We start from the raw sequence: 42,487 nt of genomic DNA, 5'->3' as shown, positions 1-42,487 counted from the left end.
CTCGGCCGTTCGGCCGAGCAGGCGCGTCAAGCGCCCCATCCGAGGCCCGCTGCCGCGGCCTCGGGGCTGCCAACGGAGATCGAAGAGCCGTAGCGCCGAGGCTGCGCCTCAGGCGAAGGACGCCGCCTCGCGGCGCATCAACGGACCTCGTCCAGCCAGTTTTCGATGCTAAGCGCACGAACGCGAGAGAATTCGCCGACATTGGCGGTTACCAGCACCGCTTCGAGGGCATAGGCATGGGCGGCGATGAAAAGATCGTTGGGGCCGATCGGCTGGCCCGCAGCTTCGAGTTCGGCGCGAATACCGCCATATTCGGTATCGGCGGGAATATCGAGCGCGAGTATCTGCACGCTGTCCAGAATGGCTTCAATCTGCGCAAGCAGCCGAGGTGACCCCTTCTTCGCGCAGCCATAGCGCAGCTCGGCTGCGGTGATGATGCTGACGCAGATCGCATCGGGTCCGACCTCGGCGATCCGCTTTGCGACGCCGCCCTGCGGATTGCGGGCAAGTTCGGACACGATGTTGGTGTCCAGCATATAGAGGCGGCTCACAGATTTATCGCCTTCGCCGGCAGCAGCGTGTCGTCGATGTCGGGGAACTGGTCTTCGGGCCCGAGCGGTTCGAGGCCCGCGAGGACTTCGAGCAGGCTCTTGCGGCGGATAGGCTCGATGACCAGTCGGTCGCCCTCGCGGTGGATCAGGACGCTTGTCCCGGGCAGCTCGAAATCGGCGGGAATACGCACAGCCTGGCTCTTGTTATTACGAAAAAGCTTGGCTTCCCGGGCAGGTGTGGATTCGGATCGTGCCACCATAGCCTCCTTGCATATACATGAACATATACATGCGGCGCAGGAAATTCAACCGGCCGGACCAGGAGACGTGGCGCCGGCTTGGGCGCGCTAGACCTCGAGATAGCAGTCGTGCGCCAGCAGGAAGGCGTTCGCGACGGATTCTCCAGGGCAGAGGACGCGCGGCTCGCCCGAGCCCGCCCAGATCGGCCTCGGCAGGTCGTCGCCCATGGCAAAGCGCCAGCAGGTGAGGCCGCTTGCGGCTTCCAACACAAATCCGGATTCGGTTGCTTCGAAGCGCGCTATGGTCGGCTCGCCGAAGTCGGGCATGTCGAGGATCTGGTGATGCCCGGCATAGCGATGTTCCCAAGGCGGAAAATCCGAAAGCTGGTCGGGATGGACGCCGAGAATGCGCTGGTCGACGACGACCTTGAGCGACCGGAAATCGTCTGCGGGCGCGATGTCCTCGCGGGTCAGCCAGATCCATCCGTCCGAGCCGGTCAGTGGAAGGACGATCCAGGATCCGCGATTGCATTGCCATCCGGAAAGGCCGACGCCGCCCTGCCCGTAGCTGCCCAGGTGGCTCGAATAGCCGGTCAGCATCCGGTCGACGGGCCATTGGGGCGGCATTGTCCCGATCACGGACTTGCCGCGAACGGTGCTGAACGATCCGCGGTCCATCATGCCGTTGGCCTTGCGGATCCGGCGGCCGGGCCGGCCGCTGCGCGGCAGGTCGAGCACACGGCGCGCCTTCTCGATCGGGTCCTCGCCGCGGCGAACGCTGACATGGACGGTGAGGGCAAGCGAGCCGGATGCTGGCTTCGCACTGGCCGGACAATCGAGGTCGAGAACGATGTTGTGGCGGACCTGGGAGTGGGTTCTGTCCGGCGAAACGGTGCGGGACGATTTCCAGGCGATGCGGCGGCGCTCGTACCAGCTCTGCGATAACAGCCAGCTGCGGGCGCGCCGCGCGTCTTCGGCCTCGGCGCGCTTCAGGATCCAGTCGGGCACAGCCGCAGTAAAGACGAGGTGATGGGTCGACATGGAAGGGGTCTCCTTCGAAATCGGCCTCGGGCCGGTGATGGTGGGAGTTTCAGGCGCGGCTGAAACCGGCCTCGGCCTCAGGCATAGTGTGGGCGCTGCTCGGGAAAGCTTGGCGGAGCGGTCCACTCGTAGACGATCGCCGTATGGCGGCCGCCGTCGTAGAGAATGGAATCGACAGGGCGGCGATGCCGCTGCAGCCGACTGAGCAGCCGGTTCGCACGGGCTGCGAGCGAGACGGCGCGGCCCTCGGTGGGAGCCAGGGCAAGAAGGCGCACCAGCTCGCCGGTGTCGAAGAACCAGCCTCCCTCCTCGTCGCCTCCGTAGGCGCGGTCGATCTCATAGAGCGCGACGATGTAGCGCATGGTCGGTCTCCTTCAGGCGAGAGGTGCCGGCAGGGCGAGCCATTCCGGCTGGTCGTCGGCGATGGGAAGGTCGAGGTTCGAGGCCTCGGTCTCGGAATAGACCGTTGCGGTTTCCAGCGCGCCGAAGCCGTCGGCGCTGTTCCAGAACAGCAGTCCCTCCTCGGGATCCCGCATGGCGATCACCAAGCCGTTCTCGGCCTCGTCGGGGCGCCGTGCGAGCGCCGCTTCGAGGCCTCGGGCCGAGCCGCCATATTCGATGTCGTCCTCGCGTATCACGACGAAGCCGCCGCCGAATTCGCCCGGGCGCATGCGATCGCAATCGAGCGCATATTCGAAGCCGAACGGCAGGGCCGATTTCGCCGTCGCCTGGATGAGCGCGGCAGCCGTTTCAATGTCGACCTGGTCGCCGTGAATCCAGACGCGGATTGTATCGCCCGCGCCGGGAGCATCGACCTGCAAGGTGAAACCGAGACGCGGATAGTCCGGATCGGGAAAGAGCCCGAGGAAGCCATCGAACGGGTTGTCCGCGGACGGCGGAAAGGTGGCGGCGAAGGCTGGACCCAGTGCCGCGAAGCGGGCAGCACGCCCTGCCGGTTCAATGCCCGCCTCGCCGAGGATGTCTACGGCCTCGGCGATCAGGCGAAGCACCTCTGCTTCGGCGGGAGTGACGGCGAGCATGAAGCTCGCCTTGGTGAAATGATTGGCCATGTAGGGAACCTCGTGGGTGCTGGGCGCACAGGGCGCGGGCGGCAAGCGGCCTCGGGATTTGCCCGAGACACCCACCGTCTCCCCCTTCCCTTTCATGGCATCGGGCGCAGTGCTTGCGCCGGAGCCTGGCCTGGCCGCCGCTAATCGCTGTCGAAGTTGCGCCAACGGCCGACCAGCTCGGCCATTTCGGGCCCGCGGCCGAAGCCATCGGGATAGATGGCACCTTCGTGCTGGCCAAGAAATCCAATGATCGTGGTGATGTGTGTCGCAATCGTCGGATCGACGCCGAACAGATCGGCGATCGGAAAGTGACCGCAGTCCTCTCCGTTCCACCAGGCAAGCAGGAAGTTGGCGGCTCGGCGCGCCTGGCCCGTGTCGGAGCGGGCGAGGTCGATCAGCCGGTCAAGGGCCCTTTGCGCGGCATCCCGGCTGAAAGGCGCGGGCGTCATCGTCAGACGTGCCGGCAGTGCGAGGTGCAGACCGCCGCGCGATGCTTGGCTAGCCCGCCACCGGATCGCCGTTGCTTGTCGTGATCTTCAGTCATGCGGGCTATTCCGTTCGGATGGTCTGGCTGATCTGACGCTGATCATATGCCTGGAGCCATTTCTCGCGGACGAGATCATAGAGGACGGACGGCAAGTGGCCGTAATCGACGCGGCGTTGTGCGTCGCCCGGCACGGGTCTCAGGTCCGGACCGGGCCAGACGAAACGGTTTGCCTCACCGAGGATGATCCAGGAGCGCTCGCCATCAAGGCCCAGACGGGCCTTGGTCTTTACCGGAATCTCGACTGCGAGGTCGGGATTCTCGGGCATTATGTGGGTGATCGGAAGAACGGTAACGACATCCTGGCCGTCTCGGTTCGCGATGGTGAGCAGGACCGCACAGGGCCTGTCCTTGCTGCCTTCCTCGGCACCGCGCGCGGCTTCATGGCTCCAAAGGAAGGAGTATCGCAAGACCAGGCCGGGGACCGGCGATGGCAGGCTGCTCAAGATTCGCGCAGTTCATCGTTGAAGGCGTCCGCCTCCTTTGGAGAACGCGACGCAGCAACAGCGGCTCGATCTTCCGCGGTAAAATCGGCGAGTGTAAGCACCTGTCGATCACGCCGCTTCAGCCGTTGAAACTCTTCGTGGGAGAGCAGCACGAGACTTGGCTCACCATGGTTGGTGATCGTCAGAGGCTCCCGCAGCGCTTGTCGGCCAAAGCGGCCGAAAGCCTTCGATACCTCTACTGATGTAGCAGTCTGACTCATAAAATCTCCTGCCCGTAAAGTACGGAGTTTACGGACTTTCGTCAAGGCTGATTCACAGCTGACGAGGTATGTCGCGATAGCTCGAGTCCGGGCGATCCGGCCGGGTTGCCGCGCAGGATCCACGGCATCGGTTGGATGAGACGCGCCCAGTCGGCGAAGGACGGAATACGGCCAAGATCCTCCTGGACGTGCTGTTCGCCAATCAGCCGGACAGGGATATCGCACCCGTCGGCGTTTCGGATCGTTACGCCGAAGACCGTCTCGAGCATGAATATGCCCTCGGCATGATGGCGCAAAGCGCGGTGACGCGGGTCCGCCACGATTTTCTTGGACTCGTCGAACCACTGGTGGAGGGGCAGATAATCGTCCGTGTGGCCGCCCCAGCGCTTCACCGAGCTCAGCGCGTGATAATAGCAGTGCGACATCGCCTAGAGCTCCGCTTCGCTGGTCTCATAGTCGATGAACCGGCTGTTGTGGGTCAGCGTCACCGCGCCGCTGCCGACGTCGATCGCGATTGTTCCGCAAGCGCCCTCGCCGTCTTCCCAGCCCGCGTGACGGGCACAGACAGCGTTTTCCGCGAAGGCGCTGAGCGCGTCTTCCAGGTCGATCGTGCGGATCTTGACCTCGCCGCTATATTCGAGGCTGTGATGATCGCAGAGGATGTGCGGGAGCTCGGCATCGCCATCCTGGGTGTAGGCGCTGACCTCGCCGACGGTCCCTTCGTCACCGCCGCCATCATAATGGATTTCGACGCGGGTGATGCCGTGGGCGCGCAAATGCGGAAGGAAGGCGTCCTTGCAACGGGCCTCGACACTTTGGACGGCGGTCAGGGCATCGTGCAGATCGGCCTCGACCAGGCTGATGGTGGCGGGATCGGTTGGCAGATCGTGTGAGGTCATGGTCAGATCTCCTTAAGGAGGCGCTGGGCGGCCTCGGCGCTGCGGGGATAGGCGGCGGCCAGATTGCGGTGGAGGATCTCGAAATCGGCGAGCGCGAACCGTCCGTCGGGGTCCGGCCGGATGGCTATGAGCGCGCCCATGACGATATCGTCGATGGAGCTGCGCTCGGCCTTGGGCGCCTCGCCGTCGTCATAGCGCACGGGCGCAGCGAAGCCGGCCTCGATCCAGCTGCCAAGCCCGCTCTCGACCGCCTCGGCGTAGGTGGCGACGGCGGGATCGCGGCGCGCGGCGCCCGCATCGACCTTGAGACCGAGCGTGTAATAAACGCCGAAGTCGTGTCGGTTGGTCAGCGTGGCAAGCGCGCAGCCTTCGGGCGGCGGGCCGAAGCGGGCGATGATCGCGGCGCGGTAGGTGGCGACCTCGAGGCGATTGAGCCGCTCGAAGTCGGGAGTGTGCCCGAGCTGCGCGCAGTCCTCGTCAGCCGGCGCGCCGCCCAGATCGATGATGTCGGTCATGGCCTTCTCCCATTCGGTGAGCAACCAGCCCATGCCCCCTTCCCTCTCCGACCGTCTGGCCGGGGAAAACGCGAAAAGCCCCCGCTCCGCGAAGAGCGAGGGCCTCTCAAGGCTTGGGCGGCGATAGTTCAGCCAGCGAAAGCGTGGTCGGCCGAGGACTGACCGAGACCGGCCTCGGCGCCCTGGCCGGACGGCGCGGGCTCGTCGGCGCCGGGCAGCGGCGGCAGGCCCTCGTCGGCCTTGGGCGCCATTTCCGAGGCGAGATCGCGGCGCCGCGTCGGACGCGACCAGACGACATTGTAGCTGCCGTCCTCCTGGCGGAACGCCGACACATAGAGCGGCGCGGCCAGGCTCGGATCTTCGATCTTGCCGTTGAGGAACGCCTCGCCGGTGCTGTTCGAAGCCAGCTCGAAGAGCGCGCCGACCTGCACCCACGCCCGCGATGCCGACAATGCCAGCACCTCGTACTTCGGCGCCTTCGGATTGGCCGAGTGCACCTCGCGCAGCGCGATCGTCATGGCAATCGTCAGCGTCGCAAGCCTGCCGACGAAAATGCCGGCGTCATTCTGCTTGATCGAACCGATATTCATGGGACTTCTCCTGGATGACGGTCTCGAACCCTTCGTCCGAACCATCTTCCTCTCTCCCACTCCCCTCCTCGGCCGTTCGGCCGAGCAGGCGCGTCAAGCGCCCCATCCGAGGCCCGCTGCCGCGGCCTCGGGACGGTCTAGGACCGCGGGGCGAAGAGACCCAGTTTGGCCCGCACCTGATGGGCACCGTCCTGCACGCCGATTGTCACAAGCCGGTCGGCAGCGAGTGTTGCCGCGAGCGTCTCGGGCACCTCTGCATAGGCTTCGACGACCCGGATCGCGGCCTCGGGGTTCGGCAGCTCGCCCGGCTCGGTGCCCAGCCAGATGGTTGCCTCGCCTTCCTCGGGATCCTCGTCGGTGGGGGTGAACACCTGCGCGAAGAAGGTCTGAAGCGGGCGATCCCAGCCGATCACCGCCTTGATGACGCCGTTCCCCGGTTTGGTCTTCAGTTCGTAGCGGCTCATGCCTGGCTCCTGCGGATACGATGGTCGACATGGCGGGCCGCGCCTTCGGCGCTACGCAGCGCCTGGCGAACGGCCCTGGCGGCGCGCGGGGCGCCGCTCTGGGCAAGAAGGTTACGCGCGGCACGCAGATGGTCAATCGCCGCCGCCACGGCGGCGCGGTCAGCCGGCGCCGCTGATTTGATGGATCGCATCGATTGGTCCTCCGACAATGCGGTCAGGATGCCGTTTCCGGCTTGGCGGGTTCGAGCTGGATAGCGATCGCGTCACGTCCGATCACGGCCGAGAACTGGCGGCCTTCGGGTACGAACCACTGGGCGCGATAAGCGATGATCGCGCGCAGACGTTCGACGAGCGCGGCATCGTCGCCGAGCAGCAGGCGCGTGGCCATTTCCCTCGCATCGAGAAGGAAGCGGTCATTCTGGGTTTCCCAGCTGTCGGCGTCGTGATCGTCGCTCGCGCAGAAGCAGGCGGCCTCGAGCAGATAGACCAGTTCTTCCGGCGAGACGGCATCGCGAGAAGCGAGCAGGATGTTTGCTTCCTCGAAGCTCCAGAAATGGCCTTCGTCATATTCGATGACGACGGGTGCTGCGACGATGAGGGTTTGGGGCTGCGGTCCACTGATCTCGACCACGAGATCGAGCCGGTCGACCAGCCCGCTTTCCAGACCCGGCAGTTCGCTGCCGTCGAAGAGGGAAGTGACGCCGTCGCGCTCGATCTCGAACCCGAGCGCGGTGATCCGCGCAAGAGCGTCATACCAGCCATATCCCGCCATCGCATCGTCGGGGTCGGCCAGGCGTCCCTCCAGGCGGCCGTCGCGGGCGAGAGCAAACGCGGCGCATTGTTCGAGCGGCGGACCAAAGTCTCCGACCAGCACCAGCTGTCCGGCGGGCACAAGGCCGTGCCCCTCGCGCCCGCTGTTGCGGTCAGCCGCAGCCGGTGTCCATCCTCGCAGGACCGGCGCCGCTTCGGGCAGGTCGATACCAAGCTCGCGGGCCTCGGCCCATTGCTCGAAGGGCAGGCGATGACTGCCGAGCGAGGCGATGTGCCGGTAGATGGCTTTGCGCACAGTGCCGCGGAGCGCCTCGAGTGCGGCATTCTCGACCATCTCCTTTCGCGCGGGGAGCACGAGCTGCAGCGTCGGCGCGTCAACGATATCGACACGGGCCCACCAATGGCGATCCTTCTCGTCGATCGAGGGCAAGACACAGGGAACAGTGAGGCCGTGGAAATTGATGCGCGGCTGATAGCGGGTGGACCGGGTGTCGTTGAACAGGCCGATCCGGACGCCCTCGGTCTCGACGATGACCTCGGCGCCGGCGAGCCAGTCCGCTCTGGGAAGCGCAGCCCCATTGAAGCGGATTGGTGTCGGGCAATAACGCGCGGCACCGTTCGCGATTGCTTCGAGGGTCTTCGCCCATTCGTCCTCGAGGAGCAGGCGGATTTCGGTGCCGAAGGGATGAGCGCATGGGACGACCGCAATCGGTGCGCGCGATTCCCAATCGTCCGGTCCGATGGCGATAGCCCACCCCTCGCCCTGGCCGCGCGCGCAGGAGCGGATCTCGACATGGCGGCCGGCAAGGCTGAACACCCCCATGCCGGCAGGATCCTCGCGACGCGCCACCTCGTCGTCCCAGCCCGAGCGCCCAAGCGCCAGGATGACAGCGGGATCGGCGATCCCGGCGCCGTCGTCCGCGATGGCAAGCCAGCGTCGCCCCTCGGCCTCGGCGACATCGAGATCGATGACCGTCGCGCCGGCCCGTCGGGCATTCTGGATCAGTTCGGTGAGGATGTCGCCGAGCGTGTTGTTGAAGAGGCGCGTGACCTTGGTGATCGCGGCGGGATCGACCCTGCTGCGGATGACGGTGGGAAGGGACATCGGGGTCTCCTGGACAAGAGCGGACCTGCTCGCTCAATCCCCGTCCTCCTCTCCTTTCGCAGCCGATCGCCGACCGCGGATCAGGCGCAGCGAGGCTGCTTCACGGCCTCGGGCAGCTGGAGCGCCCTTCTCGGAACGACTGGGGGTGTTCAGCGTTCTCGGACCATCAAGGCGCTCCGCGCGCCACCGCCTGCGCCCGAGCCGAAATGATGCGGTCTCACGGCAAATGCGTGGCGTAAGACTGTGCCTTTCTCCAGCCGTGACGGGCGATTTCCCTTCAGTCGGTCTGGGCTTTGGCGCATAGTTGTCGCCGAAAAACTCAGCCGGTCGCACTCCGCGTCTTGAGTTCTTTCATTGGAGACTGACCATGAAAGTTGCTCTTATAGGTGCCACCGGACGTGTCGGATCGCGTTTGACGACCGAGCTTGTGTCTCGTGGTCACGTTGTGACCGGCATTGTCATGCATCCCCCGGTCAACGCCCCTGACACGATAACGATTGTCCAAGCCAACGCGGCAGACGCGAACGCGCTCGCTCCGCTTCTCGTCGGGCATGACGCAGTCATCAGCGCCGCCCGCTTCGTGACCTCTGACGCTGACGCTCTGATAGCCGCGGTGACAATGGCGCAGGTCAAAAGACTTCTTGTCGTGGGCGGCGCCGGGAGTCTCGAGGTTGCGCCGGGAACAGCGTTGCTCGATAGCGATGGATTTCCCGAGGCCTTCAGAACCGAGGCTCAAGCGGGCGCTCGTTTCCTGCAAAGATTGCGATCCGAACGCGATGTCGACTGGACGTTCCTGTCGCCGTCCGCGGAATTTGCGTCCGGCGCGCGCACTGGTCACTTTCGGCTCGGGAGGAACGATCTGTTGATCGATGCCAACGGCAAGAGTCATATTTCGATGGAAGACTTCGCGATCGCGATGGTCGATGAGCTCGAGAAGCCTTCCCACAGCAGGCAGCGTTTCACCGTCGGCTATTAAACGTCCAGCCGGGCTCAGGGCGACGAACCCGCCGCAATCGATTCGCGCGTTGCAAGCCCGGATTTGTTCACCACAGGCCGTCTGCCAGGCCCGCGCGGACAAATTTAACTCCAGCTACCGCACATCAGCGCTGAGAGGCACCTCAAGGGCGAGCTTTACCCGCTGCATTGGGATATCCGTTTTAATGCTACGCCCACCGGGAATGCGTGCAAGGTGTTCCGCCTGAAATCGACGTACGCCCTGCAGATCAGGTGCTACGATCCGGAGTAGAAAATCACGATCACCTGCTATCAGATGGCATTCGACAATCTGCGAGAGTTGACCGACCGCAGCGACGAACCGCTCAACCTGATCCTCGTCTTGCCCGGTCAGCCAGACCCGAGCAAATACCGTAGTGAAGGCGCTATAGATGCCCTGACCGTCGCCGATTTCGCTGGCGGGTGGAGGAACCATGTCCAAGCAAATCGTCTCGAAGCGTATCCCTGCGCCATCCCTGCGAGCGCGTAAGGGCGCCGAGAAGATCGTCGCGCTTACTGCGTACACCGCGCCAATGGCGCAGGTTCTCGATCCGCACTGCGACCTGTTGCTGGTCGGCGACAGCCTCGGCATGGTCGTTCGACGATGGTGCATCGTCAATATCATGACGCGAAGCTGCGCGGCGTTGTCCTTGCCTTGCCTGCCTCTTCGCTCCTGGGTCCTCTCTTTGCCGAACGATATAGGCTTGGTGACGGCGCCGCCACGAGCCTGAAAGGATCAGATATTGGCCTGGTCGGGCGGGACGTCGGATGGCAAAGAAGCTGCGTCACTTCCTTCGCTGCAATCGATCGCATCCATGCCGACGCCATAGCAGGTCATGGATAGGGACCCCATCGCATAGCCGCGCACGAGTGCTTTCGCGCCGTCGCCTGCCGCCGCAATGCCGGCGGTGTAAAGCAAAGGTAGGAAATGGTCGGGAGTCGGAACGGCCAGGGCGAAATCGGGGTGCCCGGCCAGTGAAGCAACGTCTCCCGGCCTGCCGGTCATCAGTTCGGCGGCTGCGTCGTCGAACCTGTGCGCCCAGGGCTCGCCGCCATCCTGGTTCTGCCAGTCGATGCGTCGCAGATTGTGCACGACGTTACCGCTCGAGAGGATCAGGATGCCGCGCCGGCGTAGAACATCGAGCTTGGCGCCGAGCTCGATGTGATATTCCATCGGCTTGAGCGCGTTGATCGACAGTTGCACGACCGGAATGTCCGCGTCGGGGAAGAGGTGTGCGAGTACGCTCCACGTGCCATGGTCGAGCCCCCATTGATCCCGATCCAGTCCGGCCCAGTGCGGTTTCACGACGTCCACCACCTCTTCAGCCAGTTCCGGCAGCCCAGGGGCCGGGTATTCGAAATCGAATAGCTGCTGCGGAAAGCCGTAGAAGTCATGGATGGTACGAGGCTTCGCCATCGCCGTCACAGCGGTGGAACCGATGAACCAATGTGCGGATATCGCCAGAATAGCGCGGGGCCGCGGCATTGCCGCGCCGAGCCGGCGCCAGGCCAGCGTATAGCCGTTATCTTCGAGCGTGTTCATCGGGCTTCCGTGACCGATGAAGAGAGCCGGCATCGTGGGCATGGGGGTCCTCCAGAAGTTTTTCGCTACGTTCCCATCAGGCTCCAGCGACCGGCCCCGGCACGCGTGAAATCGGCGAATAGCGCCTCGTCACCCAGGCGTACGTTGCCGCAAGGCATCGAGGCTCCAGGTCCCGGGACCGGCAAAGACGAGATAGAGGAAGAAGAAGCTGTAGAGGATCGCTTCACCACCGCCGTTGATTCCAGGCCAAAAGCTCGTCGGAAGATGAGCCGTAAAATAGGCCACAGCCATCTGACCGGAGCAGATGAAGGCCGCTACCCGCGTGAAGAGGCCGAGGGTCAACAGGATGCCGCCGCCAATCTCGATCACTGCCGCGGCGATCAACAAGGCCGGTAGCGGATCGGGCACGCCCGGCTGCGGAACCGGAAAATGGATGAGCTTCATGAGGCCGTGCTCCATAAACAGGAGGGCCGTGACAATCCGAACGACGCTCAGAACGCGTGGGGTCCAGCTTTCCATCAAATCTCCTCTCATCGTGCGCGATTGGGCAATATTCTTGAAGTCAGAGACGCATCCTGGTCGACACGGGATCGTGCCCACCGGTGGTTGGGTTGCGCCCGCGGGACGCAAAACCCGCGCATATCATCGTCGCGCGAGATCTTATTTACCAGACGCGTTGTTAGCCTCGGGAGCAAAATCGGCACGCGGCGACGGTGCGCTAGTCGTGAAATTTGATCTGGGCATGAGAACCATCGCAGAACGGCTTGTTGCGCGACGCACCGCAGCGGCACAATGTTACGCGATTGCGGACCTCGTATTCGAAGCCGTCGGCAGCGGTGATCGCGATACCGCCCCGAACCCAGAGCGGTCCGCTGCATTGCTCTACCGGATCCTCGATGAGGCCAATCGACTTCGGCAGATCGGGTTCCAATGCCATTCCCGTCGTTTTGTCCCAGGCGACAAGCCGCCCGGCGGGACAATTCCCGACCTGCCGTGTGAACGTCGCCCGGACATCGGGGTCGTCCGTCTGCGCGACCTGGCTCCAAACCTGGCCGTTTGGATCGCAGAATCGTCCGAAGGCGCAAAGATGCTCGGCATCGGTCAGCCCCAGTTCCGGACCATCGAACAGCGCGGCCATCTGCGAATAAGACTCGCGGCTAGCGGTTTCCGTCCCATCGAAGTCGATCCTGGCATGCGTGCCGTCACAATAGGGCTTGCTCGATGATTCTCCACAGCGGCAAAGCGCGTACTTCTCCTGGTGCGGCAGAGGAGCACCTGCGATCCAGGTCTCGGACCCGCCGTCGGCATCCGCTCCGATCGTCTGCCGCGAGAGCGGAATGCCGCCCGAGACAAGATAGGGCCCGCCCTTTGTCACCTGGATACGCATGTCTCTGTCCCGATCCGCCATCGTCAACCTCTCATCGAGCGGAACCGCCACTCATCATTTGCCTGGGCCGCGCCTGGCATGTTCACCGCGACGGTATACCTGAGGCTCTTGCCGGCAACCGTTCGCGCAGCGCCCGCAATCGTGCACGTTGCGCTTCGGGGAATGCCTCATCCAAACGGGCAACATGGTCGGGCAAGTTTACCTCTCCCGGGGACGACAGGCGAACGGGGGGTCGAGATCGACTCCGAAGGTGATCCTAGACTGCTCTGCGATCGAAGTCGACGAGGGCCGGCGAGACCGCCCGCCTGGAAAACGCGGGGGACAGCCGATGCGGTTGTGGCCGACCGGGCATTGGTGACGGCTCAATAATCCTCAGCGAGCATGACGGTGAGCACGCGCCGCGTTATCGAGGCGTCCGCCGGATCGTCGGAGCCGAACTCGAGCGCCATGTCGTAATAATCGATCTTGAACAGGACCCGTTCGCCCTTGAGGTCGAAGGCGCCGAAATCGCGCTCGGGCCCGTCGCCCGGCTTGAACGCATAGCGACGCACGGCGGCGAGCAGCTCGGCCTGGGCGAGGACTTCCGCGATACCCTCGTTGTCGCCGGTAATCCGCGCGAGACAGGTCCGCGTGACCATGATGCGGGCGTTGGCATCGAGACCCTGGCGGCAGCGATCGTTGAGCCGGGCGATGCGTTCGGTGGTTGGGATTGTCATGCTGCCTCCAGCAATCCGGCGTTGAAGGTCTCGAGCCACTCCGCCATCGCCGGCCGATCGGGGAGTGGGACATGGGCGGCGACATCCTGGAAGCGGATCAGATCGACGGGCGCATCGCGGATGATGGCCTCGATGTCGGCGGCGGGGAGCAATTCCTCCGCGCGGATGAAGTCGGTCATCCGGCCGGGACGCTTCGAGGTCGACCGGCGCCAGAGCCCCTCGACGGTGCGCAGGCGCGGCGCCGCGCGGGCTTCGACCAGGACGATCAGCCGCAGGCACCAGACGGGAAGCGCGCGGACCTCGTCGGGTTTCATGGCGCCGCAGATGAAGCAACTCGACTTGGGCGGGACCGGTAGGCCGGCGGCCTCGATGCGCGCGATGCAGGCGTCGCGGTTCCAGCCCCAATCGCGCAGGGGATAGCGGCACTCGAAGAGATCGCTGGCGATCGTCGATGCATGGGCATAACGTCGCGTGTCCGCCGGCGAGGCGTCGTAGCCGATGAGGCGGATGACCTTCAGGCCGCGGGCCCAGGCGGCCTTGGCGGGGCCCCAGTCCTTGAGGAAGGCGTCCTGCGGCGCCACCTTCCATTTAAGCGAGCAGCTGTGGCGCCCCAGGCTGATGCTGGGCAGCGTCGCATTGGTCAGCACGTTGGCCAGCAGGTCGTAATAGGGCGGCCAATGCTTGAAACGCTTGGGCGTGTAGCGCACGGTCTCGTAGCGGATACCACGCGCGGCCATCCATGCCGCCATCATCTCCTGATAGGCGTAGGTTTCCGGCTTCTCGACGCCCGGATCGCCGGTGATCACGAGATCGGGCGGAGTGCCGCGGCTTTCCAGCTCTACGAGCAGCGCGGTGCTGTCGACGCCGATGCCGTAGGCGAGCACGGTGGGGGCCGGTTCGGCGACACGGATGTAGTCGATGTCGCGAGGGCGCGCGGCCGGGGCGGGGCAATCGATGGCCAGCATGGGGGGCTCTCCGTTCTCACGCAGTCAATCTGCGCGCCGAACGCCCCTCCCCCTCTTCTCTCTGCGGCGAACGGCAATCCCGCCTCCGAGCGTTCAGTCGCCGCCGCGCAGGCAGGCGTCCCGGTCATAAAGGTCGAGATGAATGCCGAGCCTGGCTGCCTCCGCCGTCGTCAGATCACGATGATCGTCGCTGTCGGGACTGCTGGCCATTTCCATGACCGGATGGACCGACACGATCTGGCCCGAGGGAAGGTGGAAGAGGTTCGGCGACCCGTCTACTGGCCCGGTTCCGGCCGGAACGTCGAAGCTTCCGCTGATCTCGAATTCGACATGCATGATGATGCTCCTTGCGATGGACAGGCCCTCAGCCGCCGATCGGCAACACCTTGGGATAGGGAAGCCGCGGCAGGTGGCGGCCCTGCCGACGCGCTTTGCGGGTGAGCTCGAAACAGTAGGTGAAGAGGCCTGGGTGGCGGTGGCGCGTCAGCAATTGGTCGGCCTGAAGGCGCCGGAGCCAGACGGCCGGGATTTCGCGTAGGCCGGGGCCGGGAAGACCAAGCCGCATGATCTGGTCGATGGCGCCATCCATGCCGCGCTCGCCGAGCCTGATTTTGGACAGAGTCCGATCGGAAATGGTGCGATCCCCTGCGCGCAGCACGATCCGTGGCCGCGTGATGCCGCGATGCGCGCCCGATAGTGCGGCGTAAACGCGGCCGATGTGTCCGGCCTCGGGGTCGCTGTAGGACACGATGGACTCGATCGCAGGCCGGGCTGCCCGAAGCAGCCGGAAGGCGCGGGCGCAGAAGAAACTCTCGCCATTCTGGGGAACGCTGTCGAGAAGGATCAGACGCGCGAGTACGCTGCCCTTGGCCGGGTCGGTGAAACCGGTATGCCGGGTGATGACGGCGTCGGTCGCGGGCACCGCGAAGACGGCAACGCCTTCCAGAGCCGCGCGCCGCCCGAAAAGGCCGACGGCGACCTGGGCGGCCGGATAAGTCGGCAGGTAGTGATGCTCGGCGATGAAGCTGCGGGCCATGCCGTGATCGATGACGTCGACCGAATAGGCCCTGGGATTGATGGTGCGCAGGTCGGTTGCCCAGAGCCCGCGGCGTTCCCGCCAGCGCTGACTGCGTGTGGTTTCCATGATCGGCCTCGGATTGAAAAGGGATCGAAAGCTCCCGGCCCTTCGACTGGTCCTCCGGTCGCGGCTCGCCCAAGGCGGACCCCGCGACATTGTGGCTGGCTGGAGGAGACAGGGGCGGCGGGGAGCAACGCCGCCCGCGAAAGGTTCATTCCGAGGCGAGCAGCGCCTCGAGCGTCACGGCGCGGCGCGGCCGCCGACCAAACCGATATCCGTGTTGGGTCGCATATTTGCTGAGCGACATCGCCTTGCGGTTGAGCGCGGCCGCGAGATCGGCGATCGAGACGCCGGTCCGGAAGGCGATGCCGAGCGCGCGCGTTTCATCGTCACTGAAGGGCCGGATATAGCCGTGGACGAGACCAAGGCTGTTCGCGCGCGACGTGAGCGCCGCCTTCGTCCGCCCCATGCTCGCGGCAAGACGCCTGGTCGGGATGCGACCATAGTCGGCGCGCAGCCGCGCCTCCTCGGCCTCGGTCCAGTCGGGACCGATCCGCCAGCCATTGCGGTTCGCATGAAGCCCGCGTAGCTGAAGATAGTCGGCACGATGGCGCAGCGATCCCGCGGTGCGGCCGAGTTGGCGGCGCAACGGGGTGAGACTAGCCCCCTCGGTATAAGCCTTGCGCAGCAGAGCGTCCTCTTCCGGCGTCCAGGATCGGCCCCAACCGCGGCCGTAACCGAGCTTGCGGATCGCAAGGCCAAAGCCCCTGACCGTGCGCGCCGGAAAGCCTTGCTGGGCGAGCATCGCGACGATCGCGGTGTAGCGGTGGCCGACTTCGGCAAGCGCGAGCGCCCGCGCCGTTTCCGCCTCAGACCAGTCGGGCGGATGGTTCGCGTGCACGATGCCAAGAGCGCCGGCCCGGCTGGACAGACCGCCGAAGGGGCGGCCGATCAGTGTCGCGATCTGCGCGAGGGGCACGCCGCGGCGATAGCCCTCGATGAGCTGGGCATCTTCCCAGGGCGTCCATTCCGCGGGATTGCCCTCGGTCAGATCGAGGAGCCGGGCCCGGGCATAGACCGCCGAACAGGAGCGGCCGAGGTCGGAGGCGATGCCAGCGGTCGGCTCGCCGCCATAGCGCTGGGTCAGCTCGGTATCGTCGAGTTCGGTCCAGGTCCGCGCGGAGTTGCGACGCAGGCCCAGCATCGCGATACGTTCCGCCACCGCCGCCCGGCCACGACCGATGGCGAGCGCGATTTCCCCGATGGCCATGTCATCGAGGAAGAGCACGCGCAGCCGCTCGCTCTCCTCTGGGGTCCATGCGTCGGCCCGATAGGCCATCTCGCGCAGCGGCGTGGCGGGCAGCGCCTGGCGCGGGGCCGGGACTAGCTCGACGATGTCGGCGTCCAGATCGAGGGGTTTCATGCCAGCGCCACCACGGGGACGTCGCTGATCTTTGCGCGGAGCCGGGCATGCAGCCGGGCGATGCGATTCTCGCCGCGCGGCATGGTGTCGACGGCGCAGATCGCGGCGAGCATGTCCAGGGCATCGTCGACGGCGTCGCGCGGGGCACCGATATGACCGGCGAGATCGTTGGCGGTCGTCGCGTTGGGGGCGATGCTCTTGAGTGCGCCGATGATCGAGGCCGCGTGCGGCGCGGAAGGATCGAGAAGGAAGGCATCGAGCGCCCGCGTTCCCTTGAGGGTCAAGGCCTTGTCGCGCGGGCCGTTCGGAACCTCGCGCAGAGCCGACAGGTTGAGGAGCTTTTCGGCCTCGTCGCTGTCGACCGCCGCGGCAGCCGTGAGCCTCGGAGTCGCGCCGAGATGCTCGGTGATGGTCTGTTCCATATGGGCGAGGACCGGAAGCGGCGACATGGCGGGCCCCATCGCGAAGAACTCGCCGGGCGCGAGCTTGCGCAAGGCATCCGCCTCCTTCGCCGAGAAACCGAGGAGGTCGGCCGCGCGCGCAATGTCGCGATCGAACACGTTGAGGCCGACGAGGAAGTTCTGCAGCTCCGAGACCACCGAGGATGAGAGCTTGGCAAGGCGCTGGGTCGCGATGACCGGCGCGATACCCCGCTTGCGTCCCCGGGCGCAAAGATCGGTGAGGGTCGCGACGCCGAGGCGGCGGGTTTCGGCGTCGCGCGCCGATCCGGCATGATGGGGCGCGAGCAGATGGCCCTCGTCGATGCAGACGAGGACGGTGTGGCTCCAATGCTCGCGGGGCGCGCCGATGAGGCCGGCGAACAGGGCCGCCGCCTTGATGATGCGCTGGTCGGGGTCGAGATCGGTCAGGTCGACATGGAGCGAGAGCCGGTGCTGGCGGGCGCGCGCGGCGGCGGCCGTCAGACCGTCGGAGGTGAGTTCACAGCCCTTGAGCGAGGTCGCGCCGATGTGGCCTGCGAGATTGCCGAACTCGCCTTCGGGATCGACGAGCACGACGGTCGTGAAATCGAAGGCCTCCTCGATGATCTTGCGCAGGGTCCGGCTCTTGCCCGCACCGCTGCTGCCCTGGATGAGCAGCCGGCCGGCGAGCAGCCGCTCGAGGTTGAGCATGAGCGCGCCGCGGCTGTGCCTGCCGATCGGCACGGACCATGGATCGGCGGAGGGGTCGATCGAGACGACTGTTGCCATGATGGAATCTCCTGGGCTCGGCCGGTCTGGCCATCACCCTCTCGATCCCCCTTCCCTTTTCCCCTTGCGGGCGCTGCTGTAACCACCTTCCGAGATGAAGATCATCCTCCGGGACGGTCCGCGCGATCCTTGTTGCGTTTGTCGGCGACGTAGCTCTGCCCGTTCTTGCCCTTGACGATCTCGAAGAGCCCGGTGGCGGTGAAGAGCGCGGTAAAGTTCTTCACGCCGTAATTTCGAGGATCGATGGGCGCCTGCCGTTTGGCCGCGCTCCCCGCTGCGGACATGAGTGCCCAACCGTCCTCGCGAGCAGACGCTTCGACCGCGCCGCGCAGGATCGTCACGAGCTTGGTATTTTGCGCGAGGGATTTGTCGGCAGGCTTGTCGGCGGCAGCCTTTGGCTTCGCTTTGGCCTTGGGCGCGGACGGCGGCGCTTCGGATGGTTCGACAGGTGCGCCTGTCTGGACGGGGTCATCGAGGCTGTCGAGATAGAGGAATGTGGTACAGGCGTTGACGAAAGGCGCCGGGGTCTTGCGCTCGCCAAAGCCGTAGACCTCGTGGCCGTTGGCCTTGAGCTGCATCACCAGAGGCGTGAAGTCGCCGTCGCTCGATGCGAGACAGAATGCATCCGGCTTTTGCGTGTAGAGCAGTTCCATCGCATCGATGACCAGCGCGATGTCGGTCGCATTCTTGCCCGCGGAATAGCTGAATTGCTGGATTGGCCTGATGGCGAAGTCGTGGAGCTTGTCGGTCCAGCCCTTGAGAGCAGGTTTTGCCCAGTCGCCATAGGCACGCCGGATGTTCGCCGTGCCATATTTGGAGAGTTCGGCCAGCATGACAGCGATCTTGGCATGCGATATGTTATCGGCGTCGATCAGAAGCGCGATCCGCCGATCCAGGGTGCCGCGAGGCTTCTCGTCATTGTCCAAAGTGAAGTTCCCTCCCTATTCGCTCGCTTTACGGACTGCTTTCGTCAACGCGGTTACCCTGAGCGTCGTCATGGCATCCCTCCATAACCGGCCATGTAATGCGCAATTGCCGTATTTTCACAATCGCCTGGTCGGCATTTAGGACAATGCGCCTCAGACAGTGCGGCGGCCCTATGACCCGGAACGAGAGTCCGGCGCGCCGCTGCGGCTCCGGAGCCCCCAGTCGGGCTCATAATCGGGACCGTAATTGGCGCTGCGCAGATAGTCGGGGTCTCCGGCCTCGTCGACGAGATAGCCTGTCACTTCCTCGGCATAGTCGGCATCGAGCGCGCCATCGGCGGTCGGGATCAGCCGCACGCCAAAACCCTTGGCGAACAGCGCCTCGTCGGCAGCCCGCATGGCGGCTGGATGGTCCGCCGCCTCGACGGCGAGCTTGACGCGGACCGTCGCATAGATGTGAACGAAGTGCGTTGGCTCGGACATCATCTGTCTCCGGGATTGAGGGTGGATGTGAGAGGCGCTCAGGCCAGCGGTGCGTCGTAACCGGGCTCGCAGCCCGGTTCGCCGGGGTAGCGGCCCATCGGGTCGCAGAGCAGCACTTGCAGGACGTCATATTCCTCGTGCCGAAGAAAGCGGCCGGCCTGGAGCGTGTAGCGTCCGCGGGCCTCGGCGGAGGCCTGCCGCAGGCGGACGGGGAATTGTCCGCCGACGTCGACTTCGCCTTCGAGCGGGCGGCGCACCTCGCGCATTCGATGGCCAAGATCATTGAGGATCGAGCCCACCACGCGGGGCGAGTAGTTGCCGATCAGCAGAAGTTCCGGCAAGCCGTGCAGCGCATTGCCGATGGTGTAAGCGAAGGCGGGCGTTTCGCCGTCGGCAAAGATCAGGAAGAGATGCTGGCCGCTTCGCGCGATATTGCGCTCGATCGCGGCGTAGATGTCGAGATCAGGTCCCATGAGAGCCTCGAATGGTTGGGTGAATCTCAGGCCGCCTCGGTCGGTGCCAGGACTTCGAGAAAAGCGGTCTCCACGAGCTCGGTCTTCTGGCTGCGTTCGCGCGGGCTGATGTCGAGCTTCACATAGAAGCCCGCGAAATGCGTCTTCACGATCACGCCTTCCCGGCCCGCAAAGCGATCGCCGCCGATGCGTTGGCGCGCCCGGATGCGCACACGCGCACCGATTTCGGGCTCAAGGACGACGTCGGCAGGCCTGGACCGCTCGGCGAGGAACATCGCCAGACAGACCATATCGTCGAGCCGGCCGACATCGGGGCTGCATGCGCGGGCGAGCAGCCGCCATTCGCGCAAACCCATGACGGCGCCGGCGAGTTGGCGATCACGCGCCTCGTCCTGGCCGGCGACCAGGTGTCCCGCCGGCATTTGCGCGTCCGGATCGAAGGCAAGGATCGCCGCGGCATGATATTCAGTTTCGGTGAGGGCCACCGCGAGGTGGTCGATCCGCCCGGCGAGGTCGCGATCGACGGAAGATGGGCGCAAAAGGGCAGGCGTTTCAGACATGGGCGGTGTTCCCCTGGATTGGAATGGTCGATCGCCGGCTGCTCAGCGCACCGGCTCATCTCCCCTGCCCCGCCTCCCCTCCCGCACGCGCCGGTTCAGGCCGCGGCCAGGTCCGGCCGATCGGCCGTCAGCCGCGTTGCGCCGCCAAAGGCGCGCAGACGCGCGGCCATGGCCTGGCGCAGATGGGAGCGATTGCCGATCACGGTCTCGGGCGACAGCGGCTCGCCCTGCACCGTCACATAGCCCTCGGCAGGTTGGCCGCCGGGCGTTTCGACGACGATCCGGTGCCCACCGGCGGGCAGCTTGCCGGCATAGCGCGCGGTGAACTCCCCGAGCTTGCCGGTCAGCCCCTTCACCGCCTTGCCCCAGCGGATGTGGCCGGCGCCGAGGCTTTCCCCGGCCGCAAGGCCGCGGCCGAGCCAGATGCGGAAATGAGCGCGCTGCTGCAGCACGGTGTTGCGGGTGCGCTCCATCGTGCGGCAGAGCGGCAAGGCTGCGGCGTGAGCATCGAGCAGCGCGAGACAGGGGCCTTGCGCGGCGACCAGCACATCGTCGAAATCGCGGTCGCCGATCAGCGCGCGAAGCTGGGCCTCGCACCGCGGATCGTCGGCTAAATCATTGCCATCCGGCGGCGCCAGCACAGCCGCTCCTGGCCGAACATCGCCGAGCTTTTGGAAGCCGGTCGCGGAGATCACGATGACGGCGAGGTCCTCATGGCCCGGGCAGGCGAGCAAGGTCGGGAGAAGTAATGCGGCCTCGGCGTGCGCGGCCGTGCTTTCCTGGAACAATCCTGCCTCGGGCGCGCCAAGGATAAGAAGGCGCCTACTCCAGCGCGCGGGAAGCGGTTCGTCGCTGGGCTTGGGCCACGCACTTGGAAGGGGCCGGCCGGTTGCGATCGCAGGCGGCTCCGCGGGGGGCGACGACGCTTCGAAAGCCCGGCGCGCGGTATCGAAAATGTCGTCGCGATTGCCGCCGCCATCGGCAAAGCCCTGGTCATAGGCCAGGGTCGCAGGCGTCGAGACGCCGGGCCGGCGCACGTCCGGCTCCCACCCGGCGGTAGCGGCGTACCAGCCGGAAGCATAGCGCACCGCCCGGTCCCAGTCGTAGCCGCGGAGCGTGCGTGCGCGCAGGATCGCGCGATCGCGATCGTCGCCGACACCGTTCGCGATCCGCCTTTGGGTGAAGGCGAAATTGCGGTCCTGCCGCTCTTCCTCGGCGATCCGTGACATCGCCTCCATCACCGGGCGCAGTGCGACTGCCCGCTCGCGCATCCGCGCGAGCCGCGCTTCGGCAGCCGCATCCGGCGCCAGGTCGGGAAGCCGGCACCACACATCGGCGAGGATCGCGGCCTGCTCCGGCGGGCGGCCGTGGTCGAGCCATGCCCGCGCGCTTGCCGGATCGAACGGCTCCGACATCATCGGTCTCCTTCGATGCGAAAGCCGAGCGCTTCGGCGGTGAGGGTTTCGATCTGGCCGGAGAGCCAGTCATGGCGCCCCGTCAGATCGACGGCCTCGCCGAGATGGGCGGCATTGGGCGGGGCGATCGGCACCAGCTGCCGGAACGGAACCGTGCGTTCAGCCATCTCCGGGAAAGCCGCGTGCAGGAGGATCGCCCCCACCCGGCTGGCGACGAGGTCGAGTTCGATTCCGAAACGGTGCTTTTCGAGGCCGGGCGGCGCCTCGAGGTGAGCCATCGGCGCGATGACATCGAAGAGGCGGGCAAGCAGACCGAACCCGTAGCCAAAGTCCGAATGCATCGCGATGAGCGCCTGGCGTTCGAGGGAGATTTCGGTGAACGGGACGAAGGCCCGGTAGGCGTAGCTGGGCAGGACCTGGCCGATCCTGACCCGCGTGAGCAATATCCGCATGATCGTGCTCCCCTCAGGCGACGAGACGCGGTTCGGCGGGCGCTCGCTCGGGAAGGCCAAGCTCGCGCTGGATTCGCGCGGCGAAGCGGTCCGGCTCGAGCAGCTCGCGGACCGAAGCCCAGCAATTGCGTTCGCCGATATGATCGCGGCGATCTCGAACCTTGCGAAAGCAGACTTCGCGGCCGGGCCCGAACGGTCCGATCGAGAGCTGGACCCAGACGTTGTCGGCATGCAGCGTGATTTCGCCCGACACGGCAGGTCCTGCCTTGTTCGAGCGGATATCGAAGCTGCCCTCGTCCAGGCCCAGCGACCCCGCGAGGCGGCGCAGCGCGATGCGCCCCTCCGAGTGGAACAGGCGTTTGGCGGGCTGGTCATGGGCGACGCCGCGCAGGACGAGGGTCTTGAGCACGGGGCGATTACGCATCTCGGCGATGCGCTCCATGCAGTCACGGCGCAGATCGGCATCGGCCGGGCGCGCCGTGCACAGGCTTGCAAGATGGCGGATGAGGAGGATCACCGCCGGATCGGTCTCGAAATCGATGCCGGCGTTGCGGCAATCGGTAATCGCGGCCGCGATCGCGTGCAGCGCGGTGCCGACCATGATGAGGGCGCTCGGATCCAGCGCCTGCTGGTGGCGGAAGGCGACGTCGTAGTTCATGGGGTCCTCCGGGTCTCGAGCGGTCGGCCCGCTCGCAACCCTCAGTCCCTCTTCCCTTTCATCGACCGGCCCTGTCGGAAACTGGCACCGCGGATCCGGGCTTCTGGCATTGCAGGGAAGCGCGAAGATCGCGGGCAGAGCGCGCAAGACGTCATGCGACCCGTACCTCGGTTGCCAGCATGTAGCCGACGCCCCGGACCGTGCGGATGAGCGGGGGAGCGTGCTCCCCATCGGCCAGCTTGCGCCGCAGGCGGCTGATCAGAACGTCGACGCTGCGATCGGATCTTCCGCCGATACGCGAGCGGGTGAGTTCGAGCAGACGGTCGCGTCCGATCATGCGTCCGGGGTGCCGCAGCAGCGTGACCAGCAGCTGATGCTCGGCCGAGGTCAGTTCGATGTCTGCGCCCGATGGCGCCGTCAGGCGATGACGGCTCGGGCGATAGCGCCAGCCCGCGAAGAGAAACTCTTCGGCGATCGGCGAAGCCGGCTGTGCATGCGGACAGGTCGCCCGGCGCAGCAGCGCGCGCACCCGGGCCAGGAGTTCCAGATGACTGAAGGGTTTGACGATATAATCGTCCGCGCCCAGATCGAGGCCGGCGACGCGGTCGCTTTCCGCCCCGCTTGCGCTGACGATGATGATCGGGACACGCGATCCGCGCCGGAGCTTGGCACACATCGCGAAGTCGCTCTGCTCGGGAAGATCGATATCGAGCAGAACCAGATCGATCGGCCGGTGCTGCATGAGTTCGGCGAGCTCTTCGCCGCTGGACGCGCCGGTGACGTCATAGCCGCCCGCCCTGAGCAGGCGTGACAGGACGGTGCGGGCGCCAAGGTCGTCCTCGACGATGGCGACATGAGCCGGCTGGACGAGTTTTCCGACTTCGTCTGGCGGAGCACCGCGCGGCCGAAGGGTATTCCGCAAAATCAATCGCTCCCAGGTTGCGGTTCCGCGAACGCCCTGAACGACGTCTCCTTCAATCACATGCGCGGCCGCGGAACCGCACAGGTGCTGGCTGCGCCGGTGTTCGGCAATGCGTAGAATACCTATGCCCGTCCGGGCTCCCGTGCAGGATCGCCGCCGAAAGAACCGTCAGCTCCTTCCTCGAAAATGTCGGCAGCCCATTGCTCGACCCAGCGCCCGATGATCTCGTCATGGTCAAGATCTTAGGTCTGGTTCGGCCTGTCCGATTAGGTCCAGTTGGCTGACCTTGAAGGGTTTTCGGGCGCGCTCGCTAACCGGACGTCTGGTTAGCCCCGCGCGCGGCTATTCTTCGGACGCATTCGGCGGGGCGATCGGCAGCATAGCAACATTGCGTCGGTCCCGAAGCTCGCGGACAAGGTCGGCATTGCGCTCCTCCAACCGCTTCGCGCGGCTCTCCGCGATCAACGCGCGCCGCAAGAGAGAGGCATTCTCGGTGGCCAGCACCCGGATCCGCACCTCCGCCTCCCCCTTTCCTCCATCCAGCTTTGGAACCTCATCCTGACCCGAAGCCGGAGATCGTTCAGCCTGAAGGGCACGGAGATCTTCAAGCACAGCGCGATGATTGGTGTAGAGCGCATTGCGTCCGATGCCGGCGTGCCGGGCCAGCGCCGCAACGGAGATTTCGGATTCAGGATCGGCGCGCAACACGGCGAGAGCTTCCCGCAGGCGGGTAGCGACCCGCTCGCGGCGACGCCCTTGGGGCGTATCAGCCGAGGTTGCCATCGGCGGGCTGCAAATCGAGATCGTCGATCACGCGGCGGCTCTCCTCGACCCGCGTGATCGCCAGATTTCGGCTTTCAGGGTCAAGGTCGGTTCTTTCCAGGAGAGCCAGGTTTCGTTTCAGGCGGGCTTCCCAGACCGGCTTGTGACGTTCGCTCACCGCGAAGTTCGCGCAAGTGACGCATGTGCCCTGCGTGCGGAGAACGGGATTGGGCTCTTTGTCGGACCCGAGGCAGGCAGACGTCTCCCGACGGTAGAGACAGTAGCCCCAGTCGCAGACGCCGAGCCTGATGTCGGTATCGGCCAACAGGCGGGTGATGTAGGCATCGAGGTCGCCATCGTGCGTGCGACCGCGGAACGGCGATCGCGCCGCAAGATCGCGCCCCGCCTTGCCGCCCAGGCGAGGCGCGACCAGCAACTCTTCGAGCGCGGCGCGGGTTTCTCGTGCCGCCTGGGCGTCGACCAGTTCAACCAGCTCGAAGTCCGTGCCGACATAGGCGCGGTCGGTCATGGCGCGGGTCACATGCCCGAGATGCTTGGCCAATGCCGCGAGACCGGTCCTGTCGCGCCGGCCCACGAACCGCGCGAAGGTCTTGCGGCCCTGGTGGGTGGCAAGCCTCCAGCTTTCACCGTTGATTTCGGGAAGGCGAAGCGCGGCCCCAATGCCGTCATTCAGGCGTATATTCATAGCCGAACTGGTGAGCGGCTCGATCGGCAATGCCGAGGTTCGGATCGCGCTCCCCGGGCGGACCTGGAGCAGCCAGAGATATTGTCGGCCGTCGATCGCTCGCCATGGTGCCGATAGGCGCTCAAGAACTTCGATGGCGCGAACGGCGGGTTCGGGGGCGATCCAGCGATGCGGCACTCCGTCTCCTGGAGCGTCCTTTCGGATCGTGCCGGTCAGATAGGCGAACATCTCCTGCTGCTCGCCCTGCACCCGCTCGATGCAACCGGCTTCCAGCGATAGGATTTCCGAAGCGCGCGGCCCAACGAGATAGGCGAGGACAATGAAGCAAGCCTCGTAGAGACGGGCCACCATGCCATTGAAGGTGAGCATCGGCTGGACCGTCAGCGGCTGAGCCTGCCCAGGAACAAACTCGATCGGTGGAGCAGCGTGCAGGTATCGGCGTATGCGCCTGGAACGCCCCGGTTTTGCATGCCCTTTTGCGGAAGCCGCATCGTGCAGCGCCTGTATGTCGTCACGCATATGAAGGATGGTATCGGCTGGCTCGCCGATGAGATGGAGCGCTCCCGCAACGAGCGGCATTGCGATTTCATCAGGCGTATAGGGCCACCGCTCGACCGGGCGCCAACGGCCCAGCTCATTGAGCGCAGGCGGCGCGGATTTCGGGGTGTCGGGAAGCTTCTCACGCTGTTGGTAAAACGCCCGCAGCAGCGTGCGGTAGTTGCTCGCGGTCGATAGCGCCATCGTGCCATTGTCTCTCGGGCGCTGGGCGAGATCATCGAATAGATGCCGGATGGCCTCGTCATCCAGTTCCGACCATCGAGCCAGGCCGCGGCCCGCCATCCATTCCAGCACGACCCGCTGGAGCGTTCCCTGCGTTCCAAGCGAACGTAACGAGAGCGCGGATCGACCGGGAGGTGGATCGCTGTGCATCGACCAGAGCAGATGCTTGCTCGCCTCGCGCAGCGTCCGCCAATGCGGCTCGTTGAACCGGCTTCCGTCGGGCAGTGTGAACCCCCAGTCGACGCGGAAGGTGGTGTCCCGCTGACCCACGACGCCTGTCGCCATCTGCCAATGGTCGTCGCCGAACATCGAGTGCGGAGAGACGCGCAGCGAGGCCTGCGGCAAGGCGAGGAGCGGAACGCTCATTCCAGTTCCGGGAGATCGGGGAGCATCGCGGCCCGTTGTTCTGCCTCCTCCCTCAAGTCGGGCGGGAACGCCGGAAGAAGATCATGTTCGAGCACCTGCAAGCTGGGCGCATAGAACAACGCCCAGCGAGCCGGATCGATCTGATCGCGGGCGTCGAGAAGATGCCGGCGAGCTTGCAGCACGCGCGCGAACCGCTCGACATCAAGCGGAACGATCAGCCCCGGACAGGCAAGGCAACCTCGCAGTCTCGGACAGAGATGCGGATTTCCGTCAGCGCCCTGTTCGACAGGCGCCAGACAACGATGCCCGAACAATGCCGTTACCGGGCCGTGGCGGGCGGGCTCCTTCCGGTCGGGTCCGCAGACCCAGGCTACCATGAGCTTCTGAAGGCGCGCGATCGTCTCCTGCTCGAGCTTCCGTGCGGCCGGTCCCTCGACGTAGCGATCGGTCGTGACGAGGCTGGCGTGATTGAGAACCGTCCCTGCCGCGCGCAGGTCGCCGCCAGAAGCCAGATAATGCTCCGTGGCGACGCTGCCGCGTAGTTGCGAGGCCGTGAACTTGGGCACCAGTGGTTTCGGTTGCTCCGGATGTGCGGTGTTCCAGCGTTCGATCCGCCTGTTGGTGCGGCCGATGAAGCGATTGATGAACCCGGGGATGCTGTCGGGCGCGATCAGGCCGGCAGGATAGTCGTGCCTGCGATAATAGGCCCGCGACAGATAGCGGATCAGGAACAGACATTCCCGTTCTTCAGGCGGAGCATGCTCGATCAGCGGCTCGGTCATCGCCAGCAGCATTTCGATCAGACGCGGTGCGGATCGCATTTTACGGCGGTCGAAGGACCGACGCTGCATTTTCGGAGTTCGACCGCCCCGCTGCTTGAGCCATTCCACCATGACCCGATGATCATCGAGTGGATGGGGCACGAGGCAGTCGCGGCGGATCGCCCGAAGAGGCTGGGGATTGGCGGCAAGCTGGATCGCCAGCGCGACAAAGAACGGCCCCATCGTGTGCGAGGTCAGGTGATAATGCTGAGCGATCGCCTCCTGACGTCCATGATGCTCGAGCGAGTTCGGGTTGATCCCGGCAGCGCGGATTGCCTCGCCGCTCGGAGCGATGCCGCCGCCGATCCGGTGGAGTTTCCACACCCAGCGCGCGAGCGCCTCTCTCGGACCAGTTCCCTCCGGGGGTTGGGGAGAGGCGATGATCTTCTGGCCGCGCTGGAACCGCGCCCATGCGATGTCGATCTCTTCATAGGCGGCCGCGAGGATCGTTTTCATTTCCGCTGCCGTGAGCCGGGCTTTGGGTTCTGGCGCCCACCCCGTGCTGGGGAACGGGCTGTAGGGGATGGCGAGCGCGCTCCCGAACAGATCCGGATCGGTCTGCTCGATGCGCTCGAGCAATGGTTTCAGGCTGGCGAAGCGTTGAGCCATCGTGGCTCGGCTGAGCTGGCGGCCTTCTATCGAGGGTGCCAGCGCATCAATGTAGCGCCGGATCGTGCCGGCGTTCACATCAGCAGCACAGCTTACGCCTTCTGTGCGTAGGAAGCGACCGAAGCGCCGGATCACTCTCCAGCGTCCGCGTCGTGTGGAGATCGAAGATCCGGCATCATGAACCCTGAACGCCTCGACAAAGGCGCAGGTGAGGTCATGTGGCATGTCGAGGGCGACCGGATCGAACGTCTGCACGACCTGTCCCCATTCATCACGAAAGGAGAAGCGTCGATCATCTGGCGCTTGCGCGGTCGATGCTCGATCGATCGCGATACGGCGGTCGATCCGTCCCTCAGCCAGCATCGTTGATCGCTTCGCCGTAGAGCCAGGCAAGGCTCTCGTTGATATCGGGTTCGTACAGCTCGACGCAGCGCAGGTAGATGGCGGTCGTCGCGATCGAGGCATGGCCCAACAGAACCTGGACGATCTTCAGCGGATTCAGCGCCGGATTGGCACGAGCCTGGATCTGAAGCCGCGTGAGCATCACCATCGCGAAGGTGTGACGGAGCCAATGCAGCGTGCCGGGCAACCCAGCGGCCGCGAACGCCTCGGACAGAAGCGCCGTCAGGCGTTTGCGCGTCATCGCACGGCCATGTTCATTCAGGAGAAGATTGGGCGGCGCCCTGTAGCGGGGATCGGCATTGCGCGCGCGCCGCACGATCCGGGCCCGGTCCTCTCCGATATACCAGTGCGTGCGATCAAGCAGGCGAACCGGCGGATAGACCGTTCGCGGCCGGTCGCCCTTGGTGATGCTGAGCGGCACGCCTACAAGCGGCGTCTCTTCCGGGTGAAGCGACCAGCTATCCGGTATCTGATCGACCGCCAGAGCACATAGTTCCTTGCGTCGAAGGCCTGCGCACAGCGCCCACTCCCCTGCAAGGCGCGCGGTCGGCGCAAGCTGCGCGAACAGCCTTGCCAGCTCATCGGGGCGCATTGGTCGTGGCAGTTGCTCCGGGACCGAGACCGTGAGGCTCCCGGTCGAACGGCGTCTGATCTGTGGCCCAACACGCGGTCCCCTGCCCTGCCGTGTCTGCAACGGTCGCGGGAACGCGCGATGCCGGATGAAGTCGTGATCGAGGGCCCAGGAATAGAAGCGATAGACGGTGGCAACCCGGGCATTGATGGTGGAGCGGGCAAACGGCCGCCCGGTATGCTGGCTCGGCCCTTCGAGCATTCGGGATCGATAAGCTGCGAGTATATGCTCGTCAGCGACATCCCATTTGATGTTGGACTGCTCGAGCGCATCGAACCACTCATACAGGTGCTCGCCATAGGTCCGTACCGTCTCCGAGGCCTGGGAGTGGCCATGAACCTCGGCATGTTCGAGCAGATAGGCAAAGGCCGGCTCGATGATGGCCATGTTCGCGTCGAACAGGATGGGGAACCCGGCGGGAATGCCGGGCTCACCTGGAACGGCACGGATGATCGTCACCATGGATCACACCTCCGCCTCACGCACGCGGGATCAGGGCGGTTATTCTAGCATCATCCCGGCCTTTCCAGTTCGGACAGTCGGCTGAGCGAGCACTTTTTGGGCCGGGCGACACGACGCCTGTTCCAATTCATCCATATATCCACTATCTCGGATATATGGATACTGATTCGGCTATCACGGCCCTGGCCGCTCTCGCGCAGGGCACACGCCTTGACGCATTTCGGTTGCTGGTGCGCCACGAGCCCGAAGGATTGCCCGCCGGCGAGATCGCAAAAGCGCTCGACGTTCCTCAGAACACGATGTCCGCGCACCTCGCCGCGTTGACGCGCGCGGGCCTGCTGAAGTCCGAGCGGCAAAGCCGGTCGATCATCTACTGCGCCGACCTCGATGCGCTGCGCGCGCTGACCCTCTTTCTGGTGAAGGACTGCTGCGCCGGAAAACCGGAACTGTGTGCACCGCTCGTCGCCGAACTCGTCCCCTGCTGCTGACGGAGACTGCCATGTCCACCGATCGCGTGTTCAACGTCCTGTTCCTCTGCACCGGCAATTCGGCACGCTCGATCCTCGCCGAGAGCGCCATGAACAAGCTCGGCCAAGGTCGCTTCCATGCCTTCTCGGCCGGGAGCTATCCCAAGGGCGCGGTTAACCCCGACGCGCTCGCACTGCTGGAACGGCTCGACTATCCGACCGAGGGCCTGCGCTCGAAAAGCTGGGAGGAGTTTTCCCGGCCCGGTGCGCCGGTCATGGATTTCGTGTTCACCGTCTGCGACGACGCAGCCGGTGAAGTCTGCCCGGTATGGCCCGGCCATCCAATGACGGCCCATTGGGGCATCGAAGATCCAAGCCATGTCCAGGGCGGTGACATAGAGCGCGAACGCGCTTTCGTGATGGCGCTGAACTATCTGGAAAACCGTATCCGGCTGTTCATCTCGCTGCCGATCGACAAGCTCGAAGCCACGGCGCTGACCGCCAAGCTGCGCGAGATCGGCCATACCGAAGGGTCGACCACTCGCCGGGGAGATGCGGCGTGACCGACATCATCGTCTATCACAACCCGGAGTGCGGCACGTCGCGCAACGTGGTGGGCCTGATCCGCAATGCCGGGATCGAGCCGCATGTCATCGAATATCTGAAGACCCCACCGTCGCGGCCATTGCTGGTCCAGCTCATCGCGCGCGCCGGGATCACGCCGCGCGAGCTGCTGCGCGAGAAGGGCACGCCCTATGCCGAACTAGGCCTGGGCGATCCCTCGCTGTCAGATGAAGCCCTGATCGACGCAATGATGGCACACCCGATCCTCATCAACCGGCCGCTGGTCGTCTCGCCGCTCGGCGTGAAACTGTGTCGCCCTTCGGAGGCGGTACTGGACCTGCTACCCGCACCGCAACAGGGCGCATTCGCCAAGGAGGACGGCCAACAGGTCGTCGATGCGGCCGGCGCGCGGGTGATCTGAGGCATGGCGACCGTTCTCGACGCCACGCCGGCTCGTCCCGGCATCTCCTTCTTCGAGCGCTATCTGACCCTGTGGGTGGCGCTCTGCATCGTTGCTGGGATCGCGCTCGGCCATATGTTGCCCGGCCTGTTCGGCGCGATTGCCTCCGCCGAGGTGGCGCGGGTCAATCTCGTCGTCGCGGTGCTGATCTGGCTGATGATCGTGCCGATGCTGCTCAAGATCGACTTCGGCGCGCTGGGATCGGTGCGCCAGCATTGGAAGGGCGTCGGTGTCACGCTGTTCATCAATTGGGCGGTCAAGCCTTTCTCGATGGCGCTGCTCGGCACGCTGTTCCTGGGCTGGATGTTCGCGCCGTTGCTGCCGGCGGGCGAAGCGCCGTCCTATATCGCCGGGCTGATCCTGCTGGCGGCTGCGCCCTGCACGGCAATGGTGTTCGTGTGGTCGAACCTCTGCGACGGCGAACCCAATTACACGTTGAGCCAGGTGGCGCTGAACGACCTCATCATGGTGTTCGCCTTCGCACCGCTGGTCGGGCTGCTGCTCGGCGTCGCCTCGGTGACGGTGCCGTGGGATACGCTGTTGCTCTCGGTCGGCCTCTACATTGTCGTGCCGGTGATCGTCGCGCAGCTCGTCCGTCGCGCCGTGCTGGCATCAGGCGGACAGGCCGCGCTTGACCGGCTGCTGGCCCGGCTCGGGCCGGTGTCGCTCACCGCCCTGCTGGCGACGCTGATGTTGCTGTTCGGCTTCCAGGGCGAGGCAATCGTCGCGCAGCCCTTTGTGATCGCGCTCATCGCCGTGCCGATTCTGGTACAGGTCTATTTCAATGCCGGGCTGGCCTATTGGCTGAGCCGCCGTTTTGGCGTCGCATGGTGCGTGGCGGCGCCCGCCGCGCTGATCGGCGCGTCCAATTTCTTCGAGCTGGCGGTGGCCGCCGCAATAAGCCTGTTCGGCCTCAAGTCCGGCGCCGCGCTCGCCACGGTGGTTGGCGTGCTGGTCGAGGTGCCGGTGATGCTGTCGGTCGTGGCGATCGTGAAGCGGACACGCGGCTGGTATGAGAAGGGAGCCGCTGCTTGACCCGTATCAGCGAGTTGACCGACCCGGATCATCTGCCGGCGCTCGATCTCCGCTATGTCCATGAGCGGCCCGCGTTCGGGCTTGGTGCGGGCGATCCACCGCCGCGTATCCTGCTGCTCTATGGTTCATTGCGCGAACGGTCCTTCTCGCGTTTCGCAGTCGAGGAGGCGGCACGGTTGCTCCAGTTCTTCGGGGCGGAGACGCGCATCTTCGATCCGACCGACCTGCCGTTGCCCGATCAGGTGAAGGGCGACGATCATCCCGCCGTCCATGAACTGCGCGACCATGCCATGTGGTCGGAGGGCATGGTGTGGTGCAGCCCGGAGCGTCACGGCCAGATCACCGGTATCATGAAAGCGCAGATCGACCATCTGCCGCTGGAGATGAAGGGGATGCGCCCGACCCAGGGCCGCACGCTGGCGGTGATGCAGGTGTCGGGCGGATCGCAGTCGTTCAACGCGGTCAACACGCTCCGGCTGCTCGGCCGCTGGATGCGGATGTTCACCATCCCCAACCAGTCAAGCGTGGCGATGGCCTACAAGGAGTTCGACGAAGCCGGTCGCATGAAGCCCTCCAGTTACTATGACCGCATCGTCGATGTGATGGAGGAGCTGGTGCGCTTTACCGTGCTCACCCGTGGGCACGCCGTGCAGCTCGTCGACCGCTATTCGGAGCGGAAGGCGGAGGCGGCAAAGCAGGATGCCGCCCCCGATCTGGCATCGCAGTCGATCGCTTAAGTCGAGCGCCTCGCCAAGCGAGGGATCAGGCCGACCACCGCCAGCTCTTTGGGTTAGCGCGGCGGTCGGCCTGATCCCTCTCCGCATCCGTTCCTAATGAGACAGATCAGAGGACCGGACCTAAGAGGTCACCGGCCTCGATGAGATCGCGGATCTCGGCGCGCGCGGCCGCGATGGCGGCTTTCCAGCGATCGGCTGGCGGGGGCGGAGCGGCGGATGGCGGCTGAACCGGCAGACGCCGGACAGGCGATCGCAGCCGTACATGCTGGGCGCGAAGCCACTGCTCCATGTGGTCGGCGACATAGCCATCCGGCTTGGGGCGTCCTTCGCGGCGGGCCGCGTTGCGGGCACGGACGCCATAGGCCTGGCTGTCGAGCGAGGCGACGCGGTGGGCATAGGGCTTCAGGTAGGGAATGGCGGTTCCCTTGACGCCGAACAGATGGAGCCTGACGCGCGGCGCAAGGATCCGGTCGAGATGATCGACCACGGCGATCAACCCTTCGGACCCGTGGACGGGACGCCGGCACATGCTCCCGACACCGACCAACCCGGCACGTTCGATCATGCCCGACAAGGCATCGGCACAGCGCTCATAGTCCGCCGGCAGGCGGCCCTGAATGACCGGCATGAAATTGGCGCCGATGCCCCGGTCCTCGGCGCGTCGTCGACATTCGATGTTGGCGCCTATGGTGCGCGAGATTCGGTCGAGGACTTCCTCGCGGTCGCCCGCGACCTCGTGCTCGACACAATAGTCGAGGCTTGCCCACCAGCGGAACGGATAGGAGGCGGCGAGCCGAATGTAGTCATCCACCGTCCAGGGATAACCGCCATAGCTTACCATCGCGCTGAAGCCCGCACTGTCGAGACAGAGGCTCGCCAGCCCCGTCGCATTGCCGAGCCGGGCCGTCGCCCAGCCCGCCCACTCGCGCGCGCCGCGCCTGCCCGACCAGCGCGACAGCGCGTTCGCCGAGACGAGGACCGGCTGTTGCAGCTGCCGCGCGCGATCGAGCAGCCTGCCTTTCGCAAGGTGCGGCAGACCGACCATGATCGCGATCGACTTCGGCTTGACCGCATTTTTGTTCATTGTATGTTCCTTGCAAGGAGATATGCGATGACCGATTCCGCCACCTGTTATCTCGACCATTTCGATCTCGACGTGACGTTGCGCGACGCCGCGCTCGATGAGCAGAATCGCCCGACGCGCCGCATGATCGCCAACGCCTCGATCGGCATGCATGTCGAGGATGCCTATTATTCGGTCCGGGAGCTGCGCGAGGCGGTGAGCTGGATCCATGAGGGCGAACCGGGCGGCAAGCGCAAGCTGGCGTCGATCCTCAGCAATCCCGTGGGAGACGATTTTCAGCGGTGCGTCTATTTCTGCCTGGCCGGCCGCGGGGTCATCGAGATGCTCGACGATCTGATGTGGCTCGAGGACCTGCTCGAGGCACGAGGGCGCATTGCCGGGGCCATGCATCGGCGCAAGCTGCGCGCGCGGCCGCTCGTCACGCCCTATGTCGCGGACGAGCCCGATGGCCCCGTGGTCGCGGCGACAGCGGATTTTCGCCAGGGCCGTTCCTGGTGGATCGAACCGCAATTCTGAGCCTGTGCGGTGGGCGGGGCAAGGCGCGCCTCGCGCCCTGCCCCGCCGCTGTCAGGTGCGGGATGTGATCCTTGGCATTACGCGCGCGCCGGTGGGGACCGCTGATCGAGGCATCCCGCAGCGCGGCCTCTTCGTGCCAGCATCGTGCCCTTCCCGCCCCGCTCTTCGTCATCCGCGCAACCCGAAGCGATCGGGAGGTTCCGGTCTGTTCGTGACGATGGCCGCCGCGATCGTCAGGCCTTGGCGAGCGCCTGCTCGATGTCCGCCAGGATGTCGTCGATGTGCTCGATGCCGACCGAAATGCGGACCAGATCTTCCGACACCCCGGCGGTCGCGAGTTCCTCCGCGCTGAGCTGCCGGTGGGTGGTCGTAGCGGGATGGCAGGCGAGAGACTTCGCATCGCCGATGTTGACGAGCCGCAGGATCATCTGAAGGGCATCGATGAAACGGCCGCCGGCCTCCTTGCCGCCTTCGATGCCGAAACTGAGAATGCCCGAGCCCATGCCGCGGGTGATCTTGCGGGCGAGCGCGTGGAATTTGCTGTCGGGCAGGCCCGCATAGCTGACCCAGCGAACCTTGGGATGACGCTCGAGATAGGCGGCGACCTTGAGCGCATTCTCGCAGTGCCGCTCCATGCGCAGTCCGAGCGTTTCGAGGCCCTGGAGGATGAGGAACGCGCTGTGCGGCGCAAGCGCGGCTCCGGTGTTGCGTAGCGGCGCGACCCGTGCGCGGCCGATATAGGCGGCGGCGCCCAGCGCCTCGGTATAGACGACACCGTGATAGGACGGGTCGGGTTCGTTGAGGATGGCGAAGCGCTCAGAGTGCGCGGACCAGTCGAAGCGGCCGCTGTCGACGATGGCGCCGCCGATGGTCGTGCCATGACCGCCGATATATTTGGTGAGCGAATGCACGACGATATCGGCGCCGAAGTCGAAGGGCCGGCACAGAAAGGGAGTGGCGACGGTGTTGTCGACGATCACCGGGACACCGTGTCGATGGGCGATTTCGGCGATGCGTTCGATATCGACGATGTTGCCGGCGGGATTGCCGATGGATTCGAGGAACACGGCCTTGGTGCTCGCGTCGATCGCTGCTTCGAGCGCGGCATAGTCGTCGAAGCCCACGAGCCGGGTTTCGATGCCCTGCCGGGGGAAGCTGTGTACGAAGAGGTTGTAGGTGCCGCCGTAGAGCTGCGAGATCGAGACGATATTGTCGCCGGCCGCTGCGATGGTCTGGATCGCGTAGGTGATCGCGGCCATCCCCGAGGCGAGGGCCAGCGCCCCGATACCGCCTTCCATTTCGGCCACGCGCGCTTCGAGCACGGCGGTCGTGGGATTCATCATACGGGTGTAGATATTCCCCGGCACCTTGAGATCGAAGAGATCCGCGCCGTGCTGCGTATCGTCGAACGTATAGGAGGTGGTCTGGTAGATCGGCACCGCCGCGGCGTGGGTTGTCGGTTCGGCCGCATAACCATGATGCAGGGCGATGGACTCCAGTTTCATGTCTTCTCCTTCGTGTGCGCCCTCGCCCTGGCGGCAGCCAGGGGCAAGGCAATGCCGGTCCGCGCCGAAGAGGATCGATCCTCCTTTGAGGCGGCGGAACTCAAGCAAGAGACTTTAGGCAATCGCGCGGCAAGGGCAACGTGCCTCCGCCACGGCGTCTCCGCCTTCCGGCCTCAGGCGATCAGCGCTCGCAGCTGAGCCGCCGTCCTTGCCGCCAGTCGGCCGGATCGATCCAGACGCCGCCGAACGCCCCGGCCTTTGCGCGGCGGGCATCGGCCAAGGCGCTCGCATAGCGGTCGGCGCGCAGGGGATCGGACTTGAGATATTGCGGCCGGGGAATTGCGAGGCCCGCCCGGACCAGACGCTCGCCGAGGTCCTCGCCATTGACCGTGATCGTGGCGACCGGCCGGCCGTAGCTCAATCGGGACGTCAGACGGATCTCGGCAGGGCCTTCCCGAAGCGCCCGCGCGGCGAGATCCTGGGCGGCCTTGCCGCAGCTCCAGCAGGATCCGGCGCGCTGGCAGAGTTGCGGGCTTTCGAAGGCGTCAACGCCCAGGAGGCGAAAATCGGCCGCGACCGTGTCGCCGTCGAGGGCACGGCCGGTCGCGCTGAACCGGACATCGCTGCCCGCGGCGACCTGGGCATCGCATGCACCGAGGAGCAGGATGAGAAGGACTATGCGGCGCATCGGCTTCATATGACAAATTCGATGGGTCCTTGTCATCGGAGTCATCGGCATCGGATCGATATTCCAGGCTCGCGGCCGATCGGCTGAAGCGATCTGCGCGCCGGCGCGAGCAGATGAACAAAGAAATTCCGGCCGAACAAAGTTGCTTCGCCAAGAGAACGAAGGCAGAAAAGTCTCGGCGTGTCGGAACGGAGGCGGACATGACGTCATCGAACTATAGCAGTGGATTTGCCGGAGATGCGGGCGACGGCGCACGGACCGGTTGGGGCTGGATTCTGGCTTACGGGCTTCTCGTCGTCCTGCTCGGTTTTCTTGCGCTCATGAACCCGGTCGTGACGGGCATGGCGACCGGACTGCTGCTTGGGGCGGTGCTTCTCGTCTACGGCATCTCGGCCATAGCCTCGGGTCTGTCATCGCTCTCCCGGCGCGCGCGCTGGATCGAAATTCTGCTGGGCATCCTCAGCATTCTCGCGGCCATTCTGACGGTCTTCAATCCTTTCGCCAGCGCGCTGTCGCTCGCCCTGCTGATCGGCGCTTGGCTGCTGGTCATGGGAGTGTTCGAGATCATCGGTGCATTCCGGTCGCGGCATGACCGGATCTGGCGTCTTCTGCTGGGCATTCTCGACGCGGGCCTCGGCGCGCTGGTGCTGTTCTCCGGACCTCCCACCGGTCTGGCCTTCCTGGCGCTGATCGTGGCGCTGAGCCTGTTGCTGCGGGGCACCTTCCTCATCATCCTCGCATTGGGTCTGCGCAGAATCGGGAAAGTCTGAACTGACCGTCCCGCGCCGCAAGACGTTCGTGCTGCTGCTCGCCCAATGCCTCGGCGCCGTCCTGCTGGCGCTGCTGGCGGCGGGGCTCGCGATCCGGCTGCTCTATCCGCTGCCGCCGCTCGAGCCGCGCCCCGCGTCCCGGCACTTCGCAGAGACCGGCGATACGCCGCTCGCACAGGGGACCGCGGCGCTGAGGGCAGGCCATGGGGGATTGACGGGCGTCCACATGCTCGAGCAGGGGCGCGACGCCTTTGCCGCGCGCATCTTGCTCGCCCGCGCCGCTAGGCGCAGCCTCGATATCCAATATTATATCTGGCACGGCGATCTTTCCGGGACTTTGCTGCTGCAGGCCGTGCACCAGGCGGCCGACCGCGGCGTGCGCGTGCGCATGCTCCTGGACGACAACGGCATCACCGGGCTCGACCCCGTTCTCGCAGCTCTCGACCGGCATCCCAACATCGAGATCCGGCTGTTCAATCCCTTCGTGCTCAGAACACCGAAGATGCTCGGCTATCTCGCCGAATTCCCGCGGCTGAACCGGCGGATGCACAACAAGAGCTTCACCGCCGACGACCAGGTCACGATCATCGGCGGCCGCAATATCGGCGACGAATATTTCGATGCAAGGCAGCAGGGCGTGTTCGCTGATCTCGACGTTCTCGCGATAGGTCCGGTCGTGAACGCGGTATCGAGCGATTTCGACCGCTATTGGTCGAGCCAGTCCGCCTATCCCGCCAGCCGGATCCTGCCGCCGGTATCAGGGCAGGAACTGACCCGGCTTGCGGCACGGGCGTCGATCGCCGAGCGCGATGCTGCCGCGCAGGCCTATGTATCCGCCATCCGCGAGTTGCCGTTCATCGAGCAGGTCGTGTCGGGCTCGCTACCCCTCGAATGGGCGCATGTCGAAATGGTCAGCGACGATCCGGCCAAGGCGGTCGGGAAGGCCCGCAAGGATGCGCTCCTCGGTCCCGCCCTCGACAGGATCATCGGTCATCCGCACAAGGAAATGCGCCTGGTCTCTGGCTATTTCGTTCCCACCCAGGCCGGCGTCGACCGGTTTTCCGCGCTGAGCGAACAGGGCCGCGATGTCGCCATCTTCACCAATGCCTTCGAGGCGACCGACGTCTGGATCGTTCATGCCGGCTATGCCGAACGCCGCAAGGCTTTGCTGCGCGCAGGCGTCCGGCTCTTTGAAATGCGCCGGGCCGAACAGGACGGAGCGCCAGCCGCCCGGCGGAAATTCATCAGCACCGGATCGGGCAGTGGCAGCGGGACCGGAAGCAACGGCCCGGTGCTGCGCTCGAGCAGTGCGACACTGCATGCCAAGACCTTCGCGATCGACCGCGAGAAGCTCTTCATCGGTTCGTTCAACTTCGATCCGCGCTCGTTGCATCTCAATACCGAACTGGGCTTCGTGATCGAAAGCCCGGTGCTTGCCGCCGCCATATCCGACGCCTTTGCGCAGGACATTCCCAATACGGCCTATGAAGTGATCCTGACCGGGGACGGGGCGCTCAACTGGATCGAACGCGGTCCCGATGGCGAGAAGCGGCACGCACACGAGCCGGGAACGAACTGGTTCCAGCGGACCGGCATCCGGATCCTGTCGGGCCTGCCGATCGAATGGATGCTATGATCCCGCGCGATCAGGAGACCATTTCCAGTTCGACCTGATCGCCGCGGACCGGCGCGGTCGTGATCCGATAAGGCTGGAAGGGATCGCCGGTCCGAACGATGCTGACGGGCTGCATATGAATGTCGAACAGGCGGGCCGCGACACGCAGCGCATTCTCCCGGCTGCACAGGATGCGGCGTTTTCGGGAAATTCCCTCCAGGGGCATCAAGGTCACCATGGCTGGATCCCTTTCGTGGCAGATTGCGTTGAGCCGAGGATCAAGCGAAGACCGTCTTGTGGACCCGGGTGACCGGCACGACCGTCCAGGCCTGCTCCATGAGCCGGCTGATCCGGTAGAAGCCGCCGCTGTTCGGGTCGCGCAGCACCATGCTGCGTCCGCGCTTGCAGACGACGAACTCCTGCGCGACGTTGCCGTCCGTGAAGGTCACCGGCTCGGGAAGCCGGATGCGGTCGCCATCGGAGAGCTTGCGCGCGCGCCGCGCGAGGTTCGCGCGGCAACGCTGCCGCCAGTCGCGCGCATATGCGTTGTCGGTGGGCGTGAGCAGATCGAGGATCGCAGCCGGGCAACCATCTTCGCACGGACCCATGTTTTCGCTCAGTCGGGTAGGATTGGTGCTGCTCATGGAGTCAGCCCTGATCCCCCCGCCGAACCGCACGTGCAGCTTTCACCGCATGCGGCTCTCCACTGTGACGAACCATCACTTTGCCGTAGATCGGGCAGGCGGCCTCTGTGAGTATCCCAGTGGCATTGCTCGCACAGGACCACCGTCCTGCGGGCGCGTGCCACCTTCATTCTCACGACAAAACCGCGGTGCGAAACATCGGCCATCCCCCGGATATGGTGCACGTGACACGGAACATCGGATCGACCGCAAGCCTCGCATTGCTTGGCATTCTGACGATCAACCCAGTCCGTACGTGAGTGGGTGAACACCTGCGTCCAAGGCTGGATATCAATCCTGGACGAGGTGGCCGGATCACGTTTCAGATGAGCCAGTTTCCAGACTTTGACCGATCGGGGCTGGCCATCGACGTCGTAGCCGATGGTGAATTCCTGCCCCGTCCTCATGCGGGCCACGACCGCTCGCACATTGGTTTTGTGCTTGCTGGCCAAGGTCTTGAACAAGCTCCACCGCTGGAGAAACTCAAGCCTGTTCAGCTTGAAGCTCACATCCTTGGCGAGAGCATAGTAGTTCGCAAAACCCCGCAATTCGGCGTTGTAAGCTAGGACGATCTCAACGTCGCTGCAGCTGAGCAGCAGGCTACGATGACGCGGCTTCAACACCGACAGATCACCATAACCTTTTGCAGAAGCGAACGCGTGGACCTTCTCCCAAGGGACATGCAGCTGCATCACTTCCGACGGCGGCCTACGAAGGAAGCTGACGGAACCTTGTCGGCTCCGGACAACCCGTTGGCGTGTCGTATATGTGCGGACCTCATATCCAAGGAAGGCGGCTCCATCGCTCGCCTTGCGGATACCGCTTTTCTCCTCGGACACCGTGAGCGCCAGCGCCTCGGTCAGGAATGCCCTGACTTCGGCGAACACGCTTCGTGCATCCTCCTTGCTACCGATAACCCCAATCATGAAGTCGTCCGCGTAGCGACAGTAACGAAGTCGGCGATAACCGGGGTCCATCGCGTCTCTCGACGGGATGGACCGCTTTTGCGGCAGTAAGGTTTGGATTTTGGCCAAGGAGGCCGCAACCTTCACCTCGTCGACATTGTCTTTGGCCCGCAGCATGGTGACGCGCTTCCGTTGTTTCTGGATGCGCCCAGCCAGTCGCCCATATTCCGGGTTCGTGGCACGGACCTTCCCCCTCTCGAAAGCCGCGATCCGTTCCGCCATGAACATATCGAGTTCATGGAGGTAGATGTTGGCCAAGATTGGAGAGACGATACCGCCCTGCGGAGTGCCGCTGTAGGTCCGGGTGTGAACCCGGTCTTCCATAACACCCGCCTTAAGCATGCTGCCGATCAAGCCGATGAATTTCTCGTCATCGATCCTTTTCCGCAACAGCCGCAGGAGGATGTCGTGGTCGATGTTCTCGAAGAACCCCGCGACATCCACATCTACGAGCCATTTCACCCCCGTCCATACGGCTTTGACGTGTTCAAGCGCCGTATGACACGACCGGCCCGGCCGGAATCCATGGGAGGCGTTCGAGAACACCGGTTCATAGATCCGTTCGAGCAGTTGCCGCGCCACTTCCTGAACGAGGCGGTCGTCGCGCGTGGGAATGCCCAGCGGACGCCGTTTGCCCTTGCCTTTCGGGATAAACACCCGACGCACTGGTTTGGGATCATAGGTCCCTGCCGTCACGCTGGCGATAATCGGGTCGAGGTCTTCCGGTCCGAAGTCCGCGAAGGTCTCGCCGTCAATACCCGGCGTCATCGCACCCTTGTTGGATCCGATCTTCTGGAGCCCCTCCTCCCAAAGGAGGCGAGACCCCATCAGACGATAGAGTCCATTCACCCTTTTGCCCGACGCAACGAGCGCCGGAATGGCCTCCAACCGGCCTTTCACAGTTTCTGGCAGCATCAGCACACCCCATGATCGGTGGTTGAAGAATCACAGCTGCCGCCCTTCCCCCGGTCTTCCCCGCTTTCGGCCCGATCGCTCGAGACCTTATACAGTTGCACCGCCGCCTCCGAAGAGGTCGATGTCCCGGGCATTACCCCGGGCATTTGAGTAATATGGCGGCTCCGTACCCATGCAGGCCGGCAGAAGCCGCCTGTTTAGGGCATCCCGTAGTTACGCTGAATGGAGATGCGGCGCGGTTAGGTGTCCCGTTCGTCCACTAAACCCCTCGACGAGAGGCGCACCGGATGGGCTGAGAAACAGGCGGCCAAGACATGAGACCGCTGTCATCATCCGGACCTGGCGTGACAGTCGCTTTCGCCAGTATCGCTATATAGATTGCTGCAGACTGGGATTTAAGCAGTGTAGCCTTCACCATACGCACCTTGCCCTGACCGTCATCGCCTCCATTTGCGACTAAGACGCATCTGGCCTTTTCCGAACATGCTATTGTTCCCCGTCCCTTTCGGGATTTCAGACCTTGTGAGGCCCGAGGTTAGTCCGGCGAGCAGAGGCATTCTCAACTTACCTCATCATCACTGATACTCCATTTCAGCGCCGCAACGGCGCACTATCCTTGTACCCGAATTGGTGGCCGTCGCGCGAGCGCGGGTTCCAGCGGACCAGACACACGACCGCAAAGACATCGCCGGGCACGCCGTCCACCCGTTCCTGCGCCGCCGCATAATAGGTCCGATTTCCCGGGCAGGAGGACGCGAGCACCCTGAGGCCGCGACGGGTCCCGTCCTCAAGCGTGTTCTCGTAGGTCAGCTGCGCGTCGAGATAGGATTTGGCGGTCTGGTGGCCGCCCATCGACGTAAACGGCATGAAGAGCCATCCCATGGCGGGATCCTTTCGATTGTTGATGATTGGGGCCGGCCGCGCGGTCGCGGGGCCAGCCCGTCAGGCCGTGAGCACCGGCGCAGGAACGGCTGCGGCCTCGCTGGCAGCATCTGCCGCACTGCCGCCGAAGCTCTTCAGATAGGAAAAGGCCTGCTCGGCCTTGGCAGCGGCGTGGATGATGGCGGTCTTGTCGCCGCGCAGGATGCCGAGCCAATGCCCGACATAGCTCGCATGGCTGTCGTGCAGGACGTTGGGGAGACCAAGGTCGGCACAACATAGCCCCGCACCGATTTCCGCGATATATCCTGACAGTCCAGCCAAAAACGGCGGTTGGAAGGTGAAATCCATCGGTGCCTCCAGCACTG

52 protein-coding genes and 3 pseudogenes are annotated in these 42,487 nt (G+C 65.0%); 11 read left to right on the top strand and 44 right to left on the bottom strand.

The features are described 5' to 3' along the window. Positions 1–137: 137 nt before the first annotated feature. The 13 genes from PYV00_RS02570 to PYV00_RS02510 all read right to left on the bottom strand — a co-directional run bounded on the left by PYV00_RS02570 (position 138) and on the right by PYV00_RS02510 (position 6,619). Positions 138–551: a type II toxin-antitoxin system VapC family toxin gene (locus PYV00_RS02570; protein WP_275226679.1), complete on the bottom strand. Its 414-nt coding sequence runs from the start codon at positions 549–551 to the stop codon at positions 138–140. Beyond that, entirely contained in the window at positions 548–811 is a 264-nt protein-coding gene (locus tag PYV00_RS02565) for an antitoxin (RefSeq protein WP_342803790.1), read from the bottom strand. The genes PYV00_RS02570 and PYV00_RS02565 overlap by 4 nt, the downstream gene beginning before the upstream one ends. 87 nt (positions 812–898) lie before the next feature. Further along, positions 899–1,831 (bottom strand): hypothetical protein, encoded by a 933-nt coding sequence (locus PYV00_RS02560; RefSeq protein WP_275226677.1) that lies wholly within the window; start codon positions 1,829–1,831, stop codon positions 899–901. A 77-nt stretch (positions 1,832–1,908) separates the two neighbouring features. After that, positions 1,909–2,193: a hypothetical protein gene (locus PYV00_RS02555; RefSeq protein ID WP_275226676.1), complete on the bottom strand. Its 285-nt coding sequence runs from the start codon at positions 2,191–2,193 to the stop codon at positions 1,909–1,911. 12 nt (positions 2,194–2,205) lie between these two features. Then, a complete protein-coding gene (locus PYV00_RS02550; protein ID WP_275226675.1) occupies positions 2,206–2,901 on the bottom strand; it encodes a hypothetical protein in 696 nt (231 codons plus the stop codon). 140 nt (positions 2,902–3,041) lie between these two features. Further along, the gene (locus PYV00_RS02545) at positions 3,042–3,350 is read right to left on the bottom strand and encodes a DUF7673 family protein (protein ID WP_275226674.1); all 309 of its coding nucleotides are present in this window, start codon (positions 3,348–3,350) and stop codon (positions 3,042–3,044) included. A gap of 100 nt (positions 3,351–3,450) precedes the next feature. Beyond that, positions 3,451–3,891 carry a hypothetical protein gene (locus PYV00_RS02540; RefSeq protein WP_275226673.1) on the bottom strand — a complete coding sequence of 147 codons (441 nt, stop codon included), beginning with the start codon at positions 3,889–3,891 and terminating at the stop codon, positions 3,451–3,453. Continuing rightward, positions 3,888–4,151: a type II toxin-antitoxin system prevent-host-death family antitoxin gene (locus PYV00_RS02535; RefSeq protein WP_275226672.1), complete on the bottom strand. Its 264-nt coding sequence runs from the start codon at positions 4,149–4,151 to the stop codon at positions 3,888–3,890. Before PYV00_RS02535 ends, PYV00_RS02540 begins: the two co-directional genes overlap by 4 nt. A gap of 41 nt (positions 4,152–4,192) precedes the next feature. Continuing rightward, a complete protein-coding gene (locus PYV00_RS02530; protein ID WP_275226671.1) occupies positions 4,193–4,576 on the bottom strand; it encodes a DUF6915 family protein in 384 nt (127 codons plus the stop codon). A gap of 3 nt (positions 4,577–4,579) precedes the next feature. Next, complete coding sequence (locus tag PYV00_RS02525; RefSeq protein WP_275226670.1) at positions 4,580–5,050, bottom strand: DUF6878 family protein; 471 nt, start codon at positions 5,048–5,050, stop codon at positions 4,580–4,582. 2 nt (positions 5,051–5,052) lie between these two features. Continuing rightward, complete coding sequence (locus tag PYV00_RS02520) at positions 5,053–5,565, bottom strand: hypothetical protein (RefSeq protein ID WP_275226669.1); 513 nt, start codon at positions 5,563–5,565, stop codon at positions 5,053–5,055. 128 nt (positions 5,566–5,693) lie between these two features. Beyond that, positions 5,694–6,155 (bottom strand): DUF736 domain-containing protein, encoded by a 462-nt coding sequence (locus PYV00_RS02515; protein ID WP_275226668.1) that lies wholly within the window; start codon positions 6,153–6,155, stop codon positions 5,694–5,696. 137 nt (positions 6,156–6,292) lie between these two features. After that, complete coding sequence (locus PYV00_RS02510) at positions 6,293–6,619, bottom strand: hypothetical protein (RefSeq protein ID WP_275226667.1); 327 nt, start codon at positions 6,617–6,619, stop codon at positions 6,293–6,295. A gap of 20 nt (positions 6,620–6,639) precedes the next feature. On the opposite strand from PYV00_RS02510, the gene PYV00_RS02505 reads away from it, so the two are divergent. After that, entirely contained in the window at positions 6,640–6,795 is a 156-nt protein-coding gene (locus tag PYV00_RS02505) for a hypothetical protein (protein ID WP_275226666.1), read from the top strand. Positions 6,796–6,833: 38 nt separating this feature from the next. Here the strand turns inward: PYV00_RS02505 and PYV00_RS02500 are convergent, their stop codons facing one another. Beyond that, positions 6,834–8,495 carry an ATP-binding protein gene (locus PYV00_RS02500; protein WP_275226665.1) on the bottom strand — a complete coding sequence of 554 codons (1,662 nt, stop codon included), beginning with the start codon at positions 8,493–8,495 and terminating at the stop codon, positions 6,834–6,836. Positions 8,496–8,862: 367 nt separating this feature from the next. On the opposite strand from PYV00_RS02500, the gene PYV00_RS02495 reads away from it, so the two are divergent. Then, on the top strand, positions 8,863–9,471 hold the full coding sequence (locus tag PYV00_RS02495; RefSeq protein WP_275226664.1) for an NAD(P)-dependent oxidoreductase: 609 nt from the start codon (positions 8,863–8,865) through the stop codon (positions 9,469–9,471). A gap of 114 nt (positions 9,472–9,585) precedes the next feature. Here PYV00_RS02495 and PYV00_RS02490 read toward each other — a convergent pair whose 3' ends face one another. Further along, positions 9,586–9,924, bottom strand: coding sequence for an Lrp/AsnC ligand binding domain-containing protein (locus tag PYV00_RS02490; protein WP_275226663.1), 339 nt, complete (start codon positions 9,922–9,924; stop codon positions 9,586–9,588). Here PYV00_RS02490 and PYV00_RS02485 point away from each other — a divergent pair. Beyond that, a pseudogene (locus tag PYV00_RS02485) lies at positions 9,923–10,087 on the top strand (3-methyl-2-oxobutanoate hydroxymethyltransferase); the annotation flags it as partial. The gene PYV00_RS02490 and the pseudogene PYV00_RS02485 overlap by 2 nt on opposite strands. Positions 10,088–10,224: 137 nt before the next feature. Here PYV00_RS02485 and ygiD read toward each other — a convergent pair. The 21 genes from ygiD to PYV00_RS02380 form a co-directional block, all read right to left on the bottom strand. Then, positions 10,225–11,064: a 4,5-DOPA dioxygenase extradiol gene (ygiD, locus tag PYV00_RS02480; RefSeq protein WP_275226681.1), complete on the bottom strand. Its 840-nt coding sequence runs from the start codon at positions 11,062–11,064 to the stop codon at positions 10,225–10,227. A 96-nt stretch (positions 11,065–11,160) separates the two neighbouring features. Then, positions 11,161–11,550, bottom strand: coding sequence for a DoxX family protein (locus PYV00_RS02475; protein WP_275226662.1), 390 nt, complete (start codon positions 11,548–11,550; stop codon positions 11,161–11,163). Between the two features lie 199 nt (positions 11,551–11,749). Then, positions 11,750–12,418 (bottom strand): CDGSH iron-sulfur domain-containing protein, encoded by a 669-nt coding sequence (locus PYV00_RS02470; protein WP_275226661.1) that lies wholly within the window; start codon positions 12,416–12,418, stop codon positions 11,750–11,752. Positions 12,419–12,780: 362 nt separating this feature from the next. Further along, positions 12,781–13,134, bottom strand: a complete 354-nt coding sequence (locus tag PYV00_RS02465; RefSeq protein ID WP_275226660.1) for a DUF3768 domain-containing protein — start codon at positions 13,132–13,134, stop codon at positions 12,781–12,783. Further along, positions 13,131–14,099, bottom strand: a complete 969-nt coding sequence (locus tag PYV00_RS02460) for a hypothetical protein (RefSeq protein WP_275226659.1) — start codon at positions 14,097–14,099, stop codon at positions 13,131–13,133. Before PYV00_RS02460 ends, PYV00_RS02465 begins: the two co-directional genes overlap by 4 nt. Positions 14,100–14,192: 93 nt before the next feature. Next, positions 14,193–14,435, bottom strand: coding sequence for a hypothetical protein (locus tag PYV00_RS02455; protein WP_275226658.1), 243 nt, complete (start codon positions 14,433–14,435; stop codon positions 14,193–14,195). Positions 14,436–14,463: 28 nt separating this feature from the next. Next, positions 14,464–15,243: a hypothetical protein gene (locus tag PYV00_RS02450; RefSeq protein WP_275226657.1), complete on the bottom strand. Its 780-nt coding sequence runs from the start codon at positions 15,241–15,243 to the stop codon at positions 14,464–14,466. Between the two features lie 145 nt (positions 15,244–15,388). Continuing rightward, a complete protein-coding gene (locus PYV00_RS02445; protein WP_275226656.1) occupies positions 15,389–16,600 on the bottom strand; it encodes a hypothetical protein in 1,212 nt (403 codons plus the stop codon). Beyond that, on the bottom strand, positions 16,597–17,808 hold the full coding sequence (locus PYV00_RS02440) for a helicase HerA domain-containing protein (RefSeq protein ID WP_275226655.1): 1,212 nt from the start codon (positions 17,806–17,808) through the stop codon (positions 16,597–16,599). Before PYV00_RS02440 ends, PYV00_RS02445 begins: the two co-directional genes overlap by 4 nt. A 101-nt stretch (positions 17,809–17,909) precedes the next feature. After that, positions 17,910–18,734 carry an NYN domain-containing protein gene (locus tag PYV00_RS02435; protein ID WP_275226654.1) on the bottom strand — a complete coding sequence of 275 codons (825 nt, stop codon included), beginning with the start codon at positions 18,732–18,734 and terminating at the stop codon, positions 17,910–17,912. 171 nt (positions 18,735–18,905) lie between these two features. Beyond that, on the bottom strand, positions 18,906–19,220 hold the full coding sequence (locus tag PYV00_RS02430; RefSeq protein WP_275226653.1) for a hypothetical protein: 315 nt from the start codon (positions 19,218–19,220) through the stop codon (positions 18,906–18,908). 35 nt (positions 19,221–19,255) lie between these two features. Then, positions 19,256–19,690: a DUF4262 domain-containing protein gene (locus tag PYV00_RS02425; protein ID WP_275226652.1), complete on the bottom strand. Its 435-nt coding sequence runs from the start codon at positions 19,688–19,690 to the stop codon at positions 19,256–19,258. 26 nt (positions 19,691–19,716) lie between these two features. Continuing rightward, entirely contained in the window at positions 19,717–20,250 is a 534-nt protein-coding gene (locus tag PYV00_RS02420) for a hypothetical protein (protein WP_275226651.1), read from the bottom strand. A gap of 95 nt (positions 20,251–20,345) precedes the next feature. After that, positions 20,346–21,665, bottom strand: a complete 1,320-nt coding sequence (locus PYV00_RS02415) for a hypothetical protein (RefSeq protein ID WP_342803789.1) — start codon at positions 21,663–21,665, stop codon at positions 20,346–20,348. Then, on the bottom strand, positions 21,665–22,117 hold the full coding sequence (locus tag PYV00_RS02410; RefSeq protein ID WP_275226649.1) for a hypothetical protein: 453 nt from the start codon (positions 22,115–22,117) through the stop codon (positions 21,665–21,667). The genes PYV00_RS02415 and PYV00_RS02410 overlap by 1 nt, the downstream gene beginning before the upstream one ends. Positions 22,118–22,130: 13 nt before the next feature. After that, positions 22,131–22,775 carry a hypothetical protein gene (locus PYV00_RS02405; protein ID WP_275226648.1) on the bottom strand — a complete coding sequence of 215 codons (645 nt, stop codon included), beginning with the start codon at positions 22,773–22,775 and terminating at the stop codon, positions 22,131–22,133. 151 nt (positions 22,776–22,926) lie between these two features. Then, complete coding sequence (locus PYV00_RS02400) at positions 22,927–23,757, bottom strand: response regulator transcription factor (RefSeq protein ID WP_275226647.1); 831 nt, start codon at positions 23,755–23,757, stop codon at positions 22,927–22,929. Between the two features lie 282 nt (positions 23,758–24,039). After that, positions 24,040–24,405 (bottom strand): hypothetical protein, encoded by a 366-nt coding sequence (locus tag PYV00_RS02395; protein ID WP_232333044.1) that lies wholly within the window; start codon positions 24,403–24,405, stop codon positions 24,040–24,042. Between the two features lie 58 nt (positions 24,406–24,463). Beyond that, on the bottom strand, positions 24,464–26,311 hold the full coding sequence (locus tag PYV00_RS02390) for an integrase (RefSeq protein ID WP_275226646.1): 1,848 nt from the start codon (positions 26,309–26,311) through the stop codon (positions 24,464–24,466). Further along, a complete protein-coding gene (locus PYV00_RS02385; protein WP_126014903.1) occupies positions 26,308–28,104 on the bottom strand; it encodes a site-specific integrase in 1,797 nt (598 codons plus the stop codon). The genes PYV00_RS02390 and PYV00_RS02385 overlap by 4 nt, the downstream gene beginning before the upstream one ends. After that, positions 28,094–29,236 (bottom strand): tyrosine-type recombinase/integrase, encoded by a 1,143-nt coding sequence (locus PYV00_RS02380; protein ID WP_047100428.1) that lies wholly within the window; start codon positions 29,234–29,236, stop codon positions 28,094–28,096. The genes PYV00_RS02385 and PYV00_RS02380 overlap by 11 nt, the downstream gene beginning before the upstream one ends. A 155-nt stretch (positions 29,237–29,391) precedes the next feature. Here PYV00_RS02380 and PYV00_RS02375 point away from each other — a divergent pair, with 155 nt between their 5' ends. Genes PYV00_RS02375 through arsH form a run of 5 tightly spaced genes read left to right on the top strand, consistent with a single transcriptional unit; the run spans position 29,392 to position 32,499 of the window. Continuing rightward, a complete protein-coding gene (locus PYV00_RS02375) occupies positions 29,392–29,724 on the top strand; it encodes an ArsR/SmtB family transcription factor (RefSeq protein WP_047100427.1) in 333 nt (110 codons plus the stop codon). A gap of 11 nt (positions 29,725–29,735) precedes the next feature. After that, positions 29,736–30,266 (top strand): arsenate reductase ArsC, encoded by a 531-nt coding sequence (locus PYV00_RS02370; protein WP_107394420.1) that lies wholly within the window; start codon positions 29,736–29,738, stop codon positions 30,264–30,266. After that, entirely contained in the window at positions 30,263–30,688 is a 426-nt protein-coding gene (arsC, locus tag PYV00_RS02365; RefSeq protein WP_047100425.1) for an arsenate reductase (glutaredoxin), read from the top strand. Before PYV00_RS02370 ends, arsC begins: the two co-directional genes overlap by 4 nt. Positions 30,689–30,691: 3 nt before the next feature. Then, positions 30,692–31,762 carry an ACR3 family arsenite efflux transporter gene (gene arsB / locus PYV00_RS02360; RefSeq protein ID WP_047100424.1) on the top strand — a complete coding sequence of 357 codons (1,071 nt, stop codon included), beginning with the start codon at positions 30,692–30,694 and terminating at the stop codon, positions 31,760–31,762. Continuing rightward, positions 31,759–32,499, top strand: coding sequence for an arsenical resistance protein ArsH (gene arsH, locus PYV00_RS02355; RefSeq protein ID WP_047100423.1), 741 nt, complete (start codon positions 31,759–31,761; stop codon positions 32,497–32,499). The genes arsB and arsH overlap by 4 nt, the downstream gene beginning before the upstream one ends. 106 nt (positions 32,500–32,605) lie before the next feature. On the opposite strand, the gene PYV00_RS02350 is transcribed toward arsH, so the two are convergent. After that, a complete protein-coding gene (locus tag PYV00_RS02350) occupies positions 32,606–33,583 on the bottom strand; it encodes a DUF7221 family queuine tRNA-ribosyltransferase-like protein (RefSeq protein WP_275226645.1) in 978 nt (325 codons plus the stop codon). A gap of 27 nt (positions 33,584–33,610) precedes the next feature. On the opposite strand from PYV00_RS02350, the gene PYV00_RS02345 reads away from it, so the two are divergent. Further along, positions 33,611–34,099 (top strand): hypothetical protein, encoded by a 489-nt coding sequence (locus PYV00_RS02345; RefSeq protein WP_275226644.1) that lies wholly within the window; start codon positions 33,611–33,613, stop codon positions 34,097–34,099. A 233-nt stretch (positions 34,100–34,332) separates the two neighbouring features. Here PYV00_RS02345 and PYV00_RS02340 read toward each other — a convergent pair whose 3' ends face one another. Next, entirely contained in the window at positions 34,333–35,604 is a 1,272-nt protein-coding gene (locus tag PYV00_RS02340; RefSeq protein ID WP_275226643.1) for an O-acetylhomoserine aminocarboxypropyltransferase/cysteine synthase family protein, read from the bottom strand. Between the two features lie 181 nt (positions 35,605–35,785). Further along, positions 35,786–36,292 carry a thermonuclease family protein gene (locus PYV00_RS02335; protein ID WP_275226680.1) on the bottom strand — a complete coding sequence of 169 codons (507 nt, stop codon included), beginning with the start codon at positions 36,290–36,292 and terminating at the stop codon, positions 35,786–35,788. A 113-nt stretch (positions 36,293–36,405) separates the two neighbouring features. Here PYV00_RS02335 and PYV00_RS02330 point away from each other — a divergent pair, with 113 nt between their 5' ends. Together PYV00_RS02330 and PYV00_RS02325 are read left to right on the top strand one after the other, a co-directional pair. After that, positions 36,406–37,062, top strand: coding sequence for an HdeD family acid-resistance protein (locus PYV00_RS02330; protein ID WP_275226642.1), 657 nt, complete (start codon positions 36,406–36,408; stop codon positions 37,060–37,062). Between the two features lie 28 nt (positions 37,063–37,090). Then, the gene (locus tag PYV00_RS02325; RefSeq protein WP_275226641.1) at positions 37,091–38,698 is read left to right on the top strand and encodes a phospholipase D family protein; all 1,608 of its coding nucleotides are present in this window, start codon (positions 37,091–37,093) and stop codon (positions 38,696–38,698) included. A 10-nt stretch (positions 38,699–38,708) separates the two neighbouring features. On the opposite strand, the gene PYV00_RS02320 is transcribed toward PYV00_RS02325, so the two are convergent. From PYV00_RS02320 to PYV00_RS02300, 5 genes and pseudogenes are all read right to left on the bottom strand, one after another. Next, positions 38,709–38,915 carry a hypothetical protein gene (locus PYV00_RS02320; RefSeq protein WP_275226640.1) on the bottom strand — a complete coding sequence of 69 codons (207 nt, stop codon included), beginning with the start codon at positions 38,913–38,915 and terminating at the stop codon, positions 38,709–38,711. A gap of 40 nt (positions 38,916–38,955) precedes the next feature. Beyond that, positions 38,956–39,297: pseudogene (locus PYV00_RS02315) on the bottom strand (DUF6927 domain-containing protein); the annotation flags it as partial. Positions 39,298–39,317: 20 nt separating this feature from the next. Beyond that, the gene (locus tag PYV00_RS02310; RefSeq protein ID WP_076709853.1) at positions 39,318–41,240 is read right to left on the bottom strand and encodes a reverse transcriptase domain-containing protein; all 1,923 of its coding nucleotides are present in this window, start codon (positions 41,238–41,240) and stop codon (positions 39,318–39,320) included. 612 nt (positions 41,241–41,852) lie between these two features. Then, a pseudogene (locus PYV00_RS02305) lies at positions 41,853–42,122 on the bottom strand (DUF6927 domain-containing protein); the annotation flags it as partial. Positions 42,123–42,182: 60 nt separating this feature from the next. Beyond that, positions 42,183–42,487, bottom strand: a 305-nt coding sequence (locus PYV00_RS02300) for a zincin-like metallopeptidase domain-containing protein (protein ID WP_275226639.1), incomplete at its 5' end; no start/stop codon positions are given.

Origin of the sequence: Novosphingobium album (ex Liu et al. 2023) (assembly GCF_029076845.1) — a bacterium.
Taxonomy (GTDB): domain Bacteria; phylum Pseudomonadota; class Alphaproteobacteria; order Sphingomonadales; family Sphingomonadaceae; genus Novosphingobium.
This window is presented reverse-complemented; position numbering and strand designations above follow the sequence as displayed.

Coding starts and splice junctions, on each gene's coding strand:
- PYV00_RS02565 (WP_342803790.1), bottom strand. CDS start 811: ATGGTGGCACGATCCGAATCCACACCTGCCCGGGAAGCCAAGCTTTTT.
- PYV00_RS02560 (WP_275226677.1), bottom strand. CDS start 1,831: ATGTCGACCCATCACCTCGTCTTTACTGCGGCTGTGCCCGACTGGATC.
- PYV00_RS02555 (WP_275226676.1), bottom strand. CDS start 2,193: ATGCGCTACATCGTCGCGCTCTATGAGATCGACCGCGCCTACGGAGGC.
- PYV00_RS02550 (WP_275226675.1), bottom strand. CDS start 2,901: ATGGCCAATCATTTCACCAAGGCGAGCTTCATGCTCGCCGTCACTCCC.
- PYV00_RS02545 (WP_275226674.1), bottom strand. CDS start 3,350: ATGACGCCCGCGCCTTTCAGCCGGGATGCCGCGCAAAGGGCCCTTGAC.
- PYV00_RS02535 (WP_275226672.1), bottom strand. CDS start 4,151: ATGAGTCAGACTGCTACATCAGTAGAGGTATCGAAGGCTTTCGGCCGC.
- PYV00_RS02530 (WP_275226671.1), bottom strand. CDS start 4,576: ATGTCGCACTGCTATTATCACGCGCTGAGCTCGGTGAAGCGCTGGGGC.
- PYV00_RS02525 (WP_275226670.1), bottom strand. CDS start 5,050: ATGACCTCACACGATCTGCCAACCGATCCCGCCACCATCAGCCTGGTC.
- PYV00_RS02520 (WP_275226669.1), bottom strand. CDS start 5,565: ATGACCGACATCATCGATCTGGGCGGCGCGCCGGCTGACGAGGACTGC.
- PYV00_RS02515 (WP_275226668.1), bottom strand. CDS start 6,155: ATGAATATCGGTTCGATCAAGCAGAATGACGCCGGCATTTTCGTCGGC.
- PYV00_RS02510 (WP_275226667.1), bottom strand. CDS start 6,619: ATGAGCCGCTACGAACTGAAGACCAAACCGGGGAACGGCGTCATCAAG.
- PYV00_RS02505 (WP_275226666.1), top strand. CDS start 6,640: ATGGTCGACATGGCGGGCCGCGCCTTCGGCGCTACGCAGCGCCTGGCG.
- PYV00_RS02500 (WP_275226665.1), bottom strand. CDS start 8,495: ATGTCCCTTCCCACCGTCATCCGCAGCAGGGTCGATCCCGCCGCGATC.
- PYV00_RS02495 (WP_275226664.1), top strand. CDS start 8,863: ATGAAAGTTGCTCTTATAGGTGCCACCGGACGTGTCGGATCGCGTTTG.
- PYV00_RS02490 (WP_275226663.1), bottom strand. CDS start 9,924: ATGGTTCCTCCACCCGCCAGCGAAATCGGCGACGGTCAGGGCATCTAT.
- ygiD (WP_275226681.1), bottom strand. CDS start 11,064: ATGCCGGCTCTCTTCATCGGTCACGGAAGCCCGATGAACACGCTCGAA.
- PYV00_RS02475 (WP_275226662.1), bottom strand. CDS start 11,550: ATGGAAAGCTGGACCCCACGCGTTCTGAGCGTCGTTCGGATTGTCACG.
- PYV00_RS02470 (WP_275226661.1), bottom strand. CDS start 12,418: ATGCGTATCCAGGTGACAAAGGGCGGGCCCTATCTTGTCTCGGGCGGC.
- PYV00_RS02465 (WP_275226660.1), bottom strand. CDS start 13,134: ATGACAATCCCAACCACCGAACGCATCGCCCGGCTCAACGATCGCTGC.
- PYV00_RS02460 (WP_275226659.1), bottom strand. CDS start 14,099: ATGCTGGCCATCGATTGCCCCGCCCCGGCCGCGCGCCCTCGCGACATC.
- PYV00_RS02455 (WP_275226658.1), bottom strand. CDS start 14,435: ATGCATGTCGAATTCGAGATCAGCGGAAGCTTCGACGTTCCGGCCGGA.
- PYV00_RS02450 (WP_275226657.1), bottom strand. CDS start 15,243: ATGGAAACCACACGCAGTCAGCGCTGGCGGGAACGCCGCGGGCTCTGG.
- PYV00_RS02445 (WP_275226656.1), bottom strand. CDS start 16,600: ATGAAACCCCTCGATCTGGACGCCGACATCGTCGAGCTAGTCCCGGCC.
- PYV00_RS02440 (WP_275226655.1), bottom strand. CDS start 17,808: ATGGCAACAGTCGTCTCGATCGACCCCTCCGCCGATCCATGGTCCGTG.
- PYV00_RS02430 (WP_275226653.1), bottom strand. CDS start 19,220: ATGATGTCCGAGCCAACGCACTTCGTTCACATCTATGCGACGGTCCGC.
- PYV00_RS02425 (WP_275226652.1), bottom strand. CDS start 19,690: ATGGGACCTGATCTCGACATCTACGCCGCGATCGAGCGCAATATCGCG.
- PYV00_RS02420 (WP_275226651.1), bottom strand. CDS start 20,250: ATGTCTGAAACGCCTGCCCTTTTGCGCCCATCTTCCGTCGATCGCGAC.
- PYV00_RS02415 (WP_342803789.1), bottom strand. CDS start 21,665: ATGTCGGAGCCGTTCGATCCGGCAAGCGCGCGGGCATGGCTCGACCAC.
- PYV00_RS02410 (WP_275226649.1), bottom strand. CDS start 22,117: ATGCGGATATTGCTCACGCGGGTCAGGATCGGCCAGGTCCTGCCCAGC.
- PYV00_RS02405 (WP_275226648.1), bottom strand. CDS start 22,775: ATGAACTACGACGTCGCCTTCCGCCACCAGCAGGCGCTGGATCCGAGC.
- PYV00_RS02390 (WP_275226646.1), bottom strand. CDS start 26,311: ATGAGCGTTCCGCTCCTCGCCTTGCCGCAGGCCTCGCTGCGCGTCTCT.
- PYV00_RS02385 (WP_126014903.1), bottom strand. CDS start 28,104: ATGCTGGCTGAGGGACGGATCGACCGCCGTATCGCGATCGATCGAGCA.
- PYV00_RS02380 (WP_047100428.1), bottom strand. CDS start 29,236: ATGGTGACGATCATCCGTGCCGTTCCAGGTGAGCCCGGCATTCCCGCC.
- PYV00_RS02375 (WP_047100427.1), top strand. CDS start 29,392: ATGGATACTGATTCGGCTATCACGGCCCTGGCCGCTCTCGCGCAGGGC.
- PYV00_RS02370 (WP_107394420.1), top strand. CDS start 29,736: ATGTCCACCGATCGCGTGTTCAACGTCCTGTTCCTCTGCACCGGCAAT.
- arsB (WP_047100424.1), top strand. CDS start 30,692: ATGGCGACCGTTCTCGACGCCACGCCGGCTCGTCCCGGCATCTCCTTC.
- PYV00_RS02350 (WP_275226645.1), bottom strand. CDS start 33,583: ATGAACAAAAATGCGGTCAAGCCGAAGTCGATCGCGATCATGGTCGGT.
- PYV00_RS02345 (WP_275226644.1), top strand. CDS start 33,611: ATGACCGATTCCGCCACCTGTTATCTCGACCATTTCGATCTCGACGTG.
- PYV00_RS02340 (WP_275226643.1), bottom strand. CDS start 35,604: ATGAAACTGGAGTCCATCGCCCTGCATCATGGTTATGCGGCCGAACCG.
- PYV00_RS02335 (WP_275226680.1), bottom strand. CDS start 36,292: ATGCGCCGCATAGTCCTTCTCATCCTGCTCCTCGGTGCATGCGATGCC.
- PYV00_RS02330 (WP_275226642.1), top strand. CDS start 36,406: ATGAACAAAGAAATTCCGGCCGAACAAAGTTGCTTCGCCAAGAGAACG.
- PYV00_RS02320 (WP_275226640.1), bottom strand. CDS start 38,915: ATGGTGACCTTGATGCCCCTGGAGGGAATTTCCCGAAAACGCCGCATC.
- PYV00_RS02310 (WP_076709853.1), bottom strand. CDS start 41,240: ATGCTGCCAGAAACTGTGAAAGGCCGGTTGGAGGCCATTCCGGCGCTC.